This window comes from Streptomyces sp. NPDC048002 (genome assembly GCF_040653275.1).
Taxonomy (GTDB): domain Bacteria; phylum Actinomycetota; class Actinomycetes; order Streptomycetales; family Streptomycetaceae; genus Streptomyces.
This window is the reverse complement of record NZ_JBEZNL010000012.1, coordinates 1-56,760: the sequence shown is the minus strand read 5'-3', so window position 1 is coordinate 56,760 and position 56,760 is coordinate 1. Positions and strand designations below refer to the sequence as shown.

The 56,760-nt window shown below is 72.8% G+C and carries 47 protein-coding genes and 1 pseudogene (1 of these 48 only partly in view); 26 read left to right on the top strand and 22 right to left on the bottom strand.

Going from position 1 to position 56,760, the window contains the following annotated elements:
• Positions 1 to 1,559, bottom strand: partial view of an AMP-binding protein gene (locus AB0E07_RS17545; protein WP_362252074.1) — the 5' portion only. 109 nt of this gene lie to the left of the window's left edge; the window shows 1,559 of its 1,668 coding nt (coding positions 1-1,559); its start codon is at positions 1,557 to 1,559; its stop codon lies off the left edge, out of view.
• Positions 1,556 to 2,320, bottom strand: a complete 765-nt coding sequence (locus AB0E07_RS17540) for an SDR family oxidoreductase (protein WP_362252071.1) — start codon at positions 2,318 to 2,320, stop codon at positions 1,556 to 1,558. Before AB0E07_RS17540 ends, AB0E07_RS17545 begins: the two co-directional genes overlap by 4 nt.
• 167 nt (positions 2,321 to 2,487) lie before the next feature.
• On the opposite strand from AB0E07_RS17540, the gene AB0E07_RS17535 reads away from it, so the two are divergent.
• Together AB0E07_RS17535 and AB0E07_RS17530 are read left to right on the top strand one after the other, a co-directional pair.
• Positions 2,488 to 3,738 (top strand): DUF1343 domain-containing protein, encoded by a 1,251-nt coding sequence (locus AB0E07_RS17535; RefSeq protein WP_362252069.1) that lies wholly within the window; start codon positions 2,488 to 2,490, stop codon positions 3,736 to 3,738.
• Between the two features lie 82 nt (positions 3,739 to 3,820).
• Positions 3,821 to 5,143, top strand: coding sequence for a serine-threonine protein kinase (locus AB0E07_RS17530; protein WP_362252066.1), 1,323 nt, complete (start codon positions 3,821 to 3,823; stop codon positions 5,141 to 5,143).
• Between the two features lie 121 nt (positions 5,144 to 5,264).
• Here the strand turns inward: AB0E07_RS17530 and AB0E07_RS17525 are convergent, their stop codons facing one another.
• On the bottom strand, positions 5,265 to 8,060 hold the full coding sequence (locus tag AB0E07_RS17525; protein WP_362252064.1) for a penicillin acylase family protein: 2,796 nt from the start codon (positions 8,058 to 8,060) through the stop codon (positions 5,265 to 5,267).
• A 231-nt stretch (positions 8,061 to 8,291) separates the two neighbouring features.
• Here AB0E07_RS17525 and AB0E07_RS17520 point away from each other — a divergent pair, with 231 nt between their 5' ends.
• Complete coding sequence (locus tag AB0E07_RS17520) at positions 8,292 to 8,897, top strand: hypothetical protein (RefSeq protein ID WP_362252061.1); 606 nt, start codon at positions 8,292 to 8,294, stop codon at positions 8,895 to 8,897.
• Between the two features lie 268 nt (positions 8,898 to 9,165).
• Positions 9,166 to 10,245 carry an RNA ligase (ATP) gene (locus AB0E07_RS17515; protein ID WP_362252059.1) on the top strand — a complete coding sequence of 360 codons (1,080 nt, stop codon included), beginning with the start codon at positions 9,166 to 9,168 and terminating at the stop codon, positions 10,243 to 10,245.
• A 45-nt stretch (positions 10,246 to 10,290) separates the two neighbouring features.
• Here AB0E07_RS17515 and soxR read toward each other — a convergent pair whose 3' ends face one another.
• Positions 10,291 to 10,758: a redox-sensitive transcriptional activator SoxR gene (gene soxR / locus AB0E07_RS17510; RefSeq protein WP_362252056.1), complete on the bottom strand. Its 468-nt coding sequence runs from the start codon at positions 10,756 to 10,758 to the stop codon at positions 10,291 to 10,293.
• A gap of 103 nt (positions 10,759 to 10,861) precedes the next feature.
• Between soxR and AB0E07_RS17505 the strand changes: the two genes are divergently transcribed.
• Entirely contained in the window at positions 10,862 to 11,323 is a 462-nt protein-coding gene (locus AB0E07_RS17505) for a MaoC family dehydratase (RefSeq protein ID WP_362252053.1), read from the top strand.
• Between the two features lie 2 nt (positions 11,324 to 11,325).
• Here the strand turns inward: AB0E07_RS17505 and AB0E07_RS17500 are convergent, their stop codons facing one another.
• The 3 genes from AB0E07_RS17500 to AB0E07_RS17490 all read right to left on the bottom strand — a co-directional run bounded on the left by AB0E07_RS17500 (position 11,326) and on the right by AB0E07_RS17490 (position 13,531).
• Positions 11,326 to 11,949, bottom strand: coding sequence for a TetR/AcrR family transcriptional regulator (locus tag AB0E07_RS17500; protein ID WP_362252050.1), 624 nt, complete (start codon positions 11,947 to 11,949; stop codon positions 11,326 to 11,328).
• A gap of 73 nt (positions 11,950 to 12,022) precedes the next feature.
• The gene (locus tag AB0E07_RS17495; protein WP_362252047.1) at positions 12,023 to 12,268 is read right to left on the bottom strand and encodes a YiaA/YiaB family inner membrane protein; all 246 of its coding nucleotides are present in this window, start codon (positions 12,266 to 12,268) and stop codon (positions 12,023 to 12,025) included.
• 111 nt (positions 12,269 to 12,379) lie between these two features.
• The gene (locus AB0E07_RS17490) at positions 12,380 to 13,531 is read right to left on the bottom strand and encodes an acyl-CoA dehydrogenase family protein (protein WP_362252044.1); all 1,152 of its coding nucleotides are present in this window, start codon (positions 13,529 to 13,531) and stop codon (positions 12,380 to 12,382) included.
• A 78-nt stretch (positions 13,532 to 13,609) separates the two neighbouring features.
• On the opposite strand from AB0E07_RS17490, the gene AB0E07_RS17485 reads away from it, so the two are divergent.
• From AB0E07_RS17485 to AB0E07_RS17475, 3 genes are all read left to right on the top strand, one after another.
• Positions 13,610 to 14,251, top strand: coding sequence for a TetR/AcrR family transcriptional regulator (locus AB0E07_RS17485; protein ID WP_362252041.1), 642 nt, complete (start codon positions 13,610 to 13,612; stop codon positions 14,249 to 14,251).
• A gap of 569 nt (positions 14,252 to 14,820) precedes the next feature.
• Positions 14,821 to 15,531 carry a winged helix-turn-helix domain-containing protein gene (locus AB0E07_RS17480; RefSeq protein ID WP_362252038.1) on the top strand — a complete coding sequence of 237 codons (711 nt, stop codon included), beginning with the start codon at positions 14,821 to 14,823 and terminating at the stop codon, positions 15,529 to 15,531.
• A 53-nt stretch (positions 15,532 to 15,584) separates the two neighbouring features.
• Complete coding sequence (locus AB0E07_RS17475) at positions 15,585 to 16,583, top strand: DMT family transporter (protein WP_362252416.1); 999 nt, start codon at positions 15,585 to 15,587, stop codon at positions 16,581 to 16,583.
• A gap of 92 nt (positions 16,584 to 16,675) precedes the next feature.
• On the opposite strand, the gene AB0E07_RS17470 is transcribed toward AB0E07_RS17475, so the two are convergent.
• From AB0E07_RS17470 to AB0E07_RS17435, 8 genes are all read right to left on the bottom strand, one after another.
• Complete coding sequence (locus AB0E07_RS17470; protein WP_362252035.1) at positions 16,676 to 17,758, bottom strand: Zn-dependent alcohol dehydrogenase; 1,083 nt, start codon at positions 17,756 to 17,758, stop codon at positions 16,676 to 16,678.
• Positions 17,759 to 17,772: 14 nt separating this feature from the next.
• Positions 17,773 to 19,161 carry an aldehyde dehydrogenase family protein gene (locus AB0E07_RS17465; RefSeq protein WP_362252032.1) on the bottom strand — a complete coding sequence of 463 codons (1,389 nt, stop codon included), beginning with the start codon at positions 19,159 to 19,161 and terminating at the stop codon, positions 17,773 to 17,775.
• A 150-nt stretch (positions 19,162 to 19,311) separates the two neighbouring features.
• A complete protein-coding gene (locus AB0E07_RS17460; protein WP_362252029.1) occupies positions 19,312 to 20,661 on the bottom strand; it encodes an ABC transporter ATP-binding protein in 1,350 nt (449 codons plus the stop codon).
• Between the two features lie 497 nt (positions 20,662 to 21,158).
• Positions 21,159 to 22,388 carry an MFS transporter gene (locus AB0E07_RS17455; protein WP_362252026.1) on the bottom strand — a complete coding sequence of 410 codons (1,230 nt, stop codon included), beginning with the start codon at positions 22,386 to 22,388 and terminating at the stop codon, positions 21,159 to 21,161.
• 42 nt (positions 22,389 to 22,430) lie between these two features.
• On the bottom strand, positions 22,431 to 23,921 hold the full coding sequence (locus tag AB0E07_RS17450) for a citrate:proton symporter (RefSeq protein WP_362252023.1): 1,491 nt from the start codon (positions 23,919 to 23,921) through the stop codon (positions 22,431 to 22,433).
• Positions 23,922 to 24,019: 98 nt separating this feature from the next.
• Positions 24,020 to 26,251 carry a molybdopterin oxidoreductase family protein gene (locus tag AB0E07_RS17445; RefSeq protein ID WP_362252019.1) on the bottom strand — a complete coding sequence of 744 codons (2,232 nt, stop codon included), beginning with the start codon at positions 26,249 to 26,251 and terminating at the stop codon, positions 24,020 to 24,022.
• 125 nt (positions 26,252 to 26,376) lie between these two features.
• A complete protein-coding gene (locus AB0E07_RS17440; RefSeq protein WP_362252016.1) occupies positions 26,377 to 26,994 on the bottom strand; it encodes a TetR/AcrR family transcriptional regulator in 618 nt (205 codons plus the stop codon).
• On the bottom strand, positions 26,991 to 27,578 hold the full coding sequence (locus AB0E07_RS17435) for a hypothetical protein (protein WP_362252013.1): 588 nt from the start codon (positions 27,576 to 27,578) through the stop codon (positions 26,991 to 26,993). The genes AB0E07_RS17440 and AB0E07_RS17435 overlap by 4 nt, the downstream gene beginning before the upstream one ends.
• A 161-nt stretch (positions 27,579 to 27,739) precedes the next feature.
• On the opposite strand from AB0E07_RS17435, the gene hmgA reads away from it, so the two are divergent.
• The 4 genes from hmgA to AB0E07_RS17415 all read left to right on the top strand — a co-directional run bounded on the left by hmgA (position 27,740) and on the right by AB0E07_RS17415 (position 32,470).
• A complete protein-coding gene (gene hmgA, locus AB0E07_RS17430) occupies positions 27,740 to 29,065 on the top strand; it encodes a homogentisate 1,2-dioxygenase (protein WP_362252010.1) in 1,326 nt (441 codons plus the stop codon).
• 27 nt (positions 29,066 to 29,092) lie between these two features.
• Entirely contained in the window at positions 29,093 to 29,842 is a 750-nt protein-coding gene (locus AB0E07_RS17425) for a GntR family transcriptional regulator (protein WP_362252007.1), read from the top strand.
• Positions 29,843 to 29,857: 15 nt separating this feature from the next.
• Positions 29,858 to 31,006: a type ISP restriction/modification enzyme gene (locus AB0E07_RS17420; RefSeq protein WP_362252004.1), complete on the top strand. Its 1,149-nt coding sequence runs from the start codon at positions 29,858 to 29,860 to the stop codon at positions 31,004 to 31,006.
• Between the two features lie 267 nt (positions 31,007 to 31,273).
• Positions 31,274 to 32,470, top strand: coding sequence for a CaiB/BaiF CoA-transferase family protein (locus AB0E07_RS17415; protein ID WP_362252001.1), 1,197 nt, complete (start codon positions 31,274 to 31,276; stop codon positions 32,468 to 32,470).
• A gap of 28 nt (positions 32,471 to 32,498) precedes the next feature.
• Here AB0E07_RS17415 and AB0E07_RS17410 read toward each other — a convergent pair whose 3' ends face one another.
• The 3 genes from AB0E07_RS17410 to AB0E07_RS17400 form a co-directional block, all read right to left on the bottom strand.
• Positions 32,499 to 32,768: a hypothetical protein gene (locus AB0E07_RS17410; RefSeq protein ID WP_362251998.1), complete on the bottom strand. Its 270-nt coding sequence runs from the start codon at positions 32,766 to 32,768 to the stop codon at positions 32,499 to 32,501.
• Between the two features lie 126 nt (positions 32,769 to 32,894).
• Positions 32,895 to 33,704 carry an anti-sigma factor gene (locus AB0E07_RS17405; RefSeq protein WP_362251995.1) on the bottom strand — a complete coding sequence of 270 codons (810 nt, stop codon included), beginning with the start codon at positions 33,702 to 33,704 and terminating at the stop codon, positions 32,895 to 32,897.
• The gene (locus AB0E07_RS17400; RefSeq protein ID WP_362251992.1) at positions 33,701 to 34,243 is read right to left on the bottom strand and encodes a sigma-70 family RNA polymerase sigma factor; all 543 of its coding nucleotides are present in this window, start codon (positions 34,241 to 34,243) and stop codon (positions 33,701 to 33,703) included. Before AB0E07_RS17400 ends, AB0E07_RS17405 begins: the two co-directional genes overlap by 4 nt.
• Before the next feature lie 208 nt (positions 34,244 to 34,451).
• Here AB0E07_RS17400 and AB0E07_RS17395 point away from each other — a divergent pair, with 208 nt between their 5' ends.
• The 4 genes from AB0E07_RS17395 to AB0E07_RS17380 all read left to right on the top strand — a co-directional run bounded on the left by AB0E07_RS17395 (position 34,452) and on the right by AB0E07_RS17380 (position 40,769).
• Positions 34,452 to 35,975 (top strand): DUF4331 domain-containing protein, encoded by a 1,524-nt coding sequence (locus AB0E07_RS17395; protein WP_362251989.1) that lies wholly within the window; start codon positions 34,452 to 34,454, stop codon positions 35,973 to 35,975.
• Positions 35,976 to 36,099: 124 nt separating this feature from the next.
• A complete protein-coding gene (locus AB0E07_RS17390; protein WP_362251986.1) occupies positions 36,100 to 37,410 on the top strand; it encodes a tetratricopeptide repeat protein in 1,311 nt (436 codons plus the stop codon).
• The gene (locus AB0E07_RS17385) at positions 37,407 to 39,119 is read left to right on the top strand and encodes a nickel transporter (RefSeq protein ID WP_362251983.1); all 1,713 of its coding nucleotides are present in this window, start codon (positions 37,407 to 37,409) and stop codon (positions 39,117 to 39,119) included. The genes AB0E07_RS17390 and AB0E07_RS17385 overlap by 4 nt, the downstream gene beginning before the upstream one ends.
• 51 nt (positions 39,120 to 39,170) lie before the next feature.
• Positions 39,171 to 40,769, top strand: a complete 1,599-nt coding sequence (locus tag AB0E07_RS17380) for a serine/threonine-protein kinase (protein ID WP_362251980.1) — start codon at positions 39,171 to 39,173, stop codon at positions 40,767 to 40,769.
• A gap of 84 nt (positions 40,770 to 40,853) precedes the next feature.
• Here the strand turns inward: AB0E07_RS17380 and AB0E07_RS17375 are convergent, their stop codons facing one another.
• Positions 40,854 to 41,648: an SGNH/GDSL hydrolase family protein gene (locus AB0E07_RS17375; protein ID WP_362251977.1), complete on the bottom strand. Its 795-nt coding sequence runs from the start codon at positions 41,646 to 41,648 to the stop codon at positions 40,854 to 40,856.
• A 317-nt stretch (positions 41,649 to 41,965) separates the two neighbouring features.
• Between AB0E07_RS17375 and AB0E07_RS17370 the strand changes: the two genes are divergently transcribed.
• From AB0E07_RS17370 to AB0E07_RS17340, 7 genes are all read left to right on the top strand, one after another.
• Complete coding sequence (locus tag AB0E07_RS17370; RefSeq protein WP_362251975.1) at positions 41,966 to 43,174, top strand: S8 family peptidase; 1,209 nt, start codon at positions 41,966 to 41,968, stop codon at positions 43,172 to 43,174.
• A gap of 139 nt (positions 43,175 to 43,313) precedes the next feature.
• The gene (locus AB0E07_RS17365; RefSeq protein ID WP_362251972.1) at positions 43,314 to 43,757 is read left to right on the top strand and encodes a hypothetical protein; all 444 of its coding nucleotides are present in this window, start codon (positions 43,314 to 43,316) and stop codon (positions 43,755 to 43,757) included.
• Position 43,758: 1 nt separating this feature from the next.
• The gene (locus tag AB0E07_RS17360; protein WP_362251969.1) at positions 43,759 to 44,856 is read left to right on the top strand and encodes a GNAT family N-acetyltransferase; all 1,098 of its coding nucleotides are present in this window, start codon (positions 43,759 to 43,761) and stop codon (positions 44,854 to 44,856) included.
• 337 nt (positions 44,857 to 45,193) lie between these two features.
• Positions 45,194 to 46,015 (top strand): glycosyltransferase family 2 protein, encoded by an 822-nt coding sequence (locus AB0E07_RS17355; protein ID WP_362251967.1) that lies wholly within the window; start codon positions 45,194 to 45,196, stop codon positions 46,013 to 46,015.
• The gene (locus tag AB0E07_RS17350) at positions 46,012 to 47,001 is read left to right on the top strand and encodes a glycosyltransferase family 2 protein (RefSeq protein WP_362251964.1); all 990 of its coding nucleotides are present in this window, start codon (positions 46,012 to 46,014) and stop codon (positions 46,999 to 47,001) included. The genes AB0E07_RS17355 and AB0E07_RS17350 overlap by 4 nt, the downstream gene beginning before the upstream one ends.
• Before the next feature lie 307 nt (positions 47,002 to 47,308).
• The gene (locus tag AB0E07_RS17345) at positions 47,309 to 48,082 is read left to right on the top strand and encodes a polysaccharide deacetylase family protein (protein ID WP_362252413.1); all 774 of its coding nucleotides are present in this window, start codon (positions 47,309 to 47,311) and stop codon (positions 48,080 to 48,082) included.
• A complete protein-coding gene (locus AB0E07_RS17340; protein ID WP_362251961.1) occupies positions 48,075 to 51,839 on the top strand; it encodes a lipopolysaccharide biosynthesis protein in 3,765 nt (1,254 codons plus the stop codon). Before AB0E07_RS17345 ends, AB0E07_RS17340 begins: the two co-directional genes overlap by 8 nt.
• A gap of 24 nt (positions 51,840 to 51,863) precedes the next feature.
• On the opposite strand, the gene AB0E07_RS17335 is transcribed toward AB0E07_RS17340, so the two are convergent.
• Entirely contained in the window at positions 51,864 to 53,273 is a 1,410-nt protein-coding gene (locus tag AB0E07_RS17335) for a xylan 1,4-beta-xylosidase (protein ID WP_362251958.1), read from the bottom strand.
• A 132-nt stretch (positions 53,274 to 53,405) separates the two neighbouring features.
• Between AB0E07_RS17335 and AB0E07_RS17330 the strand changes: the two genes are divergently transcribed.
• A complete protein-coding gene (locus tag AB0E07_RS17330) occupies positions 53,406 to 54,500 on the top strand; it encodes a DUF5925 domain-containing protein (protein WP_362251955.1) in 1,095 nt (364 codons plus the stop codon).
• A gap of 19 nt (positions 54,501 to 54,519) precedes the next feature.
• Here the strand turns inward: AB0E07_RS17330 and AB0E07_RS17325 are convergent, their stop codons facing one another.
• Positions 54,520 to 54,891: a GntR family transcriptional regulator gene (locus AB0E07_RS17325; RefSeq protein WP_362251951.1), complete on the bottom strand. Its 372-nt coding sequence runs from the start codon at positions 54,889 to 54,891 to the stop codon at positions 54,520 to 54,522.
• 72 nt (positions 54,892 to 54,963) lie between these two features.
• Between AB0E07_RS17325 and AB0E07_RS17320 the strand changes: the two genes are divergently transcribed.
• A complete protein-coding gene (locus tag AB0E07_RS17320) occupies positions 54,964 to 55,893 on the top strand; it encodes a GNAT family N-acetyltransferase (RefSeq protein WP_362251948.1) in 930 nt (309 codons plus the stop codon).
• Positions 55,874 to 56,374, top strand: a complete 501-nt coding sequence (locus AB0E07_RS17315; protein ID WP_362251945.1) for a DUF402 domain-containing protein — start codon at positions 55,874 to 55,876, stop codon at positions 56,372 to 56,374. Before AB0E07_RS17320 ends, AB0E07_RS17315 begins: the two co-directional genes overlap by 20 nt.
• A gap of 2 nt (positions 56,375 to 56,376) precedes the next feature.
• On the opposite strand, the pseudogene AB0E07_RS17310 reads toward AB0E07_RS17315, so the two are convergent.
• Positions 56,377 to 56,649, bottom strand: a pseudogene (locus AB0E07_RS17310) (methyltransferase domain-containing protein); the annotation flags it as partial.
• Between the last annotated feature and the right edge of the window lie 111 nt (positions 56,650 to 56,760).

The following is a 56,760-nucleotide window of genomic DNA, read 5'->3' as shown; positions in this document are numbered from 1 at the left end:
GCCAGTCTCTCCTTGCAGTACACCGCGAGTTCATCCGGGTCCGGGGCGGCGCCCGGACGCAGGCTGATGTACGCCTTCACGGTCTCCCCGCGGTACCCGTCGGGCACCCCGACGACCGCCGCCTCGCGTACCGCCGGATGGGTGTACAGCACGTCCTCGACCTCGCGCGGCCAGACCTTGAACCCGGACGCGTTGATCATGTCCTTCTTGCGGTCGACGACGTACAGCCAGCCCTCGTGGTCCATGAAACCGATGTCGCCGGTACGCAGCTCGCCGCCGGGGAAGGTCTCGGCGGTGGCCTCGGGGCGCCGCCAGTAGCCGGGCACGACCTGCGGGCCGCTCACCACGATCTCGCCCTGTTCCCCGAAGGGCACCTCCGCGCCCTCCTCGTCGAGGATCCGGACGACCGTGTCGGGTCCGGGCACGCCCACGGCGAGCGTCCCCGACACCGGGTCGACCGGTGCCTCGTGGGCGGGCGGCACGGCCGCGCAGGGCGCGGTGCACTCGGTCAGCCCGTAGCCGTTGCGGAGGTAGGGACCGAATCCGGCGCGGAACTTCTCCACCAGCGCCGGCGGCAGCGGGGCGCCGCCGGAGGAGATGATCCGGAAGGAGGCGAAGTGCTCGCGGGTGACGGACGGGTGGGCGGCCAGCGCCATGAACGCGGTCGAGGGGCCGACCGTGTAGTGCGGACGGTGTTCGGCGAACGCGTCCAGCACCGCCCCGGCCTCGAAGCGGTAGGCGAGCACCAGTGTGCCCGCGCTGTTCAGGCAGGCGCCGAACTGGCAGACCATGCCGGTGATGTGGAACAGCGGGGCGAGCGCGAAGTACACCGGCGCCTCAGGCAGCGGCAGCCCCGTCCGCTGCCGCTCCGCGTTCTGCATGATGTTGGCGTGGGTGTTGGTGGCGCCCTTGGGGGTGCCGCTGGTGCCGGAGGTGTAGCTGATCAGGGCGAGGTCGGAGGGGGCCGGGTCGCGGCCCTCGGGGGCCGGGTGTCCGGCTCGGGCGACGGTGGCGAGGTCCTCGGCGTCGGCGGCCAAAGGGAGCCGCTCGAAGGCGAGGACGCGGGTGTCGCCGCGGGTCTGGAAGTCCAGTTCGCAGCCCGTGAGCACGATCCGGACCGGGGAGTCGGCGGCCGTCCCGCGCAGGTACGCCTCCCAGGAGCGGTCCGAGCAGATCAGCGCGGTGACCTCGGCGTCGCGCAGGACGTGCGCCATCTCCCCCGACTTGTACATGGGGTTGACGGGGACGACCGTGGCGCCCGCCTTCCAGGCGCCCAGCACCGCGAGCACGAAGAGCGGGGAGTTCTGGAGCAGTACGGCCACCCGGTCGCCGGGTTCCAGGCCCCGGGCGGCCAGGTGACCGGCGACGGAGTCGCTCAGCTCGTCGGTCTCGCGGTAGGTCAGGCGGCCGTCGAAGTAGGCGAGGAAGTCGCGCTCGGGGGTTTCGGCGACGGCCCGGCGCAGCGCGTGCACCAGGGAGTCGGCGGGGTCGATGGGGGCGCGCTGGGCCTCGTCGAGCAGGGCGAGCCAGGGCCGGTCCGCGTACCCGGCGGCGGTCACCGCGCGGCCTCCCACTTCTGCTGGACGCGGTTCATGGTGCCGAGCCAGCGGTCGGGCTCGGCGGCGCGGGCCTGGTAGTACCCGGCGACCTCCGGGTGCGGCAGCACCAGGAACCGGTCCTCCTCCATGCCCTTGAACAGGGCGTCCGCCACGTCGTCCGGTTCGATGGCGGTGGGCTGGAGCACCAGGTCGCCGGCGCTTCCGGTGGCGGCGAGCATGTCGGTGCGCACGCCCTGCGGGCAGATGGCGTGCACCTTGATCCCGCGGTGCCGGTAGGTCAGGGACAGCCACTCGGCGAAGGCGTACGCGCCGTGCTTAGTGACGCTGTAGGGGGCGGCGCCGATCATGGTGAGCAGTCCGGCGGCGGAGACGGTGGAGACGAACCGCCCCGACCCGCGCTCCAGCCACTCCGGGACCAGTTCCTGGGCGGCCCGTACGTGCGCCATCACGTTCACGTCCCAGGCCAGCGCCCAGACGTCCTCCCCGGCGGACTCGGAGCCGCCGGAGCCGACGCCCGCGTTGGCGCAGTACACGTCGATGCCGGTGCCGAGGGCCTCGCGGGCGGCGGTCACGATGCCGGAGGCGTCGCCGGGCACGGCGATCCCGCCGATCTCGGCGGCGACGGCCTCGGCCCTGCCCGCGTCCAGGTCGTTGACGACGACCCGGGCCCCGGCCCCGGCGAACCGCCGGGCGAGCGCCGCGCCGATCCCCCCGCCCGCCCCGGTGACGACGACTCCGGCATCCTGCAAGGCTTCCACCATCGGTCTCCTTCGACGAGCGGCTCGGCTGGCGACGCCAGACTAACCGGTCGGTATGTACGAATGAAAGGGTGTGGACGGCGCCCGTTCGCGGCCCCTCGGGGGCACATCCCGGGCCACGCGCGCCCGACGGCTTACCAACGGCACCGGCAGCCCCTACCGTGCCCTGCATGCGCTTCACGAGACGAACTCTCCTGGCCGCAACCCCGGCCCTGGCCGCCACCGCCTCCGTCACCTCCCCCGCCGCGGCGGCCGCCGACCACGACCGGGGCCGCCGCCTGCGGACCGGTTTCGAACGCCTGGTCTCGGACGGGTACTCCGTACTCGACGGCCAACGCGTCGGCATCGTCACCAACCCCACCGGCATCACCCGCACGGTCCGGCACATCGTCGACGTCCTGCACGCCGACGACCGGGTGAACCTCACCGCGGTCTTCGGCCCCGAGCACGGCTTCCGGGGCACCGCGCAGGCGGGCGGCTCGGAGGGCCGCTACGACGACCCGGCCACCGGTCTGCCCGTCTACGACACCTACCTCAAGAGCGGCCGTCCGCTCGCCGACATCTTCACCGCCTCCGGCGTGGACACGGTCGTCTTCGACATCCAGGACGCCGGCGCCCGCTTCTACACCTACATCTGGACGCTCTTCGACTGCATGGAGTCGGCCCAGCTCGCGGGCAAGCGGTTCGTGGTGCTGGACCGCCCGAACCCGGTCACCGGCCGGGCCGCCCAAGGGCCCGTGCTGCACAAGGAGTTCGCGACCTTCGTCGGCCGGCAGCCGATCTCCCAGGCGCACGGCATGACCGTCGCCGAACTGGCCCTGCTCTTCAACGGGGAGTTCCTCACCACCCCGGTCCCGCTGGAGACGGTGAGAATGGCCGGCTGGCGGCGCTCGGACTTCTACGACGCCTCCGGCCTGCCCTGGGTGCCGCCGAGCCCGAACATGCCGACGCCCGACACGGCCCTCGTGTACTCCGGCACCTGCCTCTTCGAGGGCACCAACCTCTCCGAGGGCCGGGGCACCACCCGCCCCTTCGAACTCCTCGGCGCGGAGGGCGTCGACGGCCGCTGGGCCGCCGCCGCCAACGAACTCGGGCTGCCGGGCGTGCACTTCAGGGAGGCGTACTTCGCGCCGACCTTCTCGAAGTTCCAGGGGAAGACCGTCGGCGGGGTCCAGGTCCACGTCCACGACCGGGCCGCCTACGACCCGGTGCGCACCGGGATCGGCCTGCTGGTCACCGCCAAGCGGGTCTGGGACGGCTTCGCCTGGCGGTCGGACAACTGGATCGACAAGCTCACCGGCTCCACCCAGGTCCGCACCGCGATCGACGCGGGCGCGAGCACCGACGAGGTGGTGGCCGGCTGGCAGGAGGAACTCGCGGCGTTCCGCCGGATTCGAAAGGAATACCTGCTCTACGGATGACCCGAGCCGTATGGCCAACTCTGCCCCGCGGCGGGACGATACGACCGCATCGCACCGCCGCGGGGTACGAGGGGGGCCGGTCATGGCGCGTCCGGAGATGAGCGTTTCACCCTACTGGGAGCTGACCTTCGACGCGGACGGCGACCCCGAGGCGCGCTCCAGGGACCGGCTGCTCGCCGGGGTGGTCCAGCGGGGCGTGCGCGATCTGCTGGTCTTCGCCCACGGCTGGAACAGCGACCGCTCCGGGGCGACCCGGCTCTACGACCGCTTCTTCGCCCCCGTCCCCGCTCTCGCCCCGACGGCCCGGCTCGGTTACGTGGGCGTGGTGTGGCCGTCGATGCGCTTCTCGGACGAGCCGATCCCCGACTTCCCGCGTGCCGTCGCCGCCGAGGCTCCGCCGCCCCCGGCGCTCGACAAGGACACCCGGCACGCGCTGCTGGAGACGTTCCCCGGCCGGGCCACGGTCGTCGACCAGCTCGCCCGGCTGCTGGAGCAGCAGTCGCGCGAGGAGGCGGAGCTGGAGGAGTTCGGGCGGCTGGTGCGGGTGCTGGTGGAGCTGGTGCCGCCGGGCCCGCAGGCGCTGTTCGCCGCGGACACGCTCGCGGAGGGCGTCCCGCAGGACGAGCCGGCGTTCTTCCACGGGACGACGGCGCAGACCTGCGAGGAGTTCGCGCGGGCGCTCGCGGGCCTGCGCTCGCCGGGCGGGACCGCGGAGACCTCCTTCACGCTGCCCAACCCGTGGGCGGGGGCGCACGAGTTGCTGCGGCAGGCCACGTACTTCGCGATGAAGCGGCGGGCCGGCACGGTCGGCGAGCGCGGGCTCGGGCGGGTGGTCGGGCAGTTGGCGACCCGGGCGCCGCGGACGCGGGTGCATCTGGTGGGGCACAGTTTCGGCGGGCGGCTGGTGTCGTTCGCGCTGCGCGGGCTGCCGCCCGGGGTGCGGACGGTGAAGTCGGTGACCCTGCTCCAGGGGGCCTTCTCGCACTATGCGTTCTCGGCCCGGCTGCCGCACGACCCGCGCGCGGGCGGGGTGCTCCAGGGCCAGCACAACCGGATCGACGGCCCGCTGGTGTGCTGCTTCTCCCAGCACGACGACGCGCTGGGCACGATCTATCCGCTGGCCTCGCGGATGGCGGGCCACGACCGGGAGCTGCACGACCTCTCCGTCGGCCGGGCGCTGGGCGCGCGGTGGGGGGCGATGGGCTTCGACGGGGTGCAGGCGGTGCCGGGCACCCGGTCGCTGAAGCTCGCCGACGCGCTGCGCGGGCCGCTGCCGGGGACGGGGTGCGTGAACGTGGACGTGTCGGCGGTGGTCCGGCGTGGGGGTCCGCCGACCGGCGCGCACAGCGACATCGCGCACCCGGAGCTGGCCCGGCTGGTGCTGGCGGCGGGCCGCGTCCGCTGACCCGCGGCGTGCGGGGCGGTACGCCCGGCCGGGCGTACCGCCCGCTCCCGGCGTCACAGCCTGCGCGGCGGCACCGCACGGGGGGCTCTTGCACCCGCCCGGCGGCACCGCCCGCGTGGCGTCACCGGTGCGAGGTGAACTCCACCACCTGCTGGTAGGTCGGACGGTTCTGCCAGCTGATCCGGGCGTGGTTGATCCCGCCCAGCGGGCGCTGCACGATCGAGTCGGCGCACCACTGGTCGCCCGCGGCGCAGCCCTCGTCCCCGGGGTAGACCTGGGCGGCGGTCCGGCCGGCCGCCGTCCGCAGGGTGCCGAGCAGGCTGTCCCGGCAGGCGCCGAGGCTGCCGTCCCCGCAGTACTCGCGGGCCAGCGGGCCCTGGACGGGTTCGCCGAGCACCGACCTCAGGTCCTTGTCGACATAGCTCCACCAGCCGTACTGGAAGGCGCTGCCGGCGTGGGCGCCGGTCGGTCCGTGCGCGGCCGACGGGGACTCGTCGACGGGCAGGCTGGCGGTGAGGGCGGTGAACAGGTCACCGCCCAGGCCGGGCTGGAACTCGGCCTGCACCAGCAGCGGCCACCAGGCGTCCAGGATGCGGATGGCGTCGGCGTGCGCGTAGGTCCTGGAGCCGGCGGAGGTCTCCGTGCGGCGGGAGCCCGCGGTGACCCACGCGGAGAGCTTGTCGACGGCCGCCTTCGCCGCCGTGTCGGTCACCGGTGAGCTGTTCACCACCTTGAGCAGGTCCGGCAGGACGTCCTCGGCCCGCAGGTCGGCGAGGCCCGCCTCGGCCATCGCCTTCACCAGCGCGGCCCGTGTCACGCCGCCCTGCGCGACCAGCCGCGCCACCCGGTCGTCGAGGAGGTCGCCGCGGTGCACGGAGCCGTCGCCCCAGGGGGCGGTGGTGTAGCGGGACGCCTGTTTGTTGTTCCAGGAGATGTAGTAGTCCTGGTCGACGGAGTTCGGGTGGGCCGAGGACGGGGTGTAGTCAGCGGTGTTGGCCGCCGGGTCCCAGCCGCGCCACTCGTACGACGGGCGCGCCCACACCGGGAACTCGGCGTCCACTCCGGTGGCGCGCACCGGGTTGTCGCCGCTGTTGTAGTACGCGGTGTGCTCGGAGTCGACGTAGAACCAGTTGAAGGTGAAGTTGATGTGCTCCACCGCGGTGCGGAAGGTGTCGGGGCCCTTGACGTGGTCGGGGTCGTTGAGCATCTGGAAGCCGATGATGGAGTCGGCCTCGTGCAGGTAGGACGAGCGCAGGGTGGTGTAGGCGACGCGGGTGCCGTCGACGGTCGCGCGGTGCGAGACGGGTCCGTACTTCGTCCGCCAGACCCGCATGGTGTACGAGCCGGCGGGGGTGGCGTCGGCGGTGGTGGGCTTCCAGGCGTTCCTCCGCTCGACCTTTTCCATTGCGGTGCAGGTGCCGCGGTAGAGGTAGTGGAAGTCGTCCTGGCACAGCTCGACGGCGTAGGTGTCGATGATGTCCTGGCCGGAGGTGGTGGCGCTCCAGGAGTAGTCCTGGCCGCGGCCGAGTTCGACGTACATGCTCAGGCCGGCGAAGGACGCGCCGCGGGCGCTGATGCCGGGGCCCTGGATCTCCTGGAGCAGCAGGAGCTGAGGGGCGAAGTAGCCGGTCTGGGGGCCGAAGACGGCGATGGGGTGGCCGCTCGCGGTGTGTTCGCCGCTGACCACGAGGGCGTTGGACATGCCCCTGCGGGCCGAGGTCATGGCCGACCGGGTGGCGGCGGCCGAGGTCTCGGCGGCGGCGGTGGTCGCGGCGCTGCCGGTGCGGTCGTGGACGAGCGGTTCGGCGGTGACGGAACCGGCGTCGGGCAGCGCGGCGCCCTGGGGGTCGGCGGGCTTCTCGGCGTAGGGGAAGTCCTGTCCGCGGACGGTGAGGGCGGCCTCGGGGTCGTCGCGCATCCGGAAGGACTCCCAGACCTCGGTGCCCTCGGCGAGGCCGTACCGCTCCTGGGCGGCCAGCAGGGAGATCGCGTTGCCGACCTCGCCGCCGCCTCCGGAGCCGAACAGGGCGCCGATCACGGAGGCCAGCGCGACCAGGTCGGTCGGTTTGAAGTGCTCGATGGTGCCGGCGTTGGTGATCGAGTCCTTGTGGCCGGTCAGTACGTACTCGCCGGGGTAGTAGCGGCCGCTGTCGGAGGCGTCGATGTAGGCGTTGATGCCGGCGACGTAGGCGTTGACGTCGGCGAGCGCCAGTTGTCCGCGGGCGCCGTTGTCCGCGACCGCGCTGTCGATCTGGGCCTGGAGGTCGGCCTCGGTGTAGGGGGCGTGGCGCCAGAACTCCTGCTCCAGGCCCTGGTTGGCGGGGTCGCCGCCGGCGAAGGGGGTCAGCTGTCCGCGGCCGACGTGCCGGAAGACGTCCATGAGCCACAGGCGGTCCTCGGCCGCCGCGTATCCGGCGCCGAACTCGGTGCCGTAGCGCGTGGTGCCCGTGATGTGCGGCACACCCGTCCTCTTGTCGCGGACGATCGTGACGTCGGTGCGGCCGGCCGGGCGGACGGTGGAGGCGACCTGGTCGGCGGGGACGCCGAAGGAGGCGTCGTTGAAGAAGGTGCTGAGGGTGGCGTTGGTGAGGGTCTGATGGCCGGTGGCGAGCGCCGCGTACGGTCCGAGCTGGTCGGAGGCGTGCGCGGGCATCGTTCCGAAGGCCTGGTTGAGCAGGATCTGGGCGAGCGTGGCGTTGCCGTTCTCGCCGGGCGGCAGGATGTCGGAGCACTGTCCGCCGCAGTGGTCGGCGACGGCGGCCGCGGCGGGTGCCGCCTCCTCCGCGGCGACCGCTCGGGAAAGAGGTGACAAAAGACCGGCAATGAGCACGCATACGGTCACGGTCTTCAGGAACCCGATGAACGTGCCGGGAGTTCTCAGTCTGTCGAGCGCGGTGCGGGGGATGCGCCGTGGCATGGCAGCTCCTACCGACGGGGGTGGGCCGGACGTTACCGGCGGTATCCCCGGGATTGAAGATGAACATGCTTCAACTTTCGGGGAGTTGGGGCGCTGCCCGGGCGGGCCGAGAGGGTCCGCCGGAAATCGGAGGGAGCCGAATCGCGTGTCGATACGTCTATTCGGAGACGTCCGAACGACGACGCCGAAGTGACCGAAGTACAGGTGCAGGTGTGACGGAGGTGCAGGGCGATGGCCGGTTTCCGGAGTCTGGCGAGACAGGTGCGCGACCCGCGCTGTGATCTGGCGCTGCGGCGCTACTCGCTGCGCAAGTGCCTTGAGCGGTTCGCCCCCTACGGGCACAGGGCGACCTGGGACCACTTGTGCTCCCGGGCGGGGTTCGGCCCCGAGGACCGCTCCCCCGATCCGGCGCGGCTCGTGGCCGCGTTGGAGGAGCTGGAGGAGGCACGCTCGGTCTGGCTCGCCTACGAGGCCGAGTTCGCGGGGCGCCGCAGGAAGGAGAAGCACGACGGACTGCGCAGGCCGGGGAGTGTCGACGACTGGCACCGGCTGACCTGGGGCGGTTTCGGCGTCGCGTGGTGCGACGACCCGCGGGTTCATCCCCGCGAGCCGCTGGCCGAGGTGCTGCGCAGGCTGATCTCCGCGCTGGAGCGCGATCCGGGCACGGCCTGCCCGGTGTGCGGGGGCGAGCGGCTGACCTGGAAGTACGACCTGGCCCATGAGCCGTCCTCGGGCCCGGTCTGCGGGGACTGCGGGATCGTGGTGCCGCGTCCCGTACTGACGCCGGAGGCCCTGGCGGCCGCCCGGCGCGAACGCCGACTGCTGATGTCGGCCTGAGCGATCCGCCGGACGAGCGGGGGGTGTCGTCGCCGTTCCGGCCCGGTACGAGGGGGGTGCGCAGGGGATGCCGCACCCCCGACCGCTGGGGGGATCCGTGGCGCGGGTCCGTCCGGAGCAGTGCCGTGGGGCCTGCCGCGCGCGGCCTGTGGCAGGGGGCCTGTGGCAGGCGGCCTGTAGCAGGGGGAAATCCGGTCGTTCCAGCCGTTTACCGCAAGGACAGTTGGCGGTGATGAGACCCGGCTGACGAACGAACCAGGAGCCGCCGATGTCCACGCTGCGTGTCACCGCGGAAGTGCTGACCGTCCTCGAACACCCCAACGCCGACGCCCTCGAACTGGCCCAGGTGGGCCTGTACCGGGCGGTCGTGGCGAAGGGCGCCTACCGCACCGGCGAGGTCGCGGTGTACATCCCCGAGCAGTCCGTGCTGCCGGCCGCCCTCGTCGAGGAGCTGGGGCTGACCGGACGGCTGGCGGGGAGCAACTCCGACCGGGTCAAGGCGGTCCGGCTGCGCGGGGAGCTGTCCCAGGGGATCGTGTGCCGGCCGGCCGCGCTGGCGGGCGTGGACCTGGAGCGGGCCGCCGCGGACGGCACGGACTTCGCGGAGCGGCTGGGCATAGCCAAGTGGGTGCCACCGGTACCGCCGACGATGTCCGGCGAGGTGGAGTCGGCGCCGGAGCTGCTGCCGTGGACCGACATCGAGAACATCCAGCGGTATCCGGGGATCTTCACCGCGGGCGAGCCCGTGGTGCTCACCGAGAAGCTGCACGGGTCGGCCTGCCTGCTGACCTACGTCGCGCCGGCGGACGGCTCGGCGGAGCGGGTGCACGTGTCCTCCAAGGGCTTCGGCGCCAAGTCCCTGGCCCTGAAGGAGGACCCGCGGAACCTGTACTGGCGCGCCGTGCGCGGGCACGGGGTAGCGGAGGTGGCGGCCGGGCTCGCCGAGCGGCTCGGCGCGCGCCGGGTCGGCATCTTCGGCGAGGTGTACGGGGCGGGGGTCCAGGACCTCACGTACGGGGCGGACGGCCGGCGGGAGACGCTGGGCTACGCGGCGTTCGACGTCTCGGCGGAGATCGACGGCACGGTGCGGTGGCTGGACGCCGCCGAACTGATCGGCGATGCGCTGCCGTTGGTGCCCCGGCTGTACGAGGGTCCGTACGACAGCGCGCGGGTGCTGGAGATCGCGAGCGGCCGGGAGACGGTGTCGGGGCGGGAGCTGCATCTGCGCGAGGGCGTGGTGATCCGCGCGGCCGGGGAGCGGTACAGCGCGGTCACCGGCGGGCGTGCCATCGCCAAGGCGGTCAGCCCGGCGTATCTGACCCGCAAGGGCGGCACCGAGTACGAGTGACACCGGCCGGGCGGCGGGGTGGCGGGCCCCGCCCCCCGGCCTCCGTCAGCGGGCCGGGCGGCGCTCCACCAGCAGGCGCGAACCGGCGCGGTGTTCGCCGAAGGTGTCGTCCGGGTTGGACAGCACACAGGTGTCCAGGGAGAGACAGCCGCAGCCGATGCAGTCGGTCAGATGGTCCCGCAGCCGGTTCAGCTGGGTGATCCGCTCGTCCAGCTCGGCCCGCCACGCCTCCGACAGCCGCGCCCAGTCCTCGTGGGTGGGCGTGCGCTCCTCCGGGAGTTCGGCGAGCGCCTCGCGGATCGTGGCGAGCGGGATGCCGACGCGCTGGGCCGCGCGGATGAAGGCGACCCGGCGCAGGGTGTCCCTGCTGTAGCGGCGCTGGTTGCCGGCCGTGCGGCGGCTGCCGATCAGGCCCTTGGCCTCGTAGAAGTGCAGCGCGGAGACGGCGGCACCGCTGCGTGCGGAGAGCTGGCCGACCGTGAGCTCATGGATCTTCTCGGGAATCTTGGGCACCCCTCGGAGCCTACCCACCTCCGGCGGGGCGCCGGGTCCGTTGACAGCGGGCCTCCACCCGAGCATGCTAAGCAGTCGCTTAGACTTTTGGGAGGCCAGGGACATGGCAGAACCGAGGACTTTCACCTCCGTCGACGACCTGAAGGCCGCGATCGGCGAGCAGCTGGGGCACACCGACTGGGTGGAGGTCGACCAGAAGCGGATCGATCTGTTCGCGGAGGCGACCGGGGACCACCAGTGGATCCATGTCGACCCCGAGAAGGCCGCCGCCGGCCCCTTCGGGACGACCATCGCCCACGGATATCTCACCCTGTCGCTGCTGCCCCTGTTCGGACCGCAGCTCATCCGCGTCGAGGGCGTGAAGATGGGCGTCAACTACGGCACGAACAAGGTCCGTTTCCCCGCCCCGGTCCCGGTCGGCTCCCGGCTGCGCGCGACCGCCACGATCACCGGCGTCGACGACGTCACCGGCGGCGTCCAGGTGACGATCGCGTTCACGGTGGAGCGCGAGGGGGGCGACAAGCCCGTGTGCGTCGCCGAGTCCGTCTCGCGCTACTACCTGTAGACCTACTTCGCCCCGACCATCCGCAGCACGAGGTCGGCGTACAGTTCGCCGACCTCCTCGGGGGTCCAGGAGCCGCGCACGTCGAACCAGCGGGCCACGTCCACGCAGAGCGAGAGCACGGCGAGGGTGGTGCCCTTGACGTCCGGGACGTCGAACTCGCCCGAGTCCACGCCGTCCTGGATGATGCCGCGGATCTCGGCGTCGGCCTGCCGGCGCAGTCCGACGATCTCGGCGCGCGCCTCGGGGCCGAGCGAGTCCAGCTCGTACTGCACCACGCGGGCGGTCGTCCGGCCGCCCGCGTGCCAGCGGACGAACGAGCCGACGGCGTCCGCGAGCCGGTCGGTGGCGCTGCCCTCGCGCCCCGACGCCGTGCGCAGGATCTCCACCGCCTTCTCGTGGCCGATCCGGCTGATGCGGTGCAGCAGCTCTTCCTTGGTCTTGTAGTGGATGTAGAGCGCGGCCGGGCTCATCCCGGCCCGTCCCGCGATGTCACGGGTGGTCGTGGCGTGGTACCCGCGCTCGGCGAAGGCCTCCACCGCGGCGATCAACAGCCTCCGGGCCGCGTCGGGCGTGACCTCGCCCCACGCCGTGCCCTCGCCGTCGGCCGTCTCCTCCGCCGTACTCATCGCTCGTTCGCCCCTCTCGCTGACAGGGGCACCACCATACCGCCGACCATGAGCGGGCGCTTAGCGCGCCCGCTCAGTGCTTCTCGTAGGGGCTGTAGGGGCGGGCCGCGCCGTCCTGGCGGTCGCGGATCACCTTGGCGAGGGTGAAGGCGGAGGTGACCAGGTAGAGGACGGCTATGCCAAGGAAGGCGCGGACCCAGGGGTCGGCCTCCAGCTGGTAGATGCCGATGGCCGTGGCCGCGATGGCGACGGCGAAGGAGGCGACGGCCTGACCGTAGAAGGCGGCCGTGTTCTGCGCTTTGCCCGATGTCTCACTCATGGGGACATGATTCGCCGGACGGGCGGGCCGCCACATCCGCGCACCTACTCAGTTCGGATACTCGGTTCGGTACCCGGATAGGTACTCGGTTCGGCTACTCGGTTCGGTTACTCAGAACGCGGAGACCCCCGTCAGCGCGCGGCCGATCACCAGCTTCTGGATCTGGCTGGTGCCCTCGTAGAGGGTCATCACGCGGGCGTCGCGGAGCAGCTTGCCCGCCGGGTACTCGTCGATGTAGCCGTAGCCGCCGAAGACCTGGAGGGCGTTGTTGGCGGCGCGGACGGCCGCCTCCGAGGCGAACAGCTTGGCCTTGGAGGACTCGACCGCGAAGGGCAGGCCCCGGTCGATCAGATCGGCGACCCGCCAGGTGAGCAGCCGGGCCGCGTCGACGTCGACCGCGATGTCGCTGATCAGCTCCTGCACCAGCTGGTGGTGGGCGATGGTCTTCCCGAACTGCTCGCGCTCCCCCGCGTACCGCACGGCCACGTCCAGCGCGGCCTGGGCCAGGCCCACACAGCCCGCGGCCACCGACATCCGGCCCTTGGCCAGCGCCGACATGGCGACGGAGAACCCCTTCCCCTCCTCGCCGAGCAGCGCCGAGGCGGGCACGCGCACGTCCTCCAGGACGAGTTCGGCGGTGGCCTGGCCGCGCAGGCCGAGCTTGCCGTGGACGGTCCTGCGGGTCAGCCCGGGGGTGTCGGTGGGGACCAGGAAGGCGGAGACGCCCTTGTGGCCGGGGGCGTCGGTGGAGCGGGCGAAGAGCAGCACCACGTCGGCCCAGGTGCCGTTGGTGATGAACATCTTGGTGCCGTTGATGACGTAGTCCCCGCCGTCGCGTACGGCCCGGGTGGCGAGGTGGCCCGCGTCGGAGCCGGTGCCCGGCTCGGTCAGGCCGAAGCAGCCGACGTACTCGCCGCCGGTCAGTCCGGGCAGCCAGTGCCGCTTCTGCTCCTCGCTCCCCCAGGCGGCGATCGTCTTGGCGACCAGGCCGAGGGAGACGGAGACGATGCCGCGCACCGAGGAGTCGCCGCGCCCGAGTTCCTCGGTGACCAGGCAGTACGCGAGGTGGTCGCCCCCGGAGCCGCCGTACTCCTCGTCGACGGTCAGCCCGAGGAAGCCGATCTCGCCGAGCTTCTTGACGATGCCGCGGTCGACCTCCTCCGCGCGGTCCCAGGCGACGACGTGCGGGGCGATCTCGCGGGCCACGAAGTCCCGGGCCAGCTGCCGCACCGCGGTCTGCTCCTCGCTGAGCTCCAGGTTCATGCCGAGTCACCCCAAATTGAAAGCCGTACATTTAAATTAGCACTGCTAGTTTCCAGTCGCAGCCCTACTATGTGCCGCATGGCCCGACCGCGCAAGCCCCTGCTCAGCACCGACCGGATCGTGGACACGGCGCGGGTGCTCGTGGACACGGAGGGCCTCGCGGCCGTCTCCACCCGGCGGCTCGCCGCGGAACTCGGGGTGAGCGGGCCCTCGCTCTACAACCACTTCCGCACCAAGGACCAGATCCTGGAGGCGGTCGCGGACTCGGTGAGCGCGCAGGTCGATCTGTCGATGTTCGAAGACGGCCGGGACTGGCGTACCGCGCTGCACGACTGGGCGGTCTCCTACCGGGCGGCCCTGCGCGACCATCCGAACATCGTGCCGGTCCTCGCCCGGGGCCCCGGCCGCCGTCCGGCCGCGCTGCGGCTCGCGGACGCGGTCTACGGGGCGATGGTGGCGGCGGGCTGGCCCGCGGCGCAGGCCACCTCGATCGGGGCGCTGATGCGGTACTTCATCATGGGTTCCGCGCTGGGCTCGTTCGCGGGCGGATTCGTCGACGACGAAAGCGCCTACGACCCCGCCGACTACCCGCATCTGGGCCAGGCCCATCTGCTCGCCGAGCGCCAGGAGAAGATCGACGAGCGAGCCTTCGAAACAGGCCTCGCGGCGCTGCTGGACGGTCTCCAGGGGCAGTTCGAGTCGATCGGGCGTTCCGCCTGACGCGCAGCCCGAGGCGACGTTTCGGCCGGTGCCGCGGGGACGTCGCGGGCGAGGAGGCGGGGACGTGTCGGCCGCGGCCGTGGGGACGTTTCGGCCGCGGCCGTGGGGACGTTTCGGCCGGGGCTGAGGGGACGTTTCGGCCGGGGCCGCGAGGACGTTTCGGCCGGGGCCGCGAGGACGTCGCGGGCGAGGAGGCGGGGACGCCTCGGCTGTGGCCGTGGGGACGTGTCGGCCGCGGCCGAGGGCACGCTTCGGCCGCGACTGAGGGGACGTTTCGGCCGCGGCCGTGGGGACGTTTCGGCCGGGGCCGCGAGGACGTCGCGGGCGAGGAGGCGGGGACGCCTCGGCTGTGGCCGCGGGAACGCCTCGGACGGGGCCGCAGAAACGCCTCGGCCGCGGCCGAGGGGACGTGTCGGCCGCGGCTGAAAGGGCGTCGCGGGCGGAGCGGCGGGGACGCCTCGGACGGGGCCGCAAGAGAACACCCCGGCTGTGGCCGCGCGGACGCCTCGGGCGGGGTCGCGGGGACGTTTCGGCCGGGGCCGAAGTGACTGGGACGCATCCTGGTGTCCATGACCGATCGTGATCCCCGCGCGTCCCACCTCGCCCGGCTCGCCGGGCTCCTCGCCGACGAGACCCGGGCCGCCTGTCTGCTGGCGCTGCTCGACGGACGGGCCTGGACCGCCGGTGAACTGGCCCGGCACGCCGGGGTCGCCGCGTCGACGCTCAGCGAGCACCTGGGCAAGCTGGTCGCGGGCGGGCTCCTCACCGAGGAGCGGCAGGGCCGGCACCGGTACGTGCGGCTCGCCGACGCGCGGGCCGCACAGCTGGTGGAGGACCTGGCCTCCCAGGTGGCACCCCGGGCCGTCGCGGAGCCGCGGAACCTGCGGCAGGCCAGTGCCGGGGCGGCCATGGCGCGCGGCCGGACCTGCTACGACCATCTCGCCGGGCGGCTCGGGATCGCGGTGACCGACGCCTTCGCGGAACTGGGGCTGCTGCGCCGGGACACCGGGTTCGCGCTCACCGACGAAGGGGTGGCCTGGTTCGCCGCCGCGGGGATCGCACTGGACCGGGGCGGCCGACGACCGCTGGCCCGTGCCTGCCTGGACTGGACCGAGCGGCGGCCGCACCTGGCGGGGGTCGCCGGCGCCGCGGTGTGCCGGCACGCGCTGGACGCCGGATGGTGCGAACGGATCGGCTCCGAGCGGGCGGTACGGGTGACTGCCGCCGGGGATCTGGCGCTGGCGGAGCTCCTCGGCATCCCCGCCGGGTCACTGCGGTGAGGTCCGAAATCCGCGAGCGTCCGCGCCCTTCCCTTCCTAGCCTTCGGAGCATGATGAACGCCTCCTCCGCCCGCCGTCCGGAGCTGCTCGCCGCCGGGGCCGCCACGGTCACCGTCGTGCTGTGGGCCTCCGCGTTCGTCTCCATCCGCAGCGCGGGCGCCGAGTACGCGCCGGGCGCGCTGGCGCTCGGCCGCCTGCTCGCCGGGGCGCTGGTCCTCGGCGTCATCTGCCTCGTACGGCGGGAGGGGTGGCCGCCGCGGCCCGCGTGGCGCGGGATCGCCCTGTCCGGGCTGCTCTGGTTCGGGTTCTACATGGTGGTCCTGAACTGGGGCGAGCAGGAGGTGGACGCCGGTACGGCCGCGCTGGTCGTGAACGTAGGGCCGATCCTGGTGGCGCTGCTCGGGGCCCGGCTGCTCGGTGACACCATGCCGCCGCGCCTGGTCGCGGGCATGGCGGTGTCGTTCGCGGGCGCGGTGGCGGTGGGCCTGTCGATGTCGGGCGGGGGCGGTTCCTCGCTGCTCGGCGTGGTGCTGTGCCTGCTGGCCGCGGTCGGGTACGCGGGCGGTGTCGTCGCGCAGAAGCCGGCGCTGGCCCACGCGAGCGCGCTCCAGGTGACGACGTTCGGGTGCCTGGTCGGCGCGGTGGCCTGTCTGCCGTTCGCGCCCCAGCTGGTGCGCGAGGCGGCCGGGGCGCCGATGTCCGCGACGCTCAACATGCTGTACCTGGGCGTCTTCCCGACCGCGCTGGCCTTCACGACCTGGGCGTACGCGCTGGCCCGCACGACCGCCGGCCGCATGGGCGCGACGACGTACGCGGTGCCCGCCCTGGTCGTCCTGATGTCCTGGCTGGCGCTGGGCGAGGTACCGGGCGGGCTGACGCTGGCGGGCGGTGCGCTCTGTCTGCTCGGGGTGGCGGTGTCGCGGTCGCGGCCGGCTTCGGACAGGGGGCGGGGCCGGGGCACGGTTCGGGTACGGGGGCTGGGCGCGGCCCGGCGGCCCGCCGCCAGGGACGGCGGGCGGGCCTCGTCGGCGGGCGCGGGAACGACGGACTGAGTCGGGGCGCGGGAACGACGGACTGCGGACGGGCCGCCCCGAGGAGACGGCCCGGTACCGCGGTTTCGCGCACGCGTGGGGCGTGTGGGCGGTCAGAACGTGACCAGGGCGCGGCCCCCCTTGCCCGCCAGCATGTTCTCGAAGGCGGCCGGGATGCCTTCCAGGCCGATGCGTTCCGTCACCAGCATGTCCAGGTCCAGACGGCCCGCGCGGACGTGCTCGGCGAGGATCGGGACGTCGCGGGCGGGGACCGAGTCGCCGTAGACGCAGCCCGTGAGGGTGCGGCCCCAGTGGAAGATCTCCAGGGCGTTGAAGGTGACCTGCTGGTCCTTGCCGCCGATGCCGACGACGGTGGTGCGGCCACCGCGGCGGGTGGACTCCCAGGCGGTGCGGATCGCGGAGGCCCGGCCGACGCACTCGACCGCCACGTCCACGCCCTGCTTCCCGGTCAGCGCGCGGATCTCCCGGGCGGTGGTCTCGGAGGCGACGACGTAGTCCGTGGCGCCCGCGGCGCGGGCCAGTTCCTCCTTCGCCGGGGAGACGTCCACGGCGACGATCCGCGAGGCGCCCGCGATCCGGGCCGACTGGAGGGCGGCGAGGCCCACTCCGCCGACGCCGTAGACGGCGACGGTCTCACCGGCCCGTACCCGTGCCGAGTGGTGGACGGCGCCGTAGCCGGTGAGGACCGCGCAGCCCAGCAGGGCCGCCTCGGTGAGCGGGACGCCCTCCGGGGCGGGCAGGAGGCAGGAGACCGGGACGACCGTCTCCTCGGCGAACGCGGCGACGTTCAGCCCGGGATGGAGGTCGCTGCCGTCGTCGGCGCGGCGGGCGTGCACGGCAGCGGCACCGCTCAGGGCCTCGGCGCACAGCCACACCTCACCGAGCAGGCAGGGGTGGCAACTTCCGCAGGAAGGAGCCCAGTTGAGGACGACCTCGGAGCCGAGGGACACCTCGGTGACACCCTCGCCCACCGCCACCACGGTGCCCGCGCCCTCGTGGCCGAGGACGGCCGGGACCGGAAGACGCATCGTGCCGTTGGTCAGGGACAGGTCGGAGTGGCAGACCCCCGCGGCGGCGAGCCGGACCCGGACCTGGCCGGGTCCGGGGTCGGGGAGTTCGATCTCGGCGATCTCCAGCGGAGCGCCCACGGCGGGCAGGACGGCGGCGCGAACCATCGGTGCGAACTCCTCTAGAACTGGAGGGACTTGGTCTGAAGGTACTCGGCGAGTCCGTGGGTGCCGAGTTCCCGGCCCACGCCGGACTGCTTGTAGCCGCCGAACGGGGCGAGGGGGTTGAAGCGGCCGCCGTTGATGTCGACCTGGCCGGTGTCCATGCGCCGGGCGAAGGCGACCGCCTCCGCCTCCTCGGCCGCCCAGACCGCCCCGGCCAGCCCGTACACGGTGCCGTTGGCGATGCGCAGGGCGTCCTCCTCGTCCGTGTAGCGCAGGATCGACAGGACGGGGCCGAAGATCTCCTCCTGCGCGATCGTCATCTCGGGGGTGACGTCGGCGAAGACGGTGGGGCTGACGAAGTAGCCCCGCTCGCGCGGGGATTCGGTGCCCCCGGCGACCAACCGGGCGCCCTCGGCGACGCCCTTCTCGATATAGCCGCGGACCCGGTCCCGTTGCCGCGCGTTGACCAGCGGGCCGATGCGGTCGGCGTACTTGGCGGCGGCCTTGGCGGCCAGCTCGACGGCCTCGTCGTACTGGTCGGCGTGCACGAGCATCCGGGTCCAGGCGCTGCACGTCTGCCCGGAGTTGGACATCACGTTGGCGACGCCGACGTTGACGGCCTTGGCGAGGTCGGCACTGGGCAGGATGACGTTGGCGGACTTGCCGCCCAGCTCCAGGGCGACCTTCTTGACCGCGGCACCGGCCGTCACGGCGATCTGCCGGCCGACGGCCGTGGAGCCGGTGAAGGAGACCAGGTCGACGCCTGGGTGCTCGGCGAGCGCCTGGCCGGCCACCCGGCCGATCCCGGTGACCAGGTTGAAGACGCCGGCCGGGAAGCCCGCCTCGTGGACGGCCTCGGCGAAGAGCTGCGCGGTCAGCGGGGTGTCCTCGGCGGGCTTGAGCACGATCGTGCAGCCCGCGGCGAGCGCGGGGGCGACCTTGGCGACGATCTGGTGGAGCGGGTAGTTCCAGGGGGTGATCGCGCCGACGACGCCGATCGGCTCGTGCAGCACGGTGGAGTTGCCGACCTTCTCCTCGAAGGCGTGGCCGGCGGCGATCTCGGCGTACGAGGCCGCCACGGCGATCGGCACGGAGGCGTGCACGGCCTGCGAGAAGGCGAGCGGGGAGCCGAGCTCCTCGGTGACCGTCCCGGCGATCTCGTCCTTGCGGGCGGCCAGGACGTCCCGCAGGGCCGCGAGGCGTTCGGCGCGTACCGCGGGCGGGGTGGCGGCCCAGCCGGGGAGCGCGCGGCGCGCGGCGCGTACGGCCGTGTCCACGTCCTCGGGGGTGCCGGCCGGGACCTGGGCGACGATCTGTTCGTCGGCCGGGTTCACGACGTCGATCGTGTCCCGGCCGGCGGCGGGGTGCCAGGCTCCGTCGATGTAGAAGCCGCCGTGTGCCTTCATCGCGTTCCTTCCGGACGTCCTGCGGATGCGGGTGCGAGTGCGGTGCGTGGAGTGCGTGGACCCTTAAACTAGCGCCGTTAGTTTTCTGGCACCAGGGACCGTCCGCATGGCACAGCTCACCCTGCCCGGGAATGGACGCGGAGACGCCCCCTACTCCTCCAGGTCCGGCAGGCGCGCCGGTGCGGGGCAGATCCGCTCGCCGTGCTGGTCGAAGACGAACAGATGGGCGATGTCGACGAGGAGCGGCACCTGCATGCCCGGCCGGAGGTCGATGTCGGGCGTGGTGCGGACGATGAGGTCGCCGGGGAGCCGGCCCTCGGGCGGCACCGGTTCGGAGGACGGGACCGGACCGGCGTCGGCGGGATCCTCCAGGACGACCACCGGACCCGCCCGCAGTGCGCCCGCCCGCTCCCGGATCCGCTCCAGCACGGTCGCGCCCTCGCGCCTGCGCCGCCGGGCCCTGCCCACCGGCCGGGGCGCCTCCAGCTCGGGCACGACGGCCGGGCGGGAGCCGGTGTTGAAGTGGACGAGGACCTCGTGGCCCTGGAACTCGACGTGTTCCACCAGGCCGGTGATGAGGGCCTCACCGGGCCGCGCTGAGGCCGGTTTGGCGATCCGCACCGACTCCGAGCGCAGCCCCACGATGACCTCGCGGCCCTGCTGGACCCGGAGCAACTGGTGGTCGAGCGAGAGCGGTTCGGGCAGGCGCAGGAACTGCTTGCCGAGGCTGATGGTCATCGCGCCGTCCAGCGGGGCGCGGACGACTCCGCGCAGCAGGTTGATGCGCGGGATGCCGATGAAGGCGGCGACGAAGACGTTGCGGGGCAGCGCGTAGACCTCGCGGGGGGTGCCGACCTGCTGGAGGACGCCGCCGCGCAGCACGGCCACCCGGTCGCCGAGCGACATGGCCTCGGACTGGTCGTGGGTGACGTAGACCGTGGTGACGCCCAACTCCCGGGTGAGCTTGGTGATCTCGGCCCGCAGGTGGTTGCGGAGCTTGGCGTCCAGGTTGGACAGCGGCTCGTCCATCAGGAAGGCGGAGGGGTGGCGGGCGATGGCCCGGCCCATGGCCACGCGCTGGCGTTCACCGCCGGAGAGCTGGGCGGGCAGCCGGTCGAGCAGCTCCTCGATGCCCAGCATCCGGGCGGTGGCGTCCACCCGGGGGGAGGGGTCCTCGCCGGGGGCCTCGATGCGCAGCGGGAAGCCGATGTTGTCGCGGCTGGACATGCTCGGGTAGAGGGCGAAGTTCTGGAACACCATCGCCATGTCCCGGCCGGACGGTGGCAGATCGTTGGCCCACTCCCCGTCGAGCCGCAGTTCGCCCTCGTCGATCTCCTCCAGCCCTGCGATCATGCGCAGCACCGTCGACTTGCCGCACCCGGACGGGCCCAGCAGGACGAGGAATTCGCCGGGCGCGATGTCCAACGTGAGCCGTTCCACGACCCGAACGCCCTTGGTGTAACTCTTGCTCACGTCGTGCAGAGAGATCGCGCGTGTCATGAGGGGTGCCCCCGGGGGCTACGTCGGCGGCCCTGTGCTCCGCGGCTGGATACCCCGTACGGGTCGCACGGGGCCTGTGAGTCACGGAAGTTAACGGAATGTGTGCGGGCGGGGGAAGGGGATGGGCGGGTTCCGGCGCCACCGTCCATCAGCTGAGAAAGCGGACGCCCGAATTCAGCCGTGGCGGGGGGAGGTGGGGGCGGGTCGAGGTATCAGCGGGAGGGTATAGCGTCCACATTCGCCCCGGTTACCACCCCGAGGGCGCTGAGTCCCACCGCAATGGATCAGCCAGCCGGGCCGTTCGGCCGTCGGAGGTCCGCGACCGCGCTCCGGGGCCCGGGGCCCGGGGCGCCCGAGGGCGACGGCTTGTGTACGGCGGTCCGGAACCCCGGATCAGCCGGGCCGGGCCTACGCCGGGCCGCTGGGGCGGACCGGCCCGCCGCCGAGTCACCGGGGGCGGTCTCGCCGACGGCGCCGGCCCGGGCCCGCCGCGTTCCTCAGGCCCCGCGCCGCGTCTTCGGGCGGGTCCGGTCGGGGCGCGGGGTCTCGCCGGACGGTGGTTTCGACGGGGAGCGCACGGCCACGCCCGCCGAGGCGAGAAGCAGCACGCCCAGCATCACGAACGGGGCCGCCACGCCCGCCACGCCCGCGACCAGGCCCGCCGTGGCGGGGGCCGCGACCTGGCCGAGGCGGTTGCCGGTGAGCCGCAGGGCGAGCGCGGTGGAGCGGGCGCCGTCGGGGGCGGCCTGGACGACCGTCGTCATGGACAGCGGCTGGCCGACGCCCAGGCAGAAGCCGAGCAGCGCCATCGTCACGGCGAGCGCCCACACCGGCACCGGCACCGCGACCGCGGCGCACAGCACGGCCGCCAGCAGGCAGGTGACGGTCAGCAGGGCGGGGCGGCTGAGCAGCCGCAGCAGCGGGGTCAGCACCAGCCGGCAGGCGATGGTCGCCGCCGCGCGCAGGCTGAGCAGCAGTCCGACCACCGACGGCGCGATGCCCCGGTGCTCGCCGACCACCGGCAGATAGGCGGTGAGGACATCGGTGGCGGACAGCACGGAGAGGCTGATGAGCATGCCGGCGGGCACGCCCCGGGTACGCAGGATGCGGTGGACGGGGACCCGATCACCCTGTCCGGTAAGGGACTTGGACCCTGTGCGGCGGTCCTCGATGCGCCACAGCGAGGTGAACGCGACCGCCGCGCCGCCGCCCGCGGCGAGCAGGGCGAGAGCGCTGGTCCCCGCCATGTCGTGGCCGCCGATCAGCGCGCCCGCCGCGACCGGGCCGATGAGCTGGCCGAGCGAGGCGCCGATGGTGAAGTGCCCGAAGTTGCGGTCCTGTTCGTGCGGGGCCGACTGGCGGGCGACGAGGGACTGGGCGCCGATGACGAAGGAGAGGTGCCCGAGGCCCATCACGCCGCTCCACAGGGCCATCGTCCACAGCGAGCCGGCGAGGCCGCTGAGCGCGCAGCCACCGGAGACCAGGACGACACCGACGGGCAGCAGGGGCGCGCACCGGCCGTGGTCGGTACGGCGGCCGAGGGGGACCGCGACGAACAGCGGGAGCAGCGCGTAGACACCGGCGATGACGCCGACCGCCCGCTCGTCGGCGCCGAGCGCGAGGGCCCGGTAGGAGACGGCGGGCCGGGCCATCGACACCGCCGCCTGCGCGAAGCTGAAGGCGATGACGAGGCGGAGCAGCCAGCCGCGGTTCCTGCCGGGCGCCATGTACGAACTCCTGTGTCAGGAAGGACGGTTGATTCCGGGGGATCAGATGATTCCGAAGAGCATGCCCGCCGCCAGGATGACCAGGCAGGTGAGGGCGGCCCACTTGACCACGAACCGGGTGTGGTCGCCGAACTCGACCTTGGCCATGCCGACCAGGACGTATACGGCCGGGACGAGCGGGCTCGACATGTGCAGCGGCTGTCCGACCAGTGAGGCGCGGGCCATCTCCAGCGGCGAGACGCCGTGCGCGGCACCGGCTTCGGCGAGGACCGGCAGGACGCCGAAGTAGAAGCCGTCGTTGGACATGAAGTAGGTGAGCGGCAGGCTCAACAGGCCGGTGACCAGGGCCATGTGCGGGCCCATGCCCTCGGGGATGACGTCCACCATCCACTTGGCCATGCTGTCGACCATCCCGGTGCCCTGGAGGACGCCGGTGAAGACGGCGGCGGCGAAGACCATGCCGGAGACGTTGAGGACGTTGTCGGCGTGGGCGGCGAGGCGCGCCTTCTGGTCGGGGATGCGGGGGTAGTTGACGGAGAGCGCGAGCGCGGCGCCGAGCAGGAACAGCACCGGGATCGGCAGCCACTCCATGATCATGGCGGTCAACAGGGAGACGGTGAGCAGCGCGTTGAACCAGTAGAGCCTGGGGCGCAGGGTGTCGCGGTGGGGGTCGAGGCCCTTGAAGTCGTCGCCCTCGGCGCCGTAGCCGGATCCGGACTCGGTGCCGGTGCCGGTGCCGAGTCCGGAGCCCGATCCGGTCTCGGCGCCGGCGCCCGTGCCGGATCCGCCGGCGGTGCGCACGTCCCCGGTGCCCTCGGAGCCGCCCGCACCCACCAGGACCGTCTCGGCCTCCTGCGGCACCGGCGCGCTGTCCAGGGTGAGCACGCCGCGCCGCTTGCGCTCGCGCAGGCCGAGCACGTACGACAGGACGATCACGAAGAGCAGGCCCACGGCGAGGGCCGGGATCATCGGGACGAAGATGTCGCTGGCGTCGAGCTTCAGCGCGGTGGCGGCGCGGGCGGTGGGGCCGCCCCAGGGCAGGGTGTTCATGACGCCGTTGGCCATGGCGGCGACACCGGTCATCACCACCAGGCTCATCTTCAGGCGCTTGTAGAGCGGATACATCGCCGAGACGGTGATCATGAAGGTGGTGGAGCCGTCGCCGTCGAGGGAGACGATCGCCGCGAGGAGCGCCGTGCCGACGACGATGCGCAGCGGGTCGGCCTTGGCGAACCTGAGGATCCCGCGCACGATCGGGTCGAAGAGACCGACGTCGATCATCACACCGAAGTAGACGATCGCGAACATCAGCATCGCCGCGGTGGGGGCGAGGCTGGTGACGCCCTCGATGACGTAGTCACCGAGATGGGCGCCCTCGCCGACGAACACGCAGAACAGTGCCGGGATCAGCACGAGCGCCGCGATCGGCGACATCTTCTTCATCATGATCAGGACCAGGAAGGTCGCGATCATGGCGAAGCCGAGGATGGTCAGCATGAGTGGATACCTAACGTTCGCCCTTGAACATCCCACCAGGGCCGGCGGTGCGACGACGTTAGGTCTCTTCAAGTCGCGTTAACAAGACGTTGACGTGCGAGCAATAAGCGCAAAACTCCAGGTCAGGGCTTTGCTCAGGTCAGCGCGGTGAGCTGGACGGGCACCGCGTTGAGGACGGCGTTGCCCGAGAGGGGGTCGAGCAGGGTGCCGTCGAGGAGCTGGTTGACGTTGACGCCGGGGTCCTTCGCGGCATGGCTCATCCGGGTGCCGGGCCGGTCGTGCCCCCAGCCGTGCGGCAGGCTGACCACGCCGGGACGGACCGCGTCGGTGACCTCGGCGGGCGCGGTGACCTCTCCCCCGGCGCCCTTCAGCCGGACCGCGGCGCCGTCGCGCACCCCGAGCCGTTCGGCGTCCTCGGGGTGGATGTGGACCGTGCACCGGTTGGTGCCGCCGGTGAGCGCGGGGACGTTGTGCAGCCAGCTGTTGTTGGAGCGCAGATGACGGCGGCCGACGAGGACGAGCCCCTCGGGCCGGTCCCGCAGGGCCTCCCGCAGACGTGGCAGGTCGGCGGCGATCGGCTCCGGCAGCAGCTCGACCTTGCCGCTCCGCGTCTTCAGGGGCTGGGGCAGCCGGGAGGCCAGCGGTCCGAGGTCGATGCCGTGCGGGTGGGCGAGCAGCTTCTCCAGCGACAGCCCGTCGGGCCGTACGCCGAAGCCGTCGCCGTACGGGCCGAGGCGGAGCATCAGGTCGAGCCGCCGCTCGGGGCCGGTGTCGCCGGTGAGCGCCGCGGCGAGTTCGCCGGGGTCGCGTCCATGCACCGGGGAGTGCGGCTCCTTCACGGCCTTGCCCAGGGTCTGGGCCACGACCGTCTCGTCGACCGCCGCGGGGTCGGCGCCGTGCATGCCGCTCGCGGCGAGCACCAGCCGGGCCATGATCTCGGTCTCCGCCATCCGGCCGGGCTCCAGGGGCACGGCGGCGGGGCTGTAGCGGACCTGGTTGCGCACGGCGAGGGTGTTGAAGGCGAAGTCGTGGTGCGGGCTCTGGCCGGGCGGGGGCGGCGGCAGTACGACGGTCGCGTGGCGCGAGGTCTCGTTGAGGTACGGGTCGACGCTGGCCATGAAGTCCAGGGAGGCCAGGGCCCGGTCGAGCCGGTCGCCGTCGGGCGCGGAGAGCACCGGGTTGGCGCCGACCACGATCAGCGCCCGGATCGGCTCGCCCTCGTCGGTGGCGGTGTCGATCTCCTCGGGGAGGCAGGACAGCGGCAGTTCGCCCTTGGCCTCGGGGTGCCGGCTCACCCGGGAGTGCCAGCGGCCGAGTGCGAAGCCGTGGCTGGGGCCCGCGGGGCGGGGGGTGCGGTCGGTGGCGGCCTGGGGGAAGAGGGCGCCGCCGGGACGGTCGAGGTTGCCGGTGAGGATGTTGAGGACGTCCACCAGCCAGTTGGCCAGGGTGCCGTGGGCGACGGTGGAGCTGCCGACGCGGCCGTAGACGGCGGCGGTGGGGGCGGCCGCGAGGTCTCGGGCGAGCGCGCGGATCGTACCGGCGTCCACGTCGCAGGCGGCGGCGACGGCCTCGGGAGTGAAGTCCCGTACCGCCTCCCGGAGTTCCTCGACCCCTTCGAGATGCGGGGTCAACTCCCCCGTGTCGACGAGCCCTTCCTCGAACAGGACGGCCGTCATCGCCGCGAGGAGCAGCGCGTCGGTGCCGGGCCGGACGGCGACGTGCCGGTCGGCGAGGCGGGCGGTGCGGGTGCGGCGCGGGTCGATGACGGTGAGGGTGCCGCCGCGCGCCCTGAGGGCCTTGAGCCTGCCGGGGAAGTCGGGCGCGGTGCACAGACTGCCGTTGGACTCCAGGGGGTTGGCGCCGATGAGGAGCAGGTGGTCGGTGCGGTCGAGGTCGGGCACCGGGATCGCGTTGGCGTCACCGAAGAGCAGCCCGCTCGACACGTGCTTGGGCATCTGGTCGACCGTGGAGGCGGTGAACAGGCTGCGCGTGCCGAGCGCGGCGATCAGCAGGGGCGGGTAGAGGGCGCCGGCCATCGTGTGCACGTTGGGGTTGCCGAGCACGATGCCCACGGCGTGCGGCCCGTACCGCTCGACGACGGGCCGGATCGCGGCGGCGACGACGTCGAACGCCTCCTCCCAGGTGGCCTCGCGCAGCACGCCGTCCTCCCGGACGAGCGGCGTGCGCACCCGGTCGGGGTCCCCGTCGACGGCCCCGAAGGAAGCGCCCTTGGGGCAGATGAACCCCTTGCTGAACACGTCCTCCCGGTCCCCCCGGGCCCCGGTGACCCGGCTCCCCTCGACGGTGAGCGTCAGGCCGCAGGTGGCCTCGCACAGGGGGCAGATACGCAGAGCGGTGCGGGACACGGGTCCTCCCGGGGGCAGCGATGCCTGACGCGGGCAGCATACCGACCGGTACGAATGTTGGCGAGGGTCCGGCGCGGGCGTACCGGAGGGGCCCTTCAGCCCTGGATCGGCACTGGACCGACCGTTCAGTCCAGGACCCGTGCCAGATAGGCCCGCAGGAGTTCCCGGGCCTCCTCGATGATGCGGGGGTCCCCGTCGGGGGTGACGCGGAAGGCCAGGTGGACCAAGGTGTCGGCGGTCTCCACGGCGACCAGGAACACGCGCCGCAGATCGTCGTCGGGGGTGCGGCCGATGTGGCCGGCGAGGAGGTCGGTGAGGCGGTCGGCCACGCGGTGGTTGGGCTCGGCGCGGCGGGCGCCGACCGGTATCTGGTTGCCGAAGTCGACCAGGGAGAAGCCGGGCGCGGTCCGCTTCATCAGCAGGTACTCGTCGAGTACGGCGTCCATCGCGGTCCGCCAGCCCCCCGTCGCGCCGCCCGCGAGCCGTTCGGTGACGCGCTCGGCGTACCGGTCGAGGTTGCGCTGGGCGAGGGCGTCCGCCATCTGGCGTTTGTTGCCGAAGAAGCGGTAGACCGAGCCGATGGGCACGCCGGCCCGCTGGGCCACGGCACGGGTGCTCAGATCGTCGTAGCCGACCTCGTCGAGGAGGGCGGCGCAGGCGTCGAGGATCCTGGTCAGACGTTCGGCACTGCGCCGCTGCACGGGCGCGCGCCTGAGGGAGGTCGCGTGGGGCACGGGCTTCATGATGCCTTCCGGGCGCGGTGCGGTGAACCTTGCCCTTCTGTACGCACTCCGGTGGCCCGTGCACTCATCGTCGGGCTCGCCTCCGACGCCGTGATGTCCGCGCTGCTCTCCACCGGTTCCCCGTCGACCGCCCACACCGTGCCGTCGTCGGCGTAGAGGCGGACGGTGACATCGTGGGTGCCGCGTGGGACCAGGGTCGCCGGGAGGTGGTACTCGGGGCCGGTCAGCCGGGCGATCAGGCGGCCGTCGAGGTAGAGGTGGGCCACGCCCCGGCCGCCCACGGCCTTCGCCTCGGCGCCCGGGGGCGAGAAGCGGAAACCGGTCACGGTGAGCCGGACGTCCCAGCTGTCGCCGGAGTCGGGCTGCACCTCGACACGCACCTCGGGCGCGTCGTCCGCGTCCACCTCGCGCAGGACCCCGCCCGCCTCGTCGGTGTCCTCCAGCAGCTCACCCACCGGGGTGGTCCGGTCCCGGTTTCCCTCGTTCCCCTGCCCCTGTGCGCCACTGGTGCCGCAGCCCGCGGATCCGGTCAACGACAGGACGCAGACCGCGAGCGCGGCGAGCAGGCCCCGCGTCCACGTCATGCCGGGGAGCGTAGAACACAGGTCCGACACAGGGATCCCCCTGAGGGCTGGTTCCCGTCGTCCGCAGTGAGGAGATCCGGCTTCGCGTACGTACACCTCTTGCGCCCGTCGAAGCGCAATCCTACGGTGATGCATAGGATTCCGATGGCGAGGGAGCGATCATGAGCGGGGAAGCGCGGAAGACCGCGGAGGGGCTGGACCACCTCCACGGTTTCGGCAACGAGCACAGCTCCGAGGCGGTGCCCGGCGCCCTCCCCGAGGGCCGCAACTCACCCCAGCGCGCCCCCCTCGGGCTGTACGCGGAGCAGCTCAGCGGCTCGGCCTTCACCGAGCCCCGCGCCCACAACCGCCGCTCCTGGCTGTACCGGATCCGCCCCTCGGCCGCCCACCCGGCGTTCACCCGCACCGACAACGGCGCCCTGCGCACCGCGCCCTTCACGGAGTCCGTGCCCGACCCCAACCGGCTGCGCTGGGAGCCGCTGCCCGATCCGGCGCCCGGCACCGACTTCCTGGCCGGCCTGTGGACCGTGGGCGGCAACGGCGACGCGGCCCAGCGCACCGGGATGGCCGTGCACCTGTACCACGCCGACTCCTCCATGGACCGGGTCTTCAGCGACGCCGACGGTGAGCTGCTGATCGCCCCCGAGCGGGGCGGGCTGCTGCTGCGCACCGAGTTCGGGCTGCTGCACGCCGAGCCGGGCCATGTGGCGCTGATCCCGCGCGGGGTGCGCTTCCGGGTGGAGCTGCTGGACGCCACCGCCCGGGGTTACGTCTGCGAGAACTACGGCGCCCCGTTCCAGCTCCCCGACCTCGGCCCGATCGGCGCCAACGGCCTGGCCAACGCGCGGGACTTCCGTGCGCCGGTCGCCGCCTACGAGGACGTCGAGGGCCCGGTGGAGGTGGTGAACAAGTACTGCGGCAACCTCTGGCGGGCGACGTACGGCCACTCCCCGCTGGACGTCGTCGCCTGGCACGGCAACCACGTGCCGTACGTGTACGACCTGCGGCGCTTCAACGTCATCGGGAGCATCTCCTACGACCACCCGGACCCGTCGATCTTCACGGTGCTCACCTCGCCCTCCGACACCCCGGGGCTGGCCGGCGTCGACTTCGTGGTCTTCGCACCGCGCTGGCTGGTCGGCGAGGACACCTTCCGGCCGCCGTACTTCCATCGGAACGTGATGAGCGAGTACATGGGCCTGATCGAGGGCGCCTACGACGCGAAGACGGCCGGGAAGGGCGGCTTCGTCCCGGGCGGCGGCTCGCTGCACAACATGATGTCGGCGCACGGTCCGGACCGGGAGACCTTCGACCGGGCGAGCGCGGCCGAGCTGAAGCCGCAGAAGATCGACGACGGACTGGCGTTCATGTTCGAGACCCGGTGGCCGGTGACCCTCACCGCGCACGCGGCGGGCACGGAGCAGCTCCAGCCGCGCTACGACGACGTGTGGCAGGGTCTCGAACGCCACTTCCGCCCCTTGCACTGATCAACTCCTGCCGGTACGGATGGCCCCGTGACCTCCTTCGCCCCGGACTCCGTCGTCCTCAACCGCAAGCTGCCGCTCTGGTACCAGGTGTCGCAGTCGCTGCGGGCCTCGATACTCGGCCGCAGGCCCCAGGATCCGCTGCGGCTGCCCACCGAGGAGCAGTTGGCCGGGCACTACGGCGTGAGCGTGCTGACCATGCGGCAGGCGCTGAAGGAGCTGGAGGACGAGGGGCTGATCACCCGGCACCGGCGGCGGGGCACGTTCATCGAGCCGCATGTGCGGCGCGGCACCCCGGTGCGGCTGCTGGGCTCGGTGGACGCGATCGTGGCCCAGCAGTCGGGGATGACGACCCGACTGCTGGACCGGGGCAAGGGGCCGGTGCCGGCCGAGCTGGCCGAGTACTTCCCGGATCTGGACGAGGTGGGGACGTACCACCGGCTGCGCTGCGACGAGAAGAGCGGCGAGCCGACCAACCACGCCCGCAACTACGTGCGTCCGGAGCTGGCCGCGCGGGTCGATCCGGCGGATCTGGAGCGTTGGCCGATGACGAAGGTGCTGCGGGACGCCGTCGGCGCGGACATCAGCCGCATCACGGACACGGTGGAGGCGCGGCTGGCGGACCCGGAGACGGCCCGGCTGCTGGAGGTGCCGCTGCTGAGCCCGATCCTGCACTACACGGGGGTCACCTACGACTCGGCCGGCCGCGCCCTGGACGTGGCCGTCATCCACTACCGGGGGGACCGTTTCTCCTTCACCGTCACCCTCGACGCGACGTAGTCGGCACGTCGTACGATGCCCAGCGTGACGCACGACGACGCGCCGCCGCTGGCGGACCTCATGCCGTGGTCCGTCGCACCGCTCCGGCTGGGCCGGAGCTGGCCGGCGGGCCCCGATCCGGTTTCCCTGAAGGCCCGCTGGGACGCCCTGGTGAAGGCCGAGGGCCCGGACCGGGAGGCGCTGCTGGAGCCCTCCCGCTCGCGCACCCTGCACTCGGCGGTGCCGCAGCTCCCGGGCCGCGGGGGCGGTACGGAGCGGCTGGCCCGCGCCTTCGGCCCCTGCCCGGAACCGGTCCGGGTGCTGTCCGCGCCCTTCGACGAGCAGTGGCTGATCCCGGACCACCGGCTGATCGACTCGGCCCGCCCGGAGCTGTGGCGGGTGGCGGACGAGCGGCAGACGTTCCTGGTCGAGACGCCCGACCGGCTGCTCGCCAGCTCTTGTCTGCCGCTGCTGCGGCCCGGCCGGGTCCGCCCCCTCTACCGGCGCCCCGGCGGTTCGGAACCGAACCTGGCCCCGGGTCTGCTGGACCATCTCGCCCGGCGCCTGGGCCCGAAGCCCACCCCCGAGGACCTGCTCGCCTGGATTCTGGCGACGGCCCGGCCCGATCTGTCGGTGCCCCTCACCGGGGACCCCGAGGAGTGGGCGGCCGGTGTGGAGCTGGGGCACCGCGCCCTGTGGCTCATGCGCCGGGGCGGTGAGCGCCCCAAACTCCCCGGCGGCCGGCGCCCGTACGTCCGCGCTCCGCTGCCCGCCCGCCCCTCGGGCCTGCGCTACGACCGCGAGGAGGAGTCCCTCCACCTCGACGAGGGCCGTCTCTCGCCGGTCCCGCCGGGGGCCTGGGACTACGAGGTGGACGGCGTCCGGGTCCTGGAGCGGTGGTTCACGGCCCGCGCCGACGGGGCGGCGGAGCCCGGCACCCTCGCGGCGCTGGCCCCGGCCGCCTGGCCGCAGTCGTGGACCTCCGAGCTGCTCGAACTGATCACGGTCCTGGCGCTGCTGGCCGAACTCGGGCCACGGCTCGCGGAGTTCACGGTCACCGCGCCGGTCACGGCAACGGAGCTGCGTACGGCGGGAGTTCTCCCGGTGCCGTACCGGTCCCGCGGCCCGGCCTCGGTCCTGGACCACCAGGAGGAGGGCCCGGAGGGCCAGTTCACGCTGCTGTGAGGCCACCGCTCACCGGCGCCCGCCGGGCCCCGGAGAGCCGCCGCGCCGGCCCCTTCCCGAACTCCGGAATGCCGCCACCTCGACCCCCTCCCGAACTCCGGAATGCCGCCACCTCGGCCCCCTCCCAGAACCCCGGACAGCCACCACCTCAGCACCCTCCCAGAACCCCGGACAGCCACCACCTCAGCACCCTCCCGGAACCCCAGACAGCCGCCACCTCGGCACCGTGCATGACAAACCTGCTGCGCAGGAGCCATGATCAGCCGTATGGAACCGCAGCCCCCGCCGCTCGCCGGCCTCACCGTCGTCGCCGTGGAGCAGGCCGTCGCGGCCCCCTTCGCCACCCGGCAGCTGGCCGATCTCGGCGCCCGGGTGATCAAGGTCGAGCGGATCGACGGCGGCGACTTCGCCCGCGGCTACGACTCCGCGGCCGCGGGGCTCGCCTCGCATTTCGTGTGGTGCAACCGCGGCAAGGAGTCCATCGCGCTGGATCTGAAGGACCCGCGCGGGCTGGAGGTGGTCCGGCGGCTCGCGGGGCGGGCCGACGTCTTCGTGCAGAACCTCGCCCAGGGCGCCGCCGCCCGGCTCGGCCTGGACGCGGCCACGCTCTGCGCCGCGCACCCGCGCCTGATCGCCGTCGACATCTCCGGCTACGGCGCGGGCGGCCCGTACGCGGACAAGCGGGCCTACGACATGCTCGTGCAGTGCGAGGCGGGGCTGGTCTCAGTGACCGGGACGCCGGAGCAGCCGGTGAAGGCGGGGATCCCGGCGGCCGACATCGCGGCGGCGATGTACGCCTTCTCGGGTGTGCTCGCCGCGCTCGTGCGCCGGGGCACCACCGGGCGGGGCGGACCGGTGGAGGTGTCGATGCTGGAGTCGCTGGCGGAGTGGATGGGGCATCCGCTGCACCACACGATGCACGGGGGCACGGCACCGGCGCGCACCGGACTCGCGCACGCCGTCATCGCCCCTTACGACGCCTATGCGACGGAGGACGGCGGCCGGGTGCTGCTGTCGGTGCAGAACGACCGCGAGTGGCGACGGCTGGCCGAACAGGTGCTCGGGCGGCCGGAGCTGGGGACGGATCCGGAGTTCGCCACCAACGCGGCACGGGTGCGGAACCGGGAGCGCACCGACCGCTTCGTCGGCGGAGCGCTGGGGATGCTCGGTACGGACGAGGCGCTGGCGCGGCTGGAGGGCGCGGGGATCGCCTGCGCACGCCTGCGGGACCTGGGTGAACTGGCGGCGCATCCCCAACTCGCGGCCCGGGAGCGGTGGCGGGAGGTGGGGACTCCGGTGGGGCCGTTGCGGGCTCTGCTGCCGCCCATCACGCTGCCGGGCGGGGAGGAGGCACGCATGGGGGACGTGCCCGCGCTCGGGGAGCACACCGAAGCAGTGCTGCGAGCCGTGGGGATGACGGACGACGAGATCGCAGCGCTGCGCCGGGACGGTGTGGCGGCCTGAGCGCGGGCCGTGGGAACGCCGGTGTCGTTCAGCGTCCGCCGAAGAGCGAGCGGCGCAGCCGACGCAGTGGTGCGAAGAGCGAGACCCGGCTCACCCGCGCGCCCGTGGCGCTGCGCTGGTGCGCGGTGTCACGCGCGGTGAGCTCGACGATCAGCGAGGTCGCCTCGGCCGTCTCCCGCTGGGGGACGGCAGGGCCGGCCAGCACCGAGAGATGGCGGTCGAGGCGCGAACTGGTCGCGCTGCTCCCGCAGGTGATCGCAGGGACCCTCGCCCTGCTGCGCACTGTTATCTGTTCCATGTCACTCCCCACCCGTACGAGTCCACCCGGCCCGGGCAGGGTAACCCTATCGCCCCCTTGGGGCACTCGTGTATCGCGGTCACAGGATTCACCTTCCCCGTAAGGGTGTTGACGACCCGTCCTTGATTACTCTCCGAATCCAACCGATTTCAGGGCGAGTTGGACAACCGGCTGAGTGGTGGGCTGCGCCGACCCGCCGTCCGGCTCGACGGTCACAGCCAGTGACGTCGCGGACTTGTCCAATCCGGCCGCGACCAAGGGCGTGTCGTCGTCGAAGAGCCCCAGGGAGCGGGGTTGTGCGCCGGGGCGCATGAGCCACAGTTGATGCACGCGGTCGGCGGGGAGGTCGTCGTACCCGCCGAGGGTCACGACCGCGCTCCCCTCCGAGGCGGAGGCGATCACTCCGATACTTCGGCCCTCGGCGTCCCGTCCGGTGCTCGCGCGGGCGTCCGGGGCGGCCAGAACGTGGGCGATCTCACGCGCCTGAGCGCGCTCGGCGTCCAGCGTGTCCTGCGTCCGGTTCGCCTCCACGGCGAACAGGGAGGCGACCACCAGGGCCGCGGCGGCGGTGACGGTGGCGAAGGGCGCGAACAGCGGCCGTCGTATGCGGGCCCGGGGCGGCGGACCGGCCCCCCACACATGCGGCGGCAACTGCGGCTCCCGCGCCCGTGCCTCCGCGGGCGCGGCCGACCGCGGGCCCTCCTGCGGGGTGGTCCGTACGGCGGCCAGGACCCGTTCGCGCAGGGCGGCCGGCGGCGGGGCGGAGGTGGACCAGGCGAGCCGGACCGCGTCCTCGGACAGCGTCCGTACGTCGGCGGCGCACCGCTCGCACGAGCGCAGGTGTTTCTCGAAGCGCACGCGCTCCCCCGGTTCCAGGGCGTCGAGGGCGTAGGGGGCGGCGAGGGAGTGCAGGTCCGCGCGGCGGAACAGGCTCATGCGGCACCTCCCAGGCACTCGCGCAGCCGGGTCAGCCCGTCGCGCATCCGGGTCTTCACCGTGCCCAGCGGAAGGGAGAGCCGCTCGGCGACCTCCCGGTAGGTGTAGCCGTCGTAGTAGGCGAGGGTGACGGACTGGCGTTGCAGGGCGGTGAGCCGGTCCAGACAGCGGCGCACCCACTCGCGCTCCAGGCCCGCCTCGACCTCCTCGGACACCTGGTCGAAGGCGGGGTGGTGGGACCGGAGCGCCTCGCGCTGCTCGCGTTCACCGGCCGCGCGGGCGCTGCGTACCCGGTCCACGGCCCGGCGATGGGCGAGGGTGAGGACCCACGACAGGGCACTGCCCCGGCCGGGATCGAACCGCCCCGCCGTCCGCCACATCTCCAGCAGCACTTCCTGCGCCACCTCCTCCGACTGTGCCGGGTCCCGCACGACCCGGCGCACCAGTCCGAACACCGGCCCGGACACGATTGAGTACAGCTCCTCGAACGCCTTCTGGTCCCCGCCGGCCACGAGCACCAGCAACTCGTCCGCCTCCAACTCGTCCCCCCCTCCCGCGAGACCGCATCTCGGCCGTCCCGTCCCACGAGGTATTCGCAACGCACCCACCTCCGGATGGGGTTACGGATCAGCGGGCCGAAAACGCGGGTCGGCGGGGCGCCGAATCAGTTTTCCTGTTCGACCAATCCGCCCCCGGCCGCGCTCCGAATCCCGGTGCGTCAGGCAAGTTGAACCGAGGACGGACGGCATGACACCTATCTCCAGGAGCGGCTCCGGACGCGCCGGCGTCGCGACTCTCATCTGTGGTGCGCTGGCCGCCGGGGGGCTCGCGGCCGCCGGCGTCACCGTGCTGGAACCGGGGGCGGCTGCCGCCTCCAGCCACCGGGAGGCCCCGCTGATCTCGGGGACTCCGCAGTACGACAACACCGACGTGTACGCGTTCGTCAGTCCGGACAAGCCGGACACGACGACGATCGTGGCCAACTGGATCCCCTTCGAGGAACCGGCCGGCGGACCGAACTTCTTCCCGTTCGCCGAGGACGCGCAGTACGACATCCACATCGACAACAACGGCGACGCCCAGGGCGAACTGCTCTACCGCTTCACGTTCAAGACGCATGTGAAGAACAAGAAGACCTTCCTGTACAACACGGGCCCCGTCGAGAGCCTCGACGACCCGGACCTCAACGTCACGCAGACCTACGACATCGATCTGCTGCGGCTGAAGAACCAGCGGCTGGTGGCGAAGACGAAGATCGCCAACGATGTGCCGGTGGCGCCGTCGAACGTCGGCAAGGCGTCCATGCCGGACTACGCCAAGCTGCGCTCCCAGGCCGTGCACCAACTCGCGGGCGGCGCGACCTCCTTCGCGGGCCAGGCCGACGACCCGTTCTTCCTCGACCTGCGGGTGTTCGACCTGCTCTACGGCGGCGACCTCAGCGAGGTCGGCAACGACACGCTCAAGGGCTACAACGTCAACTCCATCGCGCTCCAGGTCCCGTCGCACATGATCACGGAGTCGGCGGAGCAGCCGATCGTGGGCATCTGGTCGACGACCCAGCGCAAGAACGCGCAGGGGCACTTCACCCAGGTCTCCCGGCTGGGCATGCCGCTGGTGAACGAGGTCGTCAACCCGCTCAAGGACAAGGACAAGTTCAACGCGAGCGCGCCCTGGAACGACGGGCAGTTCCTGAAGAACGTCACCAACCCCGAGCTGCCGAAGCTGATCGAGGCGATCTACAAGATCCCGGCGCCCGCCGAGCCGCGCAACGACCTCGTGGACGTGTTCCTCAAGGGCGTCGAGGGCCTCAACCAGCCGCCGCACGTGACCCCGTCGGAGCAGCTGAGGCTGAACACCTCCGTCAAGCCGACGGCCAAGCCCAAGCGGCTGGGCGTGCTCGACGGCGACAACGCCGGCTTCCCCAACGGACGGCGGCTGACGGACGACGTGATCGACGTGTCCCTCCAGGTCGTCGAGGGCGAGCTGGTGGGCTCCAAGAACGACCTGGGTGACGCCGTCAACAAGAACGACAAGAAGTTCGAGAAGGCGTTCCCCTACGTCGCGCTACCGACCGAGGGATCTCGGGGGCCGCGCGCCGAGGGGACCGCGGACGGGAACAGCGTGCGCAACCAGATAGGCGACGCGCTGGGCACGGGGACGTCGTCCGACACCACGCTGATCGCCGCGTCCGCGGGTGCCGGGGCCGCCGGTGTGGCCTTGATCGGGGCCGGGCTGCTCTGGTGGCGCCGGATGCGGGACCGCGCGTACTAGCCGCCCTCGGGGTGCGGGCAACTCGACTCGATTCGGCGGTACTTGACCGGTCGGCCGGGCCCCCCGCACCCCACCGCGGCACTCATCAAGCGTCCGTCGGGCGTACGACGATCCAGGAGAGAGCATGAACTCGCGGGCTCGACTCGGTTGGTGCGCGGCGCTGTTGGCCGTCGCGCTGACCTCGGGTGCCATCGCCCTGGGGGGCGGGCAGGACACCCCGGGCGGCGGTGTCCCCGCCGTCGCCCCGGTGGGCCTGACCTCGGGGGACCTCGACACCGACGTGTCCTCCCTCCAACGCCATCTGCGGGCGCAGCCACGGGACTTCGGCGGCTGGGCGACTCTGGGACTCGCCTACGTGGAACAGGCCAGGACCAACGGCGACCCCTCGCGGTACCCGCAGGCGGAGCGGGCGCTGAAGCGGTCGCTGGAGCTGGAGCCGGACAACGACCAGGCCCTCGCCGGGCGCGCCGCCCTGGCGGCGGCCCGGCACGACTTCCCCGGCGCCCTCGCCCACGCGAAGCGCGCGCTGAGGGCCAACCCCTACAACGAGCGGGCGCTGGCCACCCGTGTCGACGCCCTGGTCGAACTCGGGCGGTACGACGAGGCCGCCGAGGCGGCCGACACCGCCGACGAACGCCGGCCCGGTGTCCCCGTCTTCACCCGGTACGCCTACGTCCGCGAACTGCGGGGCGACGTGACGACCGCGCGACGGGTGCTGAAGCAGGCGCTGGCCTCCGCGACCGCCCCCGCGGACGTCGCGTACGTGGCCGGGCAGTTGGGCCAGCTCGCCTGGAACCGGGGCGACCACGAGGAGGCACTGCTGTACTACGCGCGGGCACTCGCCGCCGACGACACCTACCTCCCGGCGCTGGAGGGCCGGGCGCGGGCGCAGGCGGCCGCCGGGGAGCGGAAGGCGGCGGTGCGCGGCATGGAGGCCGTCGTCGCGCGGTCACCGCTGCCGGGGCCGCTGGTCGTCCTCGGCGAGCTGTACGCGTCCGGCGGCGACCGGGAGCGGGCGGAGGAGCAGTACGCGCTGGTCGACGCGTGGACCGCGCTGGCCCGCACCAACGGCGTCAACGTCGACCTCGACACCGCGCTGGCCGCCGCCGACCACGGCGACGCCCGTACCGCCCTGCGCGCGGCCCGCGCCGAGTGGGAGCGGCGCCGGACCGTGCACACCGCCGACGCGCTGGCCTGGGCCCTGCACGTCAACGGCAAGGACGAGGAGGCCCTGCCCTACGCGCGCCGCGCGACCGCCACCGGATACCGCAACGCCACGTTCCTCTACCACCGCGGCATGATCGAGCGCGGCGCCGGCGAGGAACGGGACGCCCGCGCGCACCTGTCGGCCGCCCTGCGCCTCAACCCGGGCTTCTCCCCGATCGGCGCCCGCGAGGCCCGCGCCGCCCTCAAGGACATGGAGGCGGGCGAGTGAACCTCCCTCGTCGCACCGCCTCCGGGGCGGCCGTCCTCGCGGCCGCCGGCGCGCTCGTGCTGGTCCCCTCCCCGCCCGCGAGCGCGCACCCCCTCGGCAACTTCACCGTCAACCGCTACGACGGACTCGTCGCCGCACCGGGCGCCCTGCGCGTCCTGCACGTCGAGGACCTCGCGGAGATCCCGGCCATCCAGGCCGCGCCGGACATCGAGCGGCTGGGCCGCGCGGAGTGGGCGGACCGCAGGTGCGCGAGCGCCGCCCGGGACGGCGAGGTCACGGTGGACGGCCGTACGGTCGCCCTCACCGTGGAGCGGGCCGGGGTGCGGGTACGGCCCGGTCAGGCCGGTCTGGACACCCTGCGGGTGGAGTGCGAGCTGCGGGCCCCGCTGCCCGACGCGGAGAGCCTGGAGATCGGGTTCCGTGCGGCGGGCGCGGAGGCCGGTCCGGGCTGGCGGGAGGTCACGGCGCGCGGCGACCGGATGACGCTCGCCGCCTCCGACGTACCGGAGGAGTCGCTCTCCGGCGAACTGACCTCCTACCCGGAGGAGTTGCTCTCCTCGCCCGCCGACACCGGTTCCGCCGCGCTGCGGGTGCGGCCGGGCGGGCCCGCGCTGGCCGGGGAGGAGCGGGACGCCCCCGCCGCCTCCGTGCTGCCGCGCGGCGCCGACCGCTTCACGCGGGCCCTGGACTCCCTGGTCGCCCGCGAGGACCTGACGGCCGGCTTCGCCGCGCTCGCCCTGTTCGTCGCCGTCGGCCTGGGCGCCCTGCACGCCCTCGCGCCGGGCCACGGCAAGACGCTGATGGCGGCCGTGGCGGCGGCCCGCGGCGGCCGGGCCCGGATGAAGGACGTGCTGCCGCTCGCCGCGTCGGTGACCGTCACGCACACCCTGGGCGTGGTCGCGCTGGGGCTGCTGGTCACCGCCGGGTCGGCGGCGGCGCCGTCCGTCATCGCCTGGCTCGGCATCGCGAGCGGCGCCCTGGTCACGGCGGCGGGAGCGACCCTCCTGCGCCGCGCCTGGCACCTCCGGAGCCACGGCCGCACCGAACCGCGTCCGCTTCCCCGGCCGCGGGTACCCGAGCGGACCCCCGCCCTGGTCGGCGCACACGCCACCGAGCACGGCCATCACGACCACGGGCACGACCACCACCATGACCATGACCACGACCACGACCACGACCACAGCCATGGGCACGACCACCATCATGATCATGACCGTACTCATGGCCACACCCACCACGACGACCAGCGCGGCCACGGCCACGACCACCACCACGAACACCCGCACCACACCCCCCACCAGCACCCGCACGCGCACACGCACACCCACACGCACGGCGGCAGCACGCACACCCACACCATCGCTCCCACCGTGCGCGGCACGATCCTGCTGGGGTTCGCCGGCGGACTCGTGCCCAGCCCCTCGGCCGTCGTCGTGCTGGTCGGAGCCGCAGCGCTCGGCCACGCCTGGTTCGGACTGCTGCTCGTCGTGGCGTACGGGCTCGGGCTCGCCCTGACCCTCACCGTGGCGGGGTTCGCCGTCGTACGGCTCGGGGCGGGGGCGAGCCGGCTGCTGGAGCGGCGTCCGCGCTGGGCCGCACATCCGCTGACGGGTCTGGTCCGCCGTACGGCACCGCTGTTGTCCGCGTTGGTCGTCGTAGCTCTTGGGGCCGGATTGGTGCTCAAGGGGGCGGCATCGGCACTCGGCTGAGCTACTTTGTGAGGAAAGGGAGAGTTCGCGCGCATGCGAATGGGGGCGCCCGTGTCCGACGCACCGGGCAGTGAACGAGTGATCGCGGGCCGCTACCGTCTCCTGTCCCCGCTCGGCGAGGGCGGCATGGGGACGGTCTGGCGGGCCCGGGACGAGGTGCTGCACCGCGAGGTCGCCGTGAAGGAGGTACGGGCCCCGCACGGCCTGCCGGCCGCCGACGTGGAGCGGATGTACGCCCGCCTGGAACGTGAGGCGTGGGCGGCGGCCCGGGTGGCGGACCGCAATGTGGTGACCGTGTACGACGTGGCCACCCAGGACGGCCGTCCGTGGATCGTGATGGAGCTGGTGCGCGGGATCTCGCTCGCCGAACTCCTGGATGCCGAGGGCCCGTTGGCACCGCAGCGCGCGGCGCACATCGGGGCGGAGGTTCTGGCCGCGCTGCGGGCCGCGCACGAGGCCGGGGTGCTGCACCGGGACGTGAAGCCGGCCAACGTGCTGCTGGCCAACGACGGCCGGGTGGTGCTGACGGACTTCGGCATCGCCATGGTGGAGGGCAGTTCCGCGCTGACGATGACCGGCGAGGTGATCGGCTCGCCCGAGTTCCTCGCCCCGGAGCGGGCGCTGGGCCGCACCCCGGGTCCGGAGTCCGACCTGTGGTCGCTGGGCGTGCTGCTGTACGCCTCGGTGGAGGGCAACTCCCCGTTCCGCCAGGACACCCCGCTCAGCACCCTGCGGGCGATCGTCGACGAGGAGCTGCCGGCGCCGCTGCGGGCCGGTCCGCTGGCCCCGGTGATCGAGGGGCTGCTGCGCAAGGACCCCGCCGACCGGCTGCCCGCCGAGGAGGCCGAGCGGGAGCTGCGGGTCATCGGCGCGGGAGGCACACCCCGCGCGGGGACCGTCCGGGCGACGCCGTACTCCCCGACGGTCGCGGCACACCGTCAGCCTCCGCCCGCACCCGCCCCGCACCCGGGCGCACCGACCGCCGCCACCACGAATCCGACCGCCGCGACCGCCGGACCGCCGGACCACAACCGCCGGGCCGCCTACGCCCTGATCGCGGGCGCGGTCGCGCTGGCGCTCGCCCTGGCCGGTCTGACGTACGCGCTGCTCAACCAGGAGGACGACGGCACCGAGGCCGGCGGCACGGGCGGTACGACCAGCCGGGCGGAGACGGAGAGCACGCCGAGCGAGACGGACGACGACGGCACCGGGAGCGCCGAGCCGACGCCGAGCCCGAGCGAGAGCGCGTCCGACACCCCGCCACCGCAGTCCGTGCAGGTGACGCTGGCCGGGTCGAACACGGAGTACGAGGGCGCCTGTCCGCCCCCGCAGGAGGAGGCCCCGGCGTTCACGGCGACGTTCACGGCGGGGCGGCTGCCGGCGGAGGTCAGCTACCGCTGGGTGTCGCGGGACGGCGATGTGATGGACTCCGGCTGGAAGACGCTGTCGTTCCCCGAGGGCGGCTCCCGCACCAAGCAGGACCGCGCGTTCGTGACGACGGGCGAGGAGAGCGGGACCTTCCGGAACGAGATCAGCGTCGAGGTCCGGGACCCGGTGGAGACGAAGTCCAACGCGGTCCCGTTCTCGGTCACCTGTGTCACGGAGACCCCGACGGGCGGGGCCTCCGCTTCTCCTTCACCGAGCTACTGAAGCGAGTTGCTGAAGCGCGTTACTGAAGCGAGTTGCTGAAGCGCGTTACTGACGCGCGTTACTGACGCGCGTTACTGAGGAGGGTCAGGCCGCGCCGTTCAGGACCGGCAGGTAGCCGCCGGACTGGCCGGACGCGGTCGGGTGGTACGACTCGCCGATGTTGAGCCAGTTGACGCTGTGCAGCCAGGAACTGCCGGAGCAGATCTCGTGACCGGTGAAGGTGGTGCGGACGTCGCCGAAGGTGAAGGCGTGCGCGGCGGCCCGGCGCGCGACCGCGGCGTTCAGGTGGTCGGAGGCGTCGTTGATGGCCTTGCGCTTGGCCTCGGACAGGCCGAGGCAGGACTGGCCGAGCTTGTAGAAGCGCGGGTAGCCGATGACGACGACCCGGGCGTTGGGTGCCTTGGCGCGGATCTGCGTGTAGACGTTGTCGAGCCGCCCGGGGAGCGTGGAGTCGACGTAGGCCCTGGCGGTGTTGATGCGGGAGATGCAGGAGCTGTCGGACTGGAGCACACAGGTCGTCATGACGTCGGCGAATCCCGCGTCGTTGCCGCCGATGCTGATGGAGACCAGTGCGGTGGAGGAGTTGAGCGGGCTCAGCTGGTTGGCGAGAACATCACCCGTTCGGGCGCCCGAGCAGGCGGTGAAGGCGAACGACGAGGGTGAGTTGGCGGCCGCCCAGAGGTAGGGGTGTGCCTTGGTGCTGCGCTTGCAGTCGCCGCTGGAGCCGATGTAGCTGCCCGCGCCGACACCCGAGGAATAGGAGTCACCGAGGGCCACGTAGGGCCCGGTGGCCGCCTGTGCGGAACCGGCGCCGGTGAGGACGGCTCCGACGGCGAGGAGGAGCGAGCCGACGTAAGCGGCAATTCGGGAACGTCTCATGGAACCTCCCTTTAGCAGGATCTCTGCCACAACTGTCGTAGCAGCTACGCGTGTTGACAGGAAGTGTTCATGTCAATATTTCTCACCCCGAACCGTTTCCCATCCTGTGTGTTCACCATGAGTTTGATTACGTGCTCATGACAGATTCGTTGACAGCCCCTCAACTCCCTTGTTCTACGCACGTAGATCACCCACTCTTTATGCAGCCCGTAGCGGGAACGCGACGCTCCGCGGCCGTGCGCGCGATCACGTGCGCACCCCCCACAGACGCGTGCCCCACCCAAGCGCGCGTCGCCAATGAGGAGGACTCCCTCGTAATGGCACAACTGCGTAGCAAGAAGGTCCGGTTCGCCGCGATAACCAGCCTGGCGACCGCCGCCCTCGTGGGCTCACTCACCGCACTGCCCGCCCAGGCCGCCCCGGCCGAGGGCAGGGTCCTGGCCGCGGGCTCCCCCACCGCCGTCCAGGACAGCTACATCGTCACGCTGAAGAAGGGCACCGGCCTCAAGGCGGCCTCCAGTGCCGGCAAGGGCCTGATCAAGGAGTACGGCGGCTCGGTGAAGAAGACCTTCGACAAGGTCCTCAACGGCTACACCGCCACCCTCTCCGCCGCCGAGGCCCGCAGACTCGCCGCCGACCCCTCGGTGGCCTCCGTCGAGCAGAACCAGCGCGTCCGGCTCACCGACACCACCCAGACGAGCGCCCCCTGGGGCCTGGACCGCATCGACCAGACCTCGCTGCCGCTGTCCGGCACGTACACCTACCCCGACACCGCCGGCAGCGGGGTGACGGTCTACGTCATCGACACCGGCGTCCGCATCACCCACTCCCAGATCAGCGGCCGTGCCAGCTACGGCTACGACGCGGTCGACGGCGACACCTCCGCCGGCGACGGCAACGGCCACGGCACCCATGTGGCCACCACGATCGCGGGCTCGACCTACGGCGTCGCCAAGAAGGCGAACATCGTGGCGGTCCGGGTGCTCAACAACAGCGGCTCCGGCACCACCGCGGGCGTCATCGCGGGCATCGAGTGGGTCACCGAGAACGCGACCGGACCGGCCGTCGCCAACATGTCCCTCGGCGGCTCCGCCTCCACCTCGCTGGACACCGCGGTCGCCAACTCCATCGCCAGCGGCGTCACCTACGCGGTCGCGGCGGGCAACAGCGCCGCGAACGCCTCCTCGTACTCCCCGGCCCGGGTCTCCACCGCCATCACGGTCGGCGCCACCACCAGCACCGACGCGAAGGCCAGCTACTCCAACTACGGCTCGGTCCTCGACATCTTCGCGCCCGGATCGTCGATCACGGCGGGCTGGTACACCAGCGACACCGCGACCAGCACCATCTCCGGCACGTCGATGGCCAGCCCGCACGTGGCGGGCGCGGCCGCGGTCTACCTGGCGAACCACACCTCGTCCACGCCGGCCCAGGTCGCCTCGGCACTGATCGCGGGCGCCACCACCGGCAAGGTCACCAGCGCGGGCACGGGCTCGCCGAACCGGCTCCTGAAGCTCGTCCCGTAACGGGGGATCCACTGTTCCCCGGGGGTGCCCCACCACCTCCGGGGAACAGCCGTCGTTCCGGCCCGCCGTCTTGACGGCCGCCGCGGGGCTGCGCCACATTGAAGCCCGGCATCCGGCGCTTCGGGGGGCAAAGTCGCCCATGCAGACCTTAAGGCTCAAGACGTCTTCAACAAGACCGAAGGCACCGTCGTCCGACGGCGCCCGGCGCGCGCGGCCGGTCCGGGGGGATCTGGCGCCGCTGCTGGCGGGCGCGGCGACGGCCGTGGGGGCGGCCGGCGCGCTGCTCGCCCTCGTCGGCAGCGACTCACCGCTGCGCGGCCCGCTCACGCTGTTCTTCCTGCTGGCCGCCCCCGCGGCGGCCATCGCCACCGCCCTGCGCGGCCTCGACCCCTTCGGCCGGACCCTGGTCTCGCTGGCGGGCGCGGTCGCCGTCGACATGCTGGTGGCCCAGTCGATGCTGGCCCTGCACCTCTGGTCGGCGACCGGCGGCATCGTCGCCGTGACCGCGCTGAGCGCCCTCATCCTCCTGCTCGTAGAGGTACGACGGCCGCGCGGCCGTACGGAACGAAGGCGGACTCCCTGACGTGGACATCAGCGTGTACCGTCCCGGCGAGCTGACCGCCGCCGACCGGACGGCGTGGACGGCGATGCAGTCCAAGGCCCATCTGCACGGATCGCCCGAGCTGGCGAACCCCTTCCTGTCCCCCGAGTTCGCGCTCGCGGTGGGCCGTTGCCGCTCCGGCGTACGGATCGCGGTGGTGCGGGAGGCGGGCGAGCCGGCCGCGTTCTTCGCGTACCAGCGCACCGCGACGGGCGTCGGCCGGGCCGTGGGGCTCGGGGTCTCCGACGCCCAGGGCCTGGTGCACCGGCCCGGGTTCGCGTGGGACGCCCGGGACCTGCTGAAGGCGTGCGGGCTCGCGGTGTGGGAGTTCGACCACCTGGTCGAGGGGCAGACCGCGTTCGGGGCGGAGGCCACCGGCACCTTCCCGTCACCGGTCATCGACGTGGACCAGGGGTACGAGGCGTATCTGGCCGGACTGCGGGAGCGCTCCCCCAAGTTCACCCGGACCACGCTCGCCAAGGAGCGCAAGCTGGGCCGCGACCACCCGGGCCTGCGGTACGTGCACGACGAGCGGGACCCGGCGGCGCTGCGCACGCTCATGGAGTGGAAGTCGGCGCAGTACCGCAGGACCGGGCGGAGCGACCGGTTCGCCCAGGAGTGGATCACCCGGCTGGTGGAGCGGCTGTTCCACACCCGCGGCGAGTCGTTCGCGGGGGTCCTCTCGGTGCTGTACGCCGGTGACCGGCCGATCGCCGCGCACTTCGGGCTGCGCAGCGAACGGGTGCTGGCCTGCTGGTTCCCGGCCTACGACCCGGCGTTCTCGAAGTACTCCCCCGGTCTGGTGCTGCACCTGCGGATGGCCGAGGCGGCCGCCGCCGACGGCATCGCCCAACTGGACCTGGGGCGGGGTCAGAAGGAGTACAAGGACTCCCTGAAGTCACGCGAGCTGAGCGTGTCCGAGGGGTGGGTGACCCGCCGTCATCCGGTGGCGCTCGGACACCGGGCCCGCCGCGCCCCGGTCCGGGCACTGCGCAATGCCGTGGTGTCCCGTCCGGAGCTGTTCGAACCCGCCGACCGGCTGCTCAAGCGAGTGGGAAAGATCCGCTCAGTTCGGCGGTAACGGAAAAACCAACAAAAACGTGAGGCCTCGTTCCAGGTCTTGCCATACGGACGCAATCGTCAATACCGTCGTACATCTCACCCGCATCGGACCACCACCTACGCGGACCAGGGGAGGGCTCAGGGCCGCGGTGGCGCCGGCGCGGGGCGCGGTAGGGGGGTGCCGCACTCGGCCTGCGTACCTGGGGGTACGTGCGACCGGGGCGTGCCGCGCAATCGGCTGTCGCTTTCCGCGGGAGCCGGTGAGTTATGCCAGTGAATAACCCCCCTTTCGAACCGGACACACAACCGGGCCGCCCCAGGGGCGGGCGGTCCACCGGACGAGAGGGACCAGACTCATGAGCTCAGTTCTGCGCCCGGCGACCACGGGCGACCAGTACCGCACGGCCGGCGCCTACCGGCCCGTCTCCTCGCACCTGGCCATCGCGCCACCGGTGAGCGTGGTCATCCCGGCCATGAACGAGGCGGAGAACCTGCCGTACGTCTTCAAGACCCTGCCGGACTGGATCCACGAAGTGGTGCTGGTGGACGGCAACTCCACGGACGACACCGTCGAAGTGGCCCGCGGGCTGTGGCCCGGTGTGAAGGTCGTGGAGCAGCACGGCAAGGGCAAGGGGGACGCCCTGATCACCGGGTTCGAGGCGTGCAGCGGCGACATCATCGTGATGGTCGACGCGGACGGCTCGGCGGACGGGCAGGAGATCGTCAGCTATGTCTCGGCCCTGGTCTCGGGCGCCGACTTCGCCAAGGGGTCACGCTTCGCCAACGGCGGCGGCACCGACGACATGACCTTCATCCGCAAGCTCGGCAACCGTGCCCTGTGCGCCGTCGTCAACCGCAAGTTCGGCGCCCGCTACACCGACCTCTGCTACGGCTACAACGCGTTCTGGCGGCACTGCCTGGACAAGATCGACCTCGACTGCACCGGCTTCGAGGTGGAGACCCTGATGAACATACGGGTCGTCAAGGCGGGCCTGCGGGTGCAGGAGATACCGAGCCACGAGTACCTCCGCATCCACGGCACCAGCAATCTCCGGGCCGTGCGGGACGGGTTCCGGGTCCTCAACGTGATCCTCAGGGAACGCTCCAACCGGCGTGACCTGCGCCGTCGCGCCGAGCGCTCCCCGATGCTCGACTCGGTCCGGGGAGAGGTGTCTTGAGCGGTCCCGACATCTCCGTCGTGATCTGCGTCTACACCGAGGACCGCTGGGAGGACATCCTCGCGGCGGTCGCCTCGGTGCGGGCGCAGTCCCGCCCGGCCCTGGAGACGCTGCTGGTCGTCGACCACAACGATCCCCTCCGGGAGCGCCTGGCCAAGGAGTACAAGGAGGCCACGGACGTGCGGGTGCTCGCCAACGCGGGTCCCCGCGGCCTGTCCGCCGGCCGCAACACCGGTATCGCCGCCTCCTACGGCGAGGTGATCGCCTTCCTCGACGACGACGCCGTCGCCGAGCGGGACTGGCTGCGGCACTTCGCCGCCGGTTACGCCGATCCGCTGGTCATGGCGGTCGGCGGCCGCACCGAGCCCGTGTGGGCCTCGGGCCGCCGTCCGGCCTGGTTCCCGGAGGAGTTCGACTGGGTGGTCGGCTGCACCTACCGCGGTCTGCCGCCGGGCCGGGTCCGGGTGCGCAACGTGCTCGGCGGCAACGCCTCCTTCCGCCGTACGGCGTTCGACGCGGCGGGCGGTTTCGCCACCGGGATCGGGCGCGACGGCGACAAACGGCCGCTGGGCTGCGAGGAGACGGAGCTGTGCATCCGGCTGACGCAGGCCCGGCCCGACGCGGTCCTGCTCATCGACGACCGTGCGATCATCCACCACCGGGTGCCCGAGGCCCGCGAGCACTTCCGGTACTTCCGCACCCGCTCCTACGCGGAGGGCCTGTCGAAGGCGCTGGTGGCGAGGAGCGTCGGGGCGGAGAAGGGCCTGGAGTCCGAACGCCGGTACACCACCCGGGTGTTGCCGGCCGGTGTGGTCCGCGGGGTACGGGACGCGCTGCTGGCCCGGCCGGGAGGCGCGGGCCGGGCGGGCGCGATCGTCGCCGGGGTGCTGACGGCGGCCGGCGGGTATGTCGTCGGGAGCGTCCGGGCACGCCAGGGCGCGGTGACGTACTCGGTGGCGGGGATCGAGGGGTGCGGCGATGGGTGAACCGGCGGCACACGAACGGCGCGACGATTCCGTCCGGGCCGCCGAGCCGAACGACGAGGACACCTCCGGCCCGACCGCCGAGCCCGACGACAGGGACACCTCCGGACCAGCCGCCGTGCCCAACGACAGGGGCATCGCCGGCCCGACCGCCGAGCCCGACGACAGGGACACCTCCGGCCCGGCCGCCGTACCCAACGACAGGGGCATCGCCGGCCCAGCCCCCGCGCCCGACGGCAGGGACACCTCAGGCCCAGCCCTCGCGCCCCACGGCAGGGACACCTCCGGCCCGGCCGCCGTGCCGATCCTGATGTACCACTCGGTGGCGTCGGCGCCGAACGACGCCACCCGCGCCCTGTCGGTGACGCCGGAGGCGTTCGCCGAGCAGATGGCGGTCGTCGCCGACCTGGGCCTTACCCCGGTCGGCACCGCCGAGCTGGCCGCGTACTGGCGGCACGGACGCCCGCTGCCCGCGCGCCCGCTCCTGATCACCTTCGACGACGGCTACGAGGGCGTGCACCGGCACGCCCTGCCCGTGCTCGCCAAGCACGGCTTCCCGGCCACGCTGTTCGTCTCCACCGGCTGGCTGCGCGGCCCGTACGACACCGGCGGCGCCCTGGACACCATGCTGGACTGGGACCAGGTGCGCGAACTCGCCGCGTCCGGGGTGGAGATCGGCGGACACAGCCACACCCACCCCCAGCTCGACCAGCTCCCCGACGACCCTCTGCGCCGGGAGCTGATCCTGTGCAAGGAGATCGTCTCGGACCAGCTAGGCACCGTACCGTCCTCGTTCGCCTACCCCTACGGCTACTCCAGCCGCCGGGTCCGCGAGGCGGTCCGCGAGACGGGGTACGCCCAGGCGCTCGCCGTCGGCAACGGGCTGGCCCGGCGCCGTCAGGGGCCGTACGCGCTGCGCCGGGTGACCGTGCGCCGCAGCACCGGTGCCGAGGAGTTCCGGCGGCTGGTCGAGGGCCGCGCGATCACCCGCACCTTCGCCCGGGACCTCGCCCTCACCAAGGGCTACGCCATGGTCCGCAGAGCACGCCAGATACGCCGGAAGGCCGTCCGAACCCGTGTCTGACACCACGACCACGACCGAGACCGCCGAGCCCGCGGCCCGCGCGCCCGGCCCGCCCGGACGCGGCAGCCAGCTGTTCCGCAACGCCTACGCGCTGATGCTCAACACCGGTATCTCCGCGGTGCTCGGTCTCGGTTTCTGGCTGGCCGCGGCCCACTACTACTCCGAGTCCGCGGTCGGCCAGGGCTCGGCCGCCATCGCCGCGATGAAGTTCCTCGCGGGTCTCACCGCGGTGACCCTGACCGGCGCGCTCGCCCGGTTCATCCCGATCGCGGGCCGGGCCACCGGACGGCTCATCTTCCGTACGTACGCGGGAAGTTCGGTCGTGGTGGCGGTGGCTGCCGGTGTCTTCCTGGTCACGCTGGACCTGTGGGGTCCGTCGTACCGGTTCCTGGACGGGCCGGTGGCGGGGCTCGGGTTCGTGGTCGCCGTCGTCGCGTGGAACCTGCTCACGCTCCAGGACGGGGTGCTGACCGGGCTGCGCAGCGCGCTGTGGGTGCCGGTGGGCAACACCGCGTTCTCGGCGGTGAAGCTGGGGCTGCTGGTCGCGTTCGCGGCGGCGGTGCCGACCACCGGGGTGTTCGTCTCCTGGGTCGCGGCCATCGCGATCTCGGTACTGCCGCTGGGCTGGCTGGTGTTCCGGCGGCTGGTGCCGCGGCACGTGACCTCGACCGAGGAGCGGGCGAAGACCCCGTCGCTGAAGGAGATCGGCAGGTTCCTGGCGGGCGACTACACCGGCTCGCTGTTCTCCCTCGCCGTGGTCTACCTGATCCCCGTGATCGTGGCCGCGCAGGTCAGCTCCGAGGACAACGCCTACTTCTACATCACCGCCACCATCGGCGGCACGGTCAACCTGCTCGCCATCAACATGGGCGCCTCGCTCACCGTCGAGGGCTCGCACGACCCGGGTCGGCTCGCCGCCAACACCCGGGCCGCGCTCAAGCGGATGGCACGGATCATGATCCCGGTCTCGGCGGTGCTGTTCTTCGGCGCCCCGTGGATCCTGGGTGTGTTCGGCGGGGGCTACGCGGACGCGGCGACACCGCTGCTGCGCTGGTTCGCCGTCGGCGGGCTGCTGCGCGTGGTGATGGAGACGTACTTCGCGGTGCTGCGGGCGCAGAGCCGCACCGCCGGACTGGCCTGGCTCCAGGGCCTGTTGTGCGCGCTGGTGCTGGGTCTGACGCTGCTGCTGCTCCCCCGGATGGGGCTGACCGGTGCCGGTGTCGCCGAGATAGTGGCGCTGTCGGTGATCGTCGCCATAGCCGCGCCGAAGCTCTACCGGACGGTGCGGACCGCGCCACCGGAGGTCCCCGAGGACTCCGCGCCCGACGGCGACCTCGCCGACCTCGGGGCCCGCGAGCGGGGGCAGGGCTGGGCGCTGGACTCCGACACCCTCGGCCTCGGCATCCATGTCGACCTCGACCATCTGGAGCGCCGGCCCGACGTCCGGCCGGGCCCCGGCACTCCGCCCACCGGCCTGCCCGCGGTACGCGGGCCGGGGCACCGGCCGACCTGGGCGGTGGGGCTGCCGTTGGAGAAGCCGGAGCCGGAGGTGGACGCGCCGTTCGAGGCCGAGGAACGGGCGATCGTCCCGGACGCGCCGTTCGAGGCCGAGGAACGGAGGGTTGTCCCGGACGCACCGTTCGAGGCGGAGGAGCGGGAGGCCGTCCCGGACGTGCCGGAGGCGGTGCGGGAGGAGGAGCCGCGCGAGCCCGAGGGGCCGTTGCCCGTCGAGCGGTTCGGCACGCCGCCGACCCGGACCGGTGTGGTCCTCGGCTGTCTGCTGACCGCCGCGCTGCTGCTGTACTGGGTGCCCGCGCTTCGGCTCGGCGAGGCGGACCTGGACGCGATGGGCGGGCTCGGGCTGATCTCGGTGCTGCCGACGCCCACGCTGATCGGCGCCGGGCTGCTGGTCACCGTGTTCGCCTCGCTGCTGTGGCTGGGCCGGGAGCACCGGGCGCTGCTGCTGGTCACCCTGCTGGCCACGGTGGTGTCGCTGCACGCCCTGCCCGCGCTGATCGAGACCGAACCGCGGTTCGCGACGGCCTGGCAGCACCTGGGCTTCCTGGAGTACATCGACCGCACCGGGTCGGCCGTGCCGGACCTGGACGCGCGGTGGAGCTGGCCGGGGTTCTTCGCGGTGGCCGCGTTCGTGGCGCAGGCGTGCGGGGTCTCGGACCTGACCGAGGTCATCCGCTGGTGGCCGCTGACCATGCAACTGCTGTACCTGGTACCGATGTTCCTGCTGACCCGTTCGATGCGGGCGAGCTGGCGGGCGCGGTGGACCGGGATCTGGGTGTTCGTGCTCAGCGGCTGGGTCGGCCAGGACTACTTCTCCCCGCAGGGTTTCACCTATCTGCTGTACCTGGCGTTCGCGGCGATCCTGCTGGTGTGGTTCCGGGCGCCGCGGGTGATCTGGACGAAGGTGCGGCCCGGCGAGCTGGAGGTCGAGCCGACGGACCGGCGGCAGCGGGCGGGGCTGCTGCTGGTGCTGATCGCGCTGTTCGCGGTGTGCGTGCCCGCGCACCAGCTGACCCCGTTCATGATGCTGGGCGTGCTGACGGCACTGGTGCTGGTGGGCCGCAGCGAACTGCGCGGGCTGCCGATCCTGTTCGGGGTGCTGGTGGTGTCGTGGATCGGCTTCATGGCCGAGCCGTACTGGTCCGGGCACTTCGACGAGTTGTTCGGCGGGGTCGGCGGGGTCGGCTCCAATGTCTCCTCGTCGGTGTCCGGCCGGATCGAGGGCGGCAGCTCCACCCACAAGCTGGTGCTGTACGTGCGGGTGCTGCTGGCCGGCTCGGTGATGGCGCTGGCCTGCTGGGGCTGGTGGCGGCGCCGCGACCACAAGTACCGCGAGCGCTCGCTGCTGGTCCTCACCTTCGTCCCGTTCCTCGGCTTCGGCATGCAGAGCTACGGCGGCGAGATGGCGCTGCGGGTCTTCATGTTCGCGCTGCCCGGCGCGGCCCTGCTCACCGGCCTCGCGCTCTTCCCGCGCACCGGCGTCACCGCGAAGGAACGCGACAGGGACCGGGTGAGCCTGGCCCCGCTGGCGGCGTTCATGGCGGGCCTGGTCCTCATGGGCGGCTTCCTGGTGGCCCGTTGGGGCAACGAGCCGTTCGAGCGGGTCCGGCCGGGCGAGGTCGCGGCGATGGAGTTCGTGTACGCGCACGACGATCCGAGCGTGCGGCTGCTGTGGCTGAGCAACGACACCGTCAACGTCGTGACGCCGTCGATGCCGTGGGGCGCGCGGGACATGGAGAAGGTGGAGTACCTTCCCACGCTCGCGCCGACCGACCCCGTGCTGGTGTCGGGGCTGGTGGAGGCGCTGAGGGACGCGGGCCCCCACTCGTATCTGATGATCAACCGCGGTCAGGTCACCTATCTCCGGCTGGACGTCGGCTACTCGGCCAGCTGGGAGCCGAGGCTCCTGTACCACCTGGACCGGCGTCAGGAACTGCGGAAGGTGTTCGTCAACGAGGACGTGACGATGTACGCGCTGCGCGAGCGGCCCGCCGGTGAGGTGCCGAAGGCCGATCCCGGGCCGGTCGGGCCGCAGGTGACCTGGACGCCGTGGTCGGTGGTCGGGGGGCTGGCGGCGCTGGCGCTGATCGTGCTGCTGACGGCGCGCGAGGTGGTCCGGGTCGCGGTGCGGCCCGGGGTGCGCCAACTGCGCCGGTTGCAGAGCGGCTTCTGGTTCTCGCTGCCGCTGCTCGCGGTCCTGCTGGCCTCGCTGGTACAGCGGTTCCTGACGATCAAGTGAGGGTGGTCGGGTGGCTCACCCGGTTCACCGGTCGAGCCACCTGACCTGGTACGCCTGCAAGGTGATCCGCTTGCCGTCGACGGTCACCCTGGTGGAGCGGTCGAGGGTGTTCACCACCAGGGCCGTACGGTCCGTCGCCAGGACCCGGACCCGGGGCGGGGCGGCCACGGTGCGGTACTCCGTGCCCGGCGGGAACGCGGCGGCGAACCGGGACAGCAGGTCGTACAGGGGCAGTTGGCGTCCGCCGTCCGCGCCCTCGGTGGGGGTCCACAGGCAGCCGGGGCACTCGCCGCCCGTCTCGGCCTCGGGGTTCCAGTAGAAGCCGGAGGTGGCGCCGCCCTCGGCCATCGCGATCAGTCCGGCGGCGTGCACGGCCTCCCGGCGGGTCTCGGACCAGCCGTGCCGGTTGTCGTCGCCGTCGCCGGGCTCGACGTAGTACTCGGCCCACCACAGGGGCAGTTCACCGCCGGTCCGCCGGCGCACCCACTCGCCGACGGCGGTGAACTTCTCCGTGGCCGTGAACTCGTCGGGGACGAGTTCGTCGTCCCGGGTGTAGCTGGAGCCGTCCACCACGACGAAGTCGGCGCCCGCCTTGTGCTCGTTCCAGTGGTCGAAGGCGTCCAGGACCCGCTGGTCCATGGCACCCCAACCGCCCTTGAAGGTCTTCGAGGCGTGCGCCTCACGGGGATCGAGGCTGTCCATCACCAGATACGGGCCGCCGACCTGGATCTCGGGGTTGACCTTCTTCAGCGCCCGGTACACGAGGTTGTACAGCCGGGTGTAACCCTCGTGGTCCCAGCGGCCCTCGGCGTCGTTCCAGAAGCCCTTGAACTCGTTCCACACGATGAAGTGCCGTACGTCCGGATAGCGTCGGGCGACGGTCGCGGCGAGGGCGGCGAAGTCGTCGAAGTGCTCGGGGTCCGGCGCGGTCTCCAGGGCGGCCTGGCTCCAGTCGGTGCGGTCGACGCCGGCCTCGCCGCCCTTCATCCAGTCCGGGGCGCAGCACAGGGTGACGACCGGGGTGCCGCCGGAGGCGCGGACGAAGTCGATCCGCCGGTCCATGGCCGCGAAGTCGTAGCGGCCCGGGACCGGTTCGGGATTGCTCGCGCCCCAGCCCATCAGGTGCTGGATCTGCGGCAGCCGTGCCTCGGCGAGGCGTCCCTCGACCCGTCGCACGGCGGCCGGGTCGCCCTCGTCGGCGCTGAACTGGGTGTGGGTGAAACCCCAGCCGACCTCGGGTTTCGCGGACTGTGACGTGGGGGCGGGGGTGCCGTGCACCTTGTCTCCGTCGGGGGAGGTGCCCTCGGTGCTCGCGCCGTCGCCGGGCAGCGTGTTGAGGAGGGTCACCAGCAGGGCCAGCGCGGCCGCGCCCACACCGAGCAGCGCGGTGAGCCGCCACCGCCGCGCCCCCGAATTCCACCCATGTCGTCCCATCGAGGGCAACGGTAACGGGGGTGGCGGGGGCAGCGGCAGGTTTCTGCGGTGAACAGTCCCGAGAGGTTTCCGGTGAACGGCCCGCGGGGGAAATCCGGTGCGCGAAGGGCGTCCGTGCCCGATCATGGCGGCATGTCCGCAAACCCTCACGACGCTCTGCCGATCCGGCTCACCGTGGACGACAGCGACTCCCCCTCCGATGTCGTCGACGCGCTGTTCCTCGGCCGCTTCGCGACGGGCGAGCAGCCCTACTCGCACGCGTCGAACATCGACCGCGTACGGTCCGGCGCGACCCTGCTGCCGCCGGGCGCCCGGGTGCTGCGGGTCGCCCGCGACGACGACCGCAGCGCCACCCTGGCGGAGGGCGAGGGCTGGACCGTGCTCGTCTCCCGCTGGAACCGCGGCGCGGACGTCACGGTCACCGCGACCAGCGCCGACCTGGCCAGGAAGGTCCTCGAACAGGCCACCGACGGCGCGGTCGACGAGCCCGAACCGCAGCCGGAGCACGTGACCATGGGGTTCTGGTACAACTCCCCCCGGCGCGGCCCGCACCGCACGACCCGCCAGATCTCGGCGGGCACATGGGAGGAGGTGCGGTCCAACTACACGGCGCCGGTGGCGGACGCGATGGACCGTCTGATGAAGACGACCCCCGAGGACATCGCGGGCCGGCTGCTCCTGCTGCACGGTCCGCCCGGCACCGGCAAGACCTCCGTGCTGCGCACCCTGGCCCGTTCCTGGCGGGACTGGTGCCAGGTGGACTGCGTGCTCGACCCCGAGCGGCTGTTCAGCGACGTCGGCTATCTGATGGACATCGCCATCGGCGAGGAGGACGCCTCCGGCAAGGGCCGCTGGCGGCTGCTGCTCCTGGAGGACTGCGACGAGCTGATCCGCGGGGAGGCCAAGCACACGGCGGGGCAGGCGCTGTCCCGGCTGCTGAACCTCACCGACGGTCTGCTCGGCCAGGGCCGCAACGTCCTGGTCGGGGTCACGACCAACGAGGACCTGGAGCGCCTGCACCCGGCGGTGGTCCGGCCCGGCCGCTGTCTGGCCCGCATCGAGGTCGGCCCGCTGACCCGGACGGAGGCGGTGGGCTGGCTGGGCACCGAGGAGGGCGTGGGCCGCGAGGGCGCGACCCTGGCGGAGCTGTACGCCCTGCGCCGGGGCACGTCACCGACCTCCCTCCCGGAACCCCGCGAGGGCGCCGACTCGGGCCTGTACCTGTAGGCCGGCGCTCGTTCCCCGGTCAGTTCTCCTCGTAGGCCGCCCGCAGGGCCTCGCGTACGGCGTCCAGGGCGGCGGCCTCGTCCAGGCCGAGCCGGCGGGCCCGCTCGGCGTAGGTCTGCGCGGCGGCCGACGCCTCCCGTTCCGCGGCGGAGCCGGCCGCCGCGACGAACGTGCCGTTGCGCCCGCGGGTCTCGATCACCCCGTCGGTCTCCAGCGCCCGGTACGCCTTGGCGACCGTGTTCGCGGCCAGCCCCAGCGACTCGGCGAGCCCGCGCACCGTGGGGAGCCGGTACCCGACCGGCAGCACCCCGGCCCGCGCCTGCTCGGAGATCTGCGCGCGCACCTGCTCGTAGGGCGGTGCGCCGTCATCGATGTGGATCTTCAAGGTCACGCAGGTGATTGTCCCGCACCCGCCGGAAAATGAGAGGCAGCGTGCGGCGGCCCGCCCGTAACGTGCGGCCACATGACTGTCATCGTGCGGGAGATCGGGCCCGCGGTGCGCTCGGATCTGGAGGGCTTCACCGCGGTCCGGCACCGCGCCCTGCCGTTCTTCGTCGTCAGCCCCGACTCCCTCGCCCACGACCTGGCCCATATCCCTCCCGAGGCCCGCTACCGGCCGCTGGTGGCCGAACGGGACGGCGAGATCATCGGCACCGCGCAGGTGGGTCTGCTGCACGAGAGCCCGGAGCCGGGCCAGGGCTTCGTCAACGTGTACACGCACCCGGAGCACACCCGGTGCGGCGCCGGCGGGCTGCTGCTGCGCGCGGCCGAGGAGCATCTGGCCGCCCACGGCGCGGTCCGGCTGCTGGCCTGGGTGCTGGACGAGCCCGGCAACCGTGCCTTCGCCGAGGCGCGCGGCTACCGGCCGAGCCGTTCCGCGCACTTCCTGCGCCTGGACCTCGCCCACGGCACCCTGCCGGAGTTGCAGGCCCCGCCCCCCGGTGTGGAGCTGCGCCCCGCCTCCGCCTTCGCGGACGACCCGCGCCCGATGTTCGCCCTGGACGCGGAGGTGACCTCCGACGAGCCCGGCGACGCGGGCGCGGAACTCACCGACTACGAGGCGTGGCTGGAGAACACCTGGCGGCATCCGCTGACCGACCTGGAGCTGACCACCGTGGCGGTCGTCGACGGCAGGCCCGTGGCGTTCAGCGCCGCCCGCACGGACGGTGGCACCCGGTACTCCACCGGTATGACCGGCACGGCCCGCGCCTTCCGCGGCCGGGGGCTGGCCAAGCTCGCCAAGAACGACTCCCTGCACCGGGCGCGCGCGGCCGGGTACACGGAGGCGTTCACGGGCAACGACACCGGCAACGGGCCGATGCTGGCGATCAACAAGTGGTTCGGATACGAGATCTGCGCGACGGAGGTGCGGTATGTCCGCGAACTCGGCTGAGCCGGGCGCGACGGTGGAGGTCGTCCTGGTCAAGGGCGGCCGCAGGAAGATCGGTTACCCGGCGGAACTCCTCTCCGACGACGGCGTCCGGGTCGCCGTGCGCGCCCCCTGGGCGGGCGCCGGAGTCCGCGACTTCGGCTTCGTGCGCTTCGAACCGGGCGACGTGTTCACCGAGTACTACTGGCGGGACCGCTGGTACGCGGTCAAGGAGGTCCGCGCGGCCACGGGTGAACTGAAGGGCTGGTACTGCGACATCACCCGCCCGGCGGCCCTCTCCGGCACGGAGCTGACCGTGGAGGACCTCGACCTGGACCTGTGGCGCTCGGCCGACGGCACGGACGTGCTGCGCCTGGACGAGGACGAGTTCGAGGAGAGCGGCCTGCGGGACCGCGACCCGTCGGCCGCGGCGGCGGCCCTCGCCGCCCTCGCCGAACTGGAGACCCGGGCCCGCACCGACGCCTTCACGACTCTCCTGGACTGACCTCACAGCAGGGCCACCACCGCGTACCGCTCGTCGTCGACGTGCCTGCCCCAGAGCAGGGGGTCGCCGGACAGACGCTCCAGGCGCACCTCGGCGACGAGCGGTCCGAGGAGCGCGGTGAGCCGGGCGGCCGGAATGCCGGCCGGGTCGACGGTGCCCCAGACTCCCTCGATCAGCACCATCCGGCCTCCCGGCCGCAGCAGCCCCCGCCAGTGGCGCAGGGCGCGTCCGGGGTCGGGCAGGGCCCACAGGACGTGCCGGACGAGCAGGGCGTCGTGTAGGGCGTGTTTTGAAAGTCCCGCCTGCCCCGCGACGCCTGGCACGCACGCTCGCCGCGTTGCCGAAACGCCCGAATAGCTCCGCTATTAGGGCGCTCCGGCGCCTTG

Coding starts and splice junctions, on each gene's coding strand:
- AB0E07_RS17540 (WP_362252071.1), bottom strand. CDS start 2,320: ATGGTGGAAGCCTTGCAGGATGCCGGAGTCGTCGTCACCGGGGCGGGC.
- AB0E07_RS17535 (WP_362252069.1), top strand. CDS start 2,488: ATGCGCTTCACGAGACGAACTCTCCTGGCCGCAACCCCGGCCCTGGCC.
- AB0E07_RS17530 (WP_362252066.1), top strand. CDS start 3,821: ATGGCGCGTCCGGAGATGAGCGTTTCACCCTACTGGGAGCTGACCTTC.
- AB0E07_RS17525 (WP_362252064.1), bottom strand. CDS start 8,060: ATGCCACGGCGCATCCCCCGCACCGCGCTCGACAGACTGAGAACTCCC.
- AB0E07_RS17520 (WP_362252061.1), top strand. CDS start 8,292: ATGGCCGGTTTCCGGAGTCTGGCGAGACAGGTGCGCGACCCGCGCTGT.
- AB0E07_RS17515 (WP_362252059.1), top strand. CDS start 9,166: ATGTCCACGCTGCGTGTCACCGCGGAAGTGCTGACCGTCCTCGAACAC.
- AB0E07_RS17505 (WP_362252053.1), top strand. CDS start 10,862: ATGGCAGAACCGAGGACTTTCACCTCCGTCGACGACCTGAAGGCCGCG.
- AB0E07_RS17500 (WP_362252050.1), bottom strand. CDS start 11,949: ATGAGTACGGCGGAGGAGACGGCCGACGGCGAGGGCACGGCGTGGGGC.
- AB0E07_RS17495 (WP_362252047.1), bottom strand. CDS start 12,268: ATGAGTGAGACATCGGGCAAAGCGCAGAACACGGCCGCCTTCTACGGT.
- AB0E07_RS17490 (WP_362252044.1), bottom strand. CDS start 13,531: ATGAACCTGGAGCTCAGCGAGGAGCAGACCGCGGTGCGGCAGCTGGCC.
- AB0E07_RS17485 (WP_362252041.1), top strand. CDS start 13,610: ATGGCCCGACCGCGCAAGCCCCTGCTCAGCACCGACCGGATCGTGGAC.
- AB0E07_RS17480 (WP_362252038.1), top strand. CDS start 14,821: ATGACCGATCGTGATCCCCGCGCGTCCCACCTCGCCCGGCTCGCCGGG.
- AB0E07_RS17475 (WP_362252416.1), top strand. CDS start 15,585: ATGAACGCCTCCTCCGCCCGCCGTCCGGAGCTGCTCGCCGCCGGGGCC.
- AB0E07_RS17470 (WP_362252035.1), bottom strand. CDS start 17,758: ATGGTTCGCGCCGCCGTCCTGCCCGCCGTGGGCGCTCCGCTGGAGATC.
- AB0E07_RS17465 (WP_362252032.1), bottom strand. CDS start 19,161: ATGAAGGCACACGGCGGCTTCTACATCGACGGAGCCTGGCACCCCGCC.
- AB0E07_RS17460 (WP_362252029.1), bottom strand. CDS start 20,661: ATGACACGCGCGATCTCTCTGCACGACGTGAGCAAGAGTTACACCAAG.
- AB0E07_RS17455 (WP_362252026.1), bottom strand. CDS start 22,388: ATGGCGCCCGGCAGGAACCGCGGCTGGCTGCTCCGCCTCGTCATCGCC.
- AB0E07_RS17440 (WP_362252016.1), bottom strand. CDS start 26,994: ATGAAGCCCGTGCCCCACGCGACCTCCCTCAGGCGCGCGCCCGTGCAG.
- AB0E07_RS17435 (WP_362252013.1), bottom strand. CDS start 27,578: ATGACGTGGACGCGGGGCCTGCTCGCCGCGCTCGCGGTCTGCGTCCTG.
- hmgA (WP_362252010.1), top strand. CDS start 27,740: ATGAGCGGGGAAGCGCGGAAGACCGCGGAGGGGCTGGACCACCTCCAC.
- AB0E07_RS17420 (WP_362252004.1), top strand. CDS start 29,858: ATGCCCAGCGTGACGCACGACGACGCGCCGCCGCTGGCGGACCTCATG.
- AB0E07_RS17415 (WP_362252001.1), top strand. CDS start 31,274: ATGGAACCGCAGCCCCCGCCGCTCGCCGGCCTCACCGTCGTCGCCGTG.
- AB0E07_RS17410 (WP_362251998.1), bottom strand. CDS start 32,768: ATGGAACAGATAACAGTGCGCAGCAGGGCGAGGGTCCCTGCGATCACC.
- AB0E07_RS17405 (WP_362251995.1), bottom strand. CDS start 33,704: ATGAGCCTGTTCCGCCGCGCGGACCTGCACTCCCTCGCCGCCCCCTAC.
- AB0E07_RS17395 (WP_362251989.1), top strand. CDS start 34,452: ATGACACCTATCTCCAGGAGCGGCTCCGGACGCGCCGGCGTCGCGACT.
- AB0E07_RS17390 (WP_362251986.1), top strand. CDS start 36,100: ATGAACTCGCGGGCTCGACTCGGTTGGTGCGCGGCGCTGTTGGCCGTC.
- AB0E07_RS17375 (WP_362251977.1), bottom strand. CDS start 41,648: ATGAGACGTTCCCGAATTGCCGCTTACGTCGGCTCGCTCCTCCTCGCC.
- AB0E07_RS17370 (WP_362251975.1), top strand. CDS start 41,966: ATGGCACAACTGCGTAGCAAGAAGGTCCGGTTCGCCGCGATAACCAGC.
- AB0E07_RS17365 (WP_362251972.1), top strand. CDS start 43,314: ATGCAGACCTTAAGGCTCAAGACGTCTTCAACAAGACCGAAGGCACCG.
- AB0E07_RS17355 (WP_362251967.1), top strand. CDS start 45,194: ATGAGCTCAGTTCTGCGCCCGGCGACCACGGGCGACCAGTACCGCACG.
- AB0E07_RS17345 (WP_362252413.1), top strand. CDS start 47,309: ATGTACCACTCGGTGGCGTCGGCGCCGAACGACGCCACCCGCGCCCTG.
- AB0E07_RS17335 (WP_362251958.1), bottom strand. CDS start 53,273: ATGGGACGACATGGGTGGAATTCGGGGGCGCGGCGGTGGCGGCTCACC.
- AB0E07_RS17330 (WP_362251955.1), top strand. CDS start 53,406: ATGTCCGCAAACCCTCACGACGCTCTGCCGATCCGGCTCACCGTGGAC.
- AB0E07_RS17320 (WP_362251948.1), top strand. CDS start 54,964: ATGACTGTCATCGTGCGGGAGATCGGGCCCGCGGTGCGCTCGGATCTG.
- AB0E07_RS17315 (WP_362251945.1), top strand. CDS start 55,874: ATGTCCGCGAACTCGGCTGAGCCGGGCGCGACGGTGGAGGTCGTCCTG.